This window comes from Polaromonas sp. (assembly GCF_036676035.1).
GTDB lineage: Bacteria > Pseudomonadota > Gammaproteobacteria > Burkholderiales > Burkholderiaceae_C > Polaromonas.
In genome coordinates this window covers 1-40,941 of the sequence record NZ_JAKFDR010000006.1, presented here as the reverse complement: position 1 = coordinate 40,941, position 40,941 = coordinate 1, and the positions used below count along the sequence as shown (strand labels likewise).

At 62.5% G+C, this 40,941-nt stretch carries 36 protein-coding genes and 1 pseudogene; 18 read left to right on the top strand and 19 right to left on the bottom strand.

The genetic code is table 11. The features are described from left to right. Positions 1-419: 419 nt before the first annotated feature. Genes V6M61_RS01605 through V6M61_RS01595 form a run of 3 tightly spaced genes read left to right on the top strand, consistent with a single transcriptional unit; the run spans position 420 to position 5,676 of the window. Positions 420-1,535 (top strand): ABC transporter substrate-binding protein, encoded by a 1,116-nt coding sequence (locus V6M61_RS01605; protein WP_332774802.1) that lies wholly within the window; start codon positions 420-422, stop codon positions 1,533-1,535. Continuing rightward, positions 1,532-2,029, top strand: a complete 498-nt coding sequence (locus V6M61_RS01600; protein ID WP_332774801.1) for a (2Fe-2S)-binding protein — start codon at positions 1,532-1,534, stop codon at positions 2,027-2,029. The genes V6M61_RS01605 and V6M61_RS01600 overlap by 4 nt, the downstream gene beginning before the upstream one ends. Continuing rightward, complete coding sequence (locus V6M61_RS01595; protein ID WP_332774800.1) at positions 2,026-5,676, top strand: molybdopterin cofactor-binding domain-containing protein; 3,651 nt, start codon at positions 2,026-2,028, stop codon at positions 5,674-5,676. The genes V6M61_RS01600 and V6M61_RS01595 overlap by 4 nt, the downstream gene beginning before the upstream one ends. A 27-nt stretch (positions 5,677-5,703) precedes the next feature. Here V6M61_RS01595 and V6M61_RS01590 read toward each other — a convergent pair whose 3' ends face one another. The 3 genes from V6M61_RS01590 to V6M61_RS01580 are packed head-to-tail and all read right to left on the bottom strand — an operon-like array spanning position 5,704 to position 9,587. Beyond that, on the bottom strand, positions 5,704-7,134 hold the full coding sequence (locus V6M61_RS01590) for an aldehyde dehydrogenase family protein (RefSeq protein ID WP_332774799.1): 1,431 nt from the start codon (positions 7,132-7,134) through the stop codon (positions 5,704-5,706). 45 nt (positions 7,135-7,179) lie between these two features. After that, positions 7,180-8,391 (bottom strand): CaiB/BaiF CoA transferase family protein, encoded by a 1,212-nt coding sequence (locus V6M61_RS01585; protein WP_332774798.1) that lies wholly within the window; start codon positions 8,389-8,391, stop codon positions 7,180-7,182. A gap of 5 nt (positions 8,392-8,396) precedes the next feature. Beyond that, positions 8,397-9,587, bottom strand: a complete 1,191-nt coding sequence (locus V6M61_RS01580; protein ID WP_332774797.1) for an acyl-CoA dehydrogenase — start codon at positions 9,585-9,587, stop codon at positions 8,397-8,399. Positions 9,588-9,775: 188 nt separating this feature from the next. Here V6M61_RS01580 and V6M61_RS01575 point away from each other — a divergent pair, with 188 nt between their 5' ends. Both V6M61_RS01575 and V6M61_RS01570 read left to right on the top strand, forming a co-directional pair. Continuing rightward, positions 9,776-10,681 carry a LysR substrate-binding domain-containing protein gene (locus V6M61_RS01575; RefSeq protein ID WP_332774796.1) on the top strand — a complete coding sequence of 302 codons (906 nt, stop codon included), beginning with the start codon at positions 9,776-9,778 and terminating at the stop codon, positions 10,679-10,681. A gap of 100 nt (positions 10,682-10,781) precedes the next feature. Next, entirely contained in the window at positions 10,782-11,846 is a 1,065-nt protein-coding gene (locus V6M61_RS01570) for a DUF6352 family protein (protein WP_332774795.1), read from the top strand. A gap of 80 nt (positions 11,847-11,926) precedes the next feature. On the opposite strand, the gene V6M61_RS01565 is transcribed toward V6M61_RS01570, so the two are convergent. Beyond that, complete coding sequence (locus V6M61_RS01565; protein ID WP_332774794.1) at positions 11,927-12,238, bottom strand: cupin domain-containing protein; 312 nt, start codon at positions 12,236-12,238, stop codon at positions 11,927-11,929. 323 nt (positions 12,239-12,561) lie between these two features. Between V6M61_RS01565 and V6M61_RS01560 the strand changes: the two genes are divergently transcribed. From V6M61_RS01560 to V6M61_RS01540, 5 genes are all read left to right on the top strand, one after another. Next, positions 12,562-13,536 carry a Bug family tripartite tricarboxylate transporter substrate binding protein gene (locus tag V6M61_RS01560; protein WP_332774793.1) on the top strand — a complete coding sequence of 325 codons (975 nt, stop codon included), beginning with the start codon at positions 12,562-12,564 and terminating at the stop codon, positions 13,534-13,536. A gap of 194 nt (positions 13,537-13,730) precedes the next feature. Continuing rightward, positions 13,731-14,471 (top strand): GntR family transcriptional regulator, encoded by a 741-nt coding sequence (locus V6M61_RS01555; RefSeq protein WP_332774792.1) that lies wholly within the window; start codon positions 13,731-13,733, stop codon positions 14,469-14,471. A gap of 19 nt (positions 14,472-14,490) precedes the next feature. Next, entirely contained in the window at positions 14,491-15,528 is a 1,038-nt protein-coding gene (locus V6M61_RS01550) for a tripartite tricarboxylate transporter substrate binding protein (protein ID WP_442957715.1), read from the top strand. Positions 15,529-15,533: 5 nt separating this feature from the next. Continuing rightward, entirely contained in the window at positions 15,534-16,370 is an 837-nt protein-coding gene (locus V6M61_RS01545; protein ID WP_332774791.1) for an amidohydrolase family protein, read from the top strand. Positions 16,371-16,444: 74 nt separating this feature from the next. Further along, positions 16,445-16,609 (top strand): hypothetical protein, encoded by a 165-nt coding sequence (locus V6M61_RS01540; protein WP_332774790.1) that lies wholly within the window; start codon positions 16,445-16,447, stop codon positions 16,607-16,609. A gap of 566 nt (positions 16,610-17,175) precedes the next feature. Here the strand turns inward: V6M61_RS01540 and V6M61_RS01535 are convergent. From V6M61_RS01535 to V6M61_RS01525, 3 genes are read right to left on the bottom strand one after another with little or no spacing between them, the layout of a single operon-like run. Then, positions 17,176-18,249 carry a Gfo/Idh/MocA family protein gene (locus tag V6M61_RS01535; protein WP_332774789.1) on the bottom strand — a complete coding sequence of 358 codons (1,074 nt, stop codon included), beginning with the start codon at positions 18,247-18,249 and terminating at the stop codon, positions 17,176-17,178. A 10-nt stretch (positions 18,250-18,259) separates the two neighbouring features. Beyond that, on the bottom strand, positions 18,260-19,126 hold the full coding sequence (locus tag V6M61_RS01530) for a sugar phosphate isomerase/epimerase family protein (protein ID WP_332774788.1): 867 nt from the start codon (positions 19,124-19,126) through the stop codon (positions 18,260-18,262). Between the two features lie 17 nt (positions 19,127-19,143). Next, a complete protein-coding gene (locus V6M61_RS01525) occupies positions 19,144-20,334 on the bottom strand; it encodes an ABC transporter substrate-binding protein (RefSeq protein ID WP_332774787.1) in 1,191 nt (396 codons plus the stop codon). 215 nt (positions 20,335-20,549) lie between these two features. Here V6M61_RS01525 and V6M61_RS01520 point away from each other — a divergent pair, with 215 nt between their 5' ends. Continuing rightward, positions 20,550-21,329 carry an IclR family transcriptional regulator gene (locus V6M61_RS01520; RefSeq protein WP_332774786.1) on the top strand — a complete coding sequence of 260 codons (780 nt, stop codon included), beginning with the start codon at positions 20,550-20,552 and terminating at the stop codon, positions 21,327-21,329. Positions 21,330-21,370: 41 nt separating this feature from the next. Here V6M61_RS01520 and icmF read toward each other — a convergent pair whose 3' ends face one another. The 6 genes from icmF to V6M61_RS01490 all read right to left on the bottom strand — a co-directional run bounded on the left by icmF (position 21,371) and on the right by V6M61_RS01490 (position 29,681). Next, complete coding sequence (gene icmF, locus V6M61_RS01515) at positions 21,371-24,664, bottom strand: fused isobutyryl-CoA mutase/GTPase IcmF (protein ID WP_332774785.1); 3,294 nt, start codon at positions 24,662-24,664, stop codon at positions 21,371-21,373. Between the two features lie 191 nt (positions 24,665-24,855). Continuing rightward, positions 24,856-26,784, bottom strand: a complete 1,929-nt coding sequence (locus V6M61_RS01510) for a TRAP transporter large permease (RefSeq protein WP_332774784.1) — start codon at positions 26,782-26,784, stop codon at positions 24,856-24,858. A 3-nt stretch (positions 26,785-26,787) separates the two neighbouring features. Next, on the bottom strand, positions 26,788-27,414 hold the full coding sequence (locus tag V6M61_RS01505; protein WP_332774783.1) for a TRAP transporter small permease subunit: 627 nt from the start codon (positions 27,412-27,414) through the stop codon (positions 26,788-26,790). 104 nt (positions 27,415-27,518) lie between these two features. After that, entirely contained in the window at positions 27,519-28,628 is a 1,110-nt protein-coding gene (locus V6M61_RS01500) for a TRAP transporter substrate-binding protein (protein WP_332774782.1), read from the bottom strand. Positions 28,629-28,753: 125 nt separating this feature from the next. Beyond that, positions 28,754-29,242, bottom strand: coding sequence for a DUF6691 family protein (locus V6M61_RS01495; RefSeq protein WP_332774781.1), 489 nt, complete (start codon positions 29,240-29,242; stop codon positions 28,754-28,756). Between the two features lie 16 nt (positions 29,243-29,258). Next, complete coding sequence (locus V6M61_RS01490) at positions 29,259-29,681, bottom strand: YeeE/YedE family protein (protein WP_332774780.1); 423 nt, start codon at positions 29,679-29,681, stop codon at positions 29,259-29,261. An 86-nt stretch (positions 29,682-29,767) separates the two neighbouring features. Between V6M61_RS01490 and V6M61_RS01485 the strand changes: the two genes are divergently transcribed. The 4 genes and pseudogenes from V6M61_RS01485 to cqsA all read left to right on the top strand — a co-directional run bounded on the left by V6M61_RS01485 (position 29,768) and on the right by cqsA (position 32,607). Next, positions 29,768-30,013, top strand: a complete 246-nt coding sequence (locus V6M61_RS01485; RefSeq protein ID WP_332774779.1) for a metal-sensing transcriptional repressor — start codon at positions 29,768-29,770, stop codon at positions 30,011-30,013. 30 nt (positions 30,014-30,043) lie between these two features. Continuing rightward, positions 30,044-30,544: pseudogene (locus tag V6M61_RS01480) on the top strand (MBL fold metallo-hydrolase); the annotation flags it as partial. Between the two features lie 228 nt (positions 30,545-30,772). Next, positions 30,773-31,180, top strand: coding sequence for a rhodanese-like domain-containing protein (locus V6M61_RS01475; RefSeq protein WP_332774804.1), 408 nt, complete (start codon positions 30,773-30,775; stop codon positions 31,178-31,180). 173 nt (positions 31,181-31,353) lie between these two features. After that, positions 31,354-32,607 carry an alpha-hydroxyketone-type quorum-sensing autoinducer synthase gene (cqsA, locus tag V6M61_RS01470; RefSeq protein WP_332774778.1) on the top strand — a complete coding sequence of 418 codons (1,254 nt, stop codon included), beginning with the start codon at positions 31,354-31,356 and terminating at the stop codon, positions 32,605-32,607. Between the two features lie 4 nt (positions 32,608-32,611). Here cqsA and V6M61_RS01465 read toward each other — a convergent pair whose 3' ends face one another. Further along, a complete protein-coding gene (locus V6M61_RS01465) occupies positions 32,612-33,595 on the bottom strand; it encodes a response regulator (protein ID WP_332774777.1) in 984 nt (327 codons plus the stop codon). Between the two features lie 10 nt (positions 33,596-33,605). Continuing rightward, positions 33,606-34,877, bottom strand: a complete 1,272-nt coding sequence (locus tag V6M61_RS01460) for a sensor histidine kinase (RefSeq protein ID WP_332774803.1) — start codon at positions 34,875-34,877, stop codon at positions 33,606-33,608. 155 nt (positions 34,878-35,032) lie between these two features. Here V6M61_RS01460 and V6M61_RS01455 point away from each other — a divergent pair, with 155 nt between their 5' ends. Next, positions 35,033-35,701, top strand: coding sequence for a helix-turn-helix transcriptional regulator (locus tag V6M61_RS01455; protein WP_332774776.1), 669 nt, complete (start codon positions 35,033-35,035; stop codon positions 35,699-35,701). A gap of 91 nt (positions 35,702-35,792) precedes the next feature. Continuing rightward, complete coding sequence (locus V6M61_RS01450) at positions 35,793-36,560, top strand: type III pantothenate kinase (RefSeq protein ID WP_332774775.1); 768 nt, start codon at positions 35,793-35,795, stop codon at positions 36,558-36,560. 79 nt (positions 36,561-36,639) lie between these two features. Here the strand turns inward: V6M61_RS01450 and V6M61_RS01445 are convergent, their stop codons facing one another. After that, positions 36,640-38,220 (bottom strand): wax ester/triacylglycerol synthase family O-acyltransferase, encoded by a 1,581-nt coding sequence (locus V6M61_RS01445; RefSeq protein ID WP_332774774.1) that lies wholly within the window; start codon positions 38,218-38,220, stop codon positions 36,640-36,642. 130 nt (positions 38,221-38,350) lie between these two features. Here V6M61_RS01445 and V6M61_RS01440 point away from each other — a divergent pair, with 130 nt between their 5' ends. Continuing rightward, on the top strand, positions 38,351-38,605 hold the full coding sequence (locus V6M61_RS01440; RefSeq protein WP_332774773.1) for an acyl-CoA-binding protein: 255 nt from the start codon (positions 38,351-38,353) through the stop codon (positions 38,603-38,605). A 90-nt stretch (positions 38,606-38,695) separates the two neighbouring features. Here the strand turns inward: V6M61_RS01440 and V6M61_RS01435 are convergent, their stop codons facing one another. From V6M61_RS01435 to V6M61_RS01425, 3 genes are all read right to left on the bottom strand, one after another. Continuing rightward, the gene (locus V6M61_RS01435) at positions 38,696-39,673 is read right to left on the bottom strand and encodes a Bug family tripartite tricarboxylate transporter substrate binding protein (RefSeq protein WP_332774772.1); all 978 of its coding nucleotides are present in this window, start codon (positions 39,671-39,673) and stop codon (positions 38,696-38,698) included. A gap of 36 nt (positions 39,674-39,709) precedes the next feature. Next, positions 39,710-40,102: a VOC family protein gene (locus V6M61_RS01430; RefSeq protein ID WP_332774771.1), complete on the bottom strand. Its 393-nt coding sequence runs from the start codon at positions 40,100-40,102 to the stop codon at positions 39,710-39,712. Beyond that, positions 40,099-40,941, bottom strand: an 843-nt coding sequence (locus V6M61_RS01425; RefSeq protein WP_332774770.1) for a hydroxymethylglutaryl-CoA lyase, incomplete at its 5' end; no start/stop codon positions are given. The genes V6M61_RS01430 and V6M61_RS01425, both read right to left, overlap by 4 nt.

The window sequence follows — 40,941 nt, the reverse complement described above, 5'->3', positions numbered from 1 at the left end:
TGGAGATAGGTCGCCACCGTTTCGGTGGCCCAAAGAGTTGGGGCCGCGTTAGCGACCCCGTTTAGCCGCTTTGAGCGGCTCACAAAATTGAAAGCCCCCGGCTTTGCCGGGGGATGGTTACTACTCCGACCCAGAAATATCGAAACATGAAAGCGCGCCTTCGCACCCATGCCGTCGTTGCAAATCCGCGCCATAGCTACGGCTATGGCTGTGGTTTGCGCCTAGCCCTGGGCACGAATGCATCACTTTCATTGTGTTCCGATACCTCTGTGTCGAAGTACTAGGCGTCTGAACCACGACGCGCCCGACTGAAAAAGCAGTCCTTCAACGCGCAGGCAAATCACTGCATGAACATTGGTTAAAAACAAATGCTAAACCTCATGAACATGATGTCGCGAGCGGCCCGGTGGAATTGGGTGATGTTTGTCCTGGCCCTGGTCGCCGTATTTCCTGTCCACGCCGAGCCCGGCGTGAGCGACACGGCGATTGCGGTCGGGCAATCGGCGGTATTTAGCGGGCCGGTTGCCGCGACCGGAAACAACTACCGGCGCGGTATCGAACTCTACTTCGAGCAGGCCAACAAGGCCGGCGGCGTGCACGGGCGCAAACTGCAGCTGACGGCCCTTGACGACGCCTACGATCCCAAACGCACGGTCGAGAACACCAGGCTTCTCATCGAACAAAACAAGGTGTTTGCACTGATCGGCTATGTAGCCACGGCCAATTTGATTGCGGCCATGCCGGTCGCCGAGGAGGCGAAGGTCCCGATGTTTGCGCCCTTGGTGGGCACGACTTCCATCCGGCTCAAGCACAACCGTTATCTCTTTCACGTCAGGGCGAGCTACAGAACCGAACTGGCCCGGATTACCCAGCAGCTGGCCGTGGTCGGCAACGACAAGGTGGCCGTGGTTTACCAGGACAGTGTCTTTGGCAAGTCCAACCTGGACACCCTGCTCGAGCTCATCAAGGCCGAGAAGCTTCAGGTCGTCAAAACCATTCCCATGGCCATTGCAGCGACCAGTGCGGCCGACATCGCAGCGCAAATCAAGGAAGCCTCACCCAACGTCATCATCATGATCATGGCGGGCACGATGACGGAAGTTTTGATCAGGGATGTGCGTGCTGCCGGCCTGGGCGCGCCGCTTTACACCATCTCGGTCGGCGTGGCTGACGCCAAAGCCTCGGCCGCCCGCTTGAACGGCGCCTTGCGCGGCGTCATCACGGCCAGCATCGTCCCCTCGCCGACGCTGGAGCGTTACGGCATCGTCAAGGAGTACCGCAAGGCGCTGGGCACGTCGGCAGGGTCGGGCGACAACTACACCGTGCTGGAGGGTTATATTGTGGCCAAGGCCTTTGTCGAAGGTCTGCGCCGCGCCGGGCGCGCTCTGACCCGCGAAAATTTCGTTGCTGCGCTGGAAGGTTTCGGCAATCTGGATCTGGGCGACTTCCGGGTCGACTACGGCCCGAAAAACCACAACGGCTCCAGCTTCGTGGAGCTTGAGATGTACACCGCAGCCGGCAATTTGATTCGATGACATCCCAGGTCGTGACTCTTAGCGTCAACCAGGTGAAGCGCACGCTGGCTGTTTCAGAGCAGGCTTCCCTGCTTGAGGTGCTGCGCAACGACCTGGAACTCAACAGTCCCAAATATGGCTGTGGCTTGGGCGAGTGCGGCGCCTGCACCGTACTGGTTGACGGCGTAGCGGCACGCGCCTGCGTGATTCCGGCCTGCGGGGTGGCCGGCCGGGAAATCACCACGCTGGAGGGTCTGGGTTCGCTGTCGGCCCTGCACCCGGTCCAGCAAGCCTTCATTGACGAACAGGCCGCCCAGTGCGGCTACTGCCTGAGCGGCATGATCATGATGACCGCGGCGCTGCTGGCGCGCCACCCCGATCCGAGCGAAGACGAGATACGCCGCGAGCTGTCGGGCAATCTGTGCCGCTGCGGCACCCATCTGGAGATTGTGAAGGCCGTGCGGCGCGCAGCGGAGCTCATGGCGCAAAACCTTTCGCGCGGGGGAACGGCATGATCCGCCGCGCCGACACGCCGCTCACGCGTGCTGATTTTCACGCCGCTGCGGGGGTACTGCTCGTGACCCGCGAGCCGCCGCCCGCAGCACCCGCAGTCAACGGCCAACCTGCGCTGGTGAGCGCCAATCCGCTGGAAGGTGTCGAGATACTGATTGCCGTGTGGGATGACGGCAGCGTGACGGCCTTGAATGGCCATGTGGACCTCGGCACCGGTATCCGTACCGCGCTGGCCCAGATTGTGGCGGAGGAGCTCGACGTCACGCTGGACAGCGTCAACATGGTGCTGGGCGACACGACCCGTGCGCCGAACCAGGGGGCCACCATTGCCAGCGCGTCGATACAGATTCACGCGGTGCCGTTGCGGGCCGCGGCGGCGCAGGCGCGCGCCTGGCTGCTCGCGCGTGCTGCCGAGCGGCTGCAGGTGGACGGGGCCGCGCTGGGCGTGCGCGATGGCATCGTCCGCGTGAACGGTAGCGACGCCAGATCGGTTGCTTACGGGCCCTTGCTGGCACTGCAGCACGTGGAACTTTCCCTGGCGCTGGACACGCCGCTGAAAGCCCCGGAAGACCACCGGATTGTCGGCACCAGCACCGCGCGGGTTGATATCCCGGCCAAGGCGACCGGCGCGCTGACCTTTGTGCACGACATGCGCGTTGCGGGCATGCTGCACGGTCGGGTCGTGCGCCCGCCTTATGCCGGTGCGGACCATGGCGATTTCATCGGCAACACGCTGGAGTCGGTGGACGAGTCGTCGATTGCGCATATTCCGGGTATTCGCACGGTGGTCGTGATTCGCGACTTCGTCGGCATTGTCGCGGAGCGCGAGGAGCACGCCGAACAGGCCCTGCGCGAGTTGCGTGTGTTGTGGAAGCCCTGGCCAGGTCTGACCAACCTCGATAACCTTGAGCATGCGATTCGCAACAATCCGGCGACGCAGCGCAAGCTCATCGACGAGGGGGACGTGGACGCCGCAATCTCGGGCGCGGCACAGGCCATGGCGCGCAACTATGTCTGGCCCTACCAGATGCACGGCTCCATCGGGCCTTCCTGCGCGGTCGCCGACTGGCAACAGGACCGCATGACGGTATGGGCCGGAACCCAGAACCCCCATGTGCTGCGGGCCGACCTGTCGCGCCTGACGGGGCTTGCAGATGTCAACATCGACGTCATCCGCATGGAAGCTGCCGGCTGCTACGGGCGAAACTGTGCCGACGATGTCGCCGCTGACGCCGCCTTGCTGTCGCGTGCCGTCGGCGCTCCGGTGCGCGTGCAGCTGACCCGCGAACAGGAACATGCGTGGGAGCCCAAGGGTGCGGCCCAGCTCATGCAGGTCAATGGCGGACTGAACGAAGACGGTTCGGTCGCAGCGTATGACTTTCAGACCTCGTACCCGTCAAACGGCGCCCCCACATTGGCGCTGTTGCTCACCAGAACCATAGAGCCGGTGGCGCAGGCTTATGAAATGGGCGACCGCACCGCCCGCCCGCCGTACGACTACGACAACCTGCGCGTCACCGTCAACGATATGCCGCCCATGCTGCGCGCCTCGTGGCTGCGCGGGGTCTCTGCGCTGCCCAACTCGTTTGCGCACGAGTCTTATATCGACGAACTGGCCACCGCTGCTGGCGTTGATCCGGTGGAGTTTCGCCTGCGTTACCTGACAGAGCCGCGCGCCGCCGAGCTGCTACGCGCAACCGCTGAGCGGGCTGGCTGGATGGTTCATACGCAGCCGCAGCAACAAGCCCTGCGGCAAGGAGAGGCGGCAGACATCGTGCACGGCCAGGGCGTCGCCTATGCCCGCTATATGCACAGCAAATGGCCGGGGTTTGGCGCCGCGTGGGCCGCCTGGGTCGCCGATGTCGAGGTCAACCGCAAAACGGGTGAGGTTCATGTCAGGCGCGTCGTGGTGGGGCATGATGCCGGCACCCTGATCAACCCTGCCGGGGTCCAGCACCAGATCCACGGCAATGTGGTGCAGACCACCAGCCGCGCCCTGACCGAGCAGGTCACCTTGAGCCCGAAAACCAATACCGTGGCCAGCCTGGAATGGGGCGCATACCCCATACTGAGTTTCAGGGACGTGCCGGTGATTGAGGTCGTGACCATGGCGCGCCCCGGCGAGCCCCCGCTGGGTGCCGGCGAATCGGCCTCGGTGCCGGGCACTGCGGCCATCGCCAATGCGATCTTTGACGCCACCGGCGTGCGCTTTCGCCAGCCGCCGTTTACACCGGAGGTGGTGCGTGCCGCGCTCAACCCTTCACCGGACAGTGAGCCAGTGGCCTTACCCGCATTGCAAAGGCCCCGGCTCCTGGCCCGTCCGCCGCAAGATGCGGCATGGCCCAAAGGGCTGGGCTGGTGGTCCAGGACGGGCGCATTGCTGGCCGGTGTCTTGGGTGTGGCTGCGGCGCTGGTGGGCTGGCGCTCGGCAATTGCGCCTGTGCTGCCCAGTGGCGCGTCCATTTACACGGCGGCCACGATAGAGCGGGGCCGCCAGCTGGCTGCCGCGGGCGATTGTGTGGTGTGCCATACGGCGCCGGGCGGCATCCCCAATGCCGGCGGACGGGCCATGGACACCCCTTTCGGCAAGATAGTCACGACCAACCTTACACCCGATGCCGATACCGGAATAGGGCTGTGGTCGTTCAGCGCCTTCCAGCGGGCCATGCGTGAGGGCATTTCGCGCGACGGCCACCATCTGTACCCGGCCTTTCCTTACACGGCATTCGCCAAAACCAGCGACGAGGACTTGACCGCGCTGTATGCCTATTTGATGGCCCAGCCTGCTGTGCGCTCAGAGCCACCGCCCACCCGACTGGCCTTTCCCTACAACGTGCGCCCTTTGATGGCGGGCTGGAATGCCTTGTTCAACGATCCGGCCCCGTACCAGGCGAATCCGACCCAAACAGTTGAATGGAACCGCGGCGCCTACCTGGTCAACGGCCTGGGCCATTGCGGCGCCTGCCATACACCGCGCAATGCTTTCGGCGCCGAGCGCGGCGGCAAAGCCTTCTTGAGCGGCGCCATGGTCGATGGCTGGGAAGCACCGGCACTGACAGCGCTGTCGCGTGCGCCCGTGCCCTGGACCTCTGAAGAGTTGTACCGATACCTTCGCCAGGGCCATACCGAGCAGCACGGCATCGCTGCCGGGCCGATGGGGCCTGTGGTCAAGGAGCTGTCCATATTGCCCGACGCGGACATCCGGGCGATGGCCACCTACCTGGCGTCTTACAACGAGCCGGTGTCCGAGCCGGAGAGCGCCGAGCGCGCCAGGCAGGTGGTCCTGTCCGCACAGAAGTCTGCTGGCGGTTTGCTGGGCCCGGGCCAGCGCTTGTTCAATGGCGCTTGCGCATCCTGTCACCACGACGGGGATGGGCCCAAGCTGCTGGGTGTGAACGTACCGCTGGCCCTCAACAGCAAGCTGCACAGCGAGCGGCCTGACAATTTGATTCGCGTGATCCTCAATGGAATTCGTTCTCCCGCTACAGCGGACATCGGCTTCATGCCGGCATTTCGCCATAGCTTGGACGACACTCAAATTGAAGCGCTGGCCACCTACATGCGCAAGCGCTATGCGCCGGCAGAGCCTGTGTGGCGCGATTTGCCGGGGGCGGTGTCGCGCCTGCGCGGCGCTGCGGATGAGCATTAGGGAACCAGTCCCAGGCCCGGCAGGCTTCTAGCTCGCGGTGTAGGCGGTTTTCACGATGGTGAAGAACTCAGCCGCGTAACGGCCCTGCTCCCGTGAGCCGTAGCTGGAGCCCTTGCGTCCCCCAAACGGAACGTGGTAGTCCACGCCCGCCGTGGGCGCATTGACCATGACCATGCCCGCTTCGGCGAAACGTTTGAAGTGGGTCGCGTGTTTCAGCGAGCTCGTGCACAGCCCTGCCGAAAGGCCAAACTCGGTGTCGTTGGCCAGTGCCAGGGCCTCTTCATAGTTGTCGGCCGCGATCACGCAGGCCACCGGGCCAAAAATTTCCTCGCGGGCAATGCGCATGGACGCTTCGGTGTCGACGAACAGCGCGGGTTCGAAATAAAAGCCTTCGGTCTCGCGTTTGAGGGCCACACCACCGTGAACCAAGCGCGCGCCTTCCTGTTTGCCTATCTCCACGTAGGCCATGTCTTGCGCCAGCTGGGATGCGTCAACCACCGGCCCGATATTGGTGTCCGGCCTCCTCGCATCACCCACGCGCAAGGTCCGCAGTTTCGCGACCAGGCTCTCTACAAATTGAGGAAGAATGGCGCGCTCCACGATCAGCCGGCTGGAAGCGGTGCAGCGTTGTCCGGTTGAATAGTAGGAGCCCTGAACCGCACAATTGACTGCTACGGCCAAGTCTGCGTCGGCGAGCACAATGAGCGGGTTTTTCCCGCCCATTTCCAGCTGTACTTTGGCCAGGCGTCCGGTCGCCGCGGCCATGACCTGACGGCCGACGCCTGCCGAGCCGGTGAAGGTGATGGCGTCGACGTCCGGATGGTTGATCAGCGTCTGACCGACAAGGCTGCCCGGGCCCATGACCAGGTTGAAGACACCTTCGGGCAATCCGGCCCGGCTGATGATCTCGGCGAGCGCCCAGGCCGAGCCGGGCACGAGGTCGGCCGGTTTGAAAACCACGCAGTTGCCGTAAGCCAGCGCCGGGGCGATTTTCCAGGCCGGTATGGCGATCGGGAAGTTCCACGGTGTGATGATGCCCACCACACCGACGGGCTCCCGGGTGATTTCCACGTACAGGCCGGGGCGCACCGAGGGCAGCCGCTCGCCGCTTTGGCGCACCACCTCACCGGCGAAAAACCGGAAGATCTGCCCGGCACGGACGACCTCACCGATGGCCTCGGGCAGCGACTTGCCTTCCTCCCGCGCCAGCAGGTTGCCCAGCTCGTCCTTGCGCAGCAGGAGCTCGGCGGCGATTTTCTCCAGTGCCGCTGCGCGCGCTTCAATAGCGCCGGTGGACCAGGCCGGGAAGGCCTTGCGCGCGGCCGCGATGGCGATCTCGGTTTGCAGCACATCGGCGTGTGCGTACTCGTCCAGCACATCGCTGATGTCGGAAGGGTTGATGTTGGGTTTGGCGCTGGCGCCGGCCAGCCATTCACCGGCAATGTAGTTCGGTTTCATCTTGAATTGCCCTGTCGAAAAAAGTCAGCGTCGGCTGAGCGTGTGTCAAGGCGCACTGGCCTTGCCCAGCCATTGCGCCAGCACCTCGGCCGTGTGTTGACCCAGCGTAGGGGGTGGCGTGCGGTAGCTCACCGGCGAGCCGGAGAGGCGAATCGGGTTGGCGACCAAGGGCACGCTGCCGGCCAGCGGATGGTCCATGTCAATGTGCAGGCCGCGCGCGCGCACCTGCGGGTCGGCGAATACCTCATCAATCCGGTTGATCGGACCGCAAGGCACACCGGCGGCTTCAAGGGCCGCAATCCAGTCGGCCGAGGTCCGCGATACCGTGGCCTGGCGCAGCAGGGGTACCAGGACGGCGCGATGGGCCACGCGCTGGGGGTTGGTGGAAAAGCGCTCGTCGTTTGCCCATTCGGGGTGGCTGGCGACGGCACAAAATCTGGCGAACTGCTCGTCATTGCCAACGGCCAGGATGATGTCGCCGTCGGCCGTGGGAAAGTCCTGGTAGGGCACGATATTCGGATGGGCGTTGCCCATGCGGCGCGGTACTTGCTGGCCGGCCAGGTAGTTGGAGGCCTGATTCGCCAGGCAGGCGATCTGCACGTCCAGCAGGGCCAGGTCAATGTGCTGGCCGAGCCCGGACTTCTCGCGCTCAGCCAGAGCCGCCTGCACGGCAATGGTGGCGTACAGCCCCGTCATGATGTCGGTCAGGGCTACGCCGACTTTTTGCGGTCCGGCGCCGGGCTCGCCGTCAGGGCGTCCGGTCACGCTCATCAGGCCGCCCATGCCCTGGATCAGGAAGTCGTAACCGGCGCGCGCCGCGTAAGGGCCGGTTTGACCGAAGCCGGTGATCGAGCAATACACGAGGCGCGGGTTGGCCTCTTTCAGGCTGGCGTAGTCCAGCCCGTAACGTTTCAATCCGCCGACCTTGAAGTTCTCCAGCACGACGTCGGCGCTTTGCGCCAGGGCGCGCACCTGCGCTTGCCCCTCAGGGGTGGCGATGTCAATGGCGACCGAACGCTTGTTGCGGTTGGCGCAAAGAAAATAGGTGGCTTCGCCGGTGTCCCGACCCGATGCGTCCTTCAAATAGGGCGGCCCCCAGGCGCGGGTGTCGTCACCACCCTGCGGCTTCTCGACCTTCACGACATCGGCACCCAGGTCGGCCAGGAGCTGCCCGGCCCAGGGGCCTGCCAGCACGCGTGACAAATCCAGCACGCGAATGCCGGTCAACGGCGGCGGGCGAACAGCGGGCGTAGTCATCTGCTTCAAGAGAACGCTGCGATGCCGGTGATCGCGCGGCCGATGATCAATGCATGAACGTCGTGCGTGCCTTCGTAGGTGTTGACGACTTCCAGGTTGACCAGGTGGCGTGCGACGCCGAACTCATCGCTGATGCCGTTGCCGCCCAGCATGTCGCGCGCGGCGCGGGCGATATCGAGTGCCTTGCCGCAGGAGTTGCGCTTCATGATCGACGTGATCTCGACGGCGGCGGTGCCCTCGTCTTTCATGCGCCCAAGGCGCAGGCAACCCTGAAGCCCGAGCGCGATCTCGACTTCCATGTCCGCGAGTTTTTTCTGGACCAACTGATTGGCTGCCAGCGGACGGCCGAACTGCTTGCGGTCCAGGGTGTACTGGCGTGCTTTGTGGAAGCAGTCCTCGGCCGCGCCCAGTGCGCCCCAGGCGATGCCGTAGCGGGCTGAATTGAGGCAGGTAAATGGGCCTTTCAGGCCACGCACCTCGGGAAAGGCGTTTTCTTCGGGGCAGAACACAGAATCCATCACGATTTCGCCGGTGATCGACGCGCGCAGGCCCACTTTGCCGTGAATGGCCGGGGCGCTCAGGCCCTTGCCGCCTTTTTCCAGGATGAAACCGCGAATGGCGCCTTCGTCGTCCTTGGCCCAGACGACAAACACATCGGCGATGGGGCTGTTGGTGATCCACATCTTGCTGCCGGTCAGCGAGTAGCCGCCGGGCACTTTGCGCGCACGCGTGATCATGCTGCCGGGGTCGGAGCCGTGGTTGGGCTCGGTCAGGCCGAAACAGCCAATCCATTCGCCGGTGGCGAGCTTGGGCAGGTATTTCTGCTTTTGGGCTTCGGAGCCGAACTCGTTGATAGGCACCATCACCAGCGAGGACTGCACGCTCATCATCGAGCGGTAGCCGGAGTCGACGCGCTCGACCTCGCGCGCGACCAGGCCATAACAGACGTAGTTCAACCCGGCGCCGCCATAGGCCTCGGGAATGGTGCTGCCGAGCAGACCCAGCGCTCCCATCTCCCGGAAAATCGCGGCGTCGGTGCGTTCATGGCGAAAGGCCTCCAGCACGCGCGGCGCCAGGCGTTCCTGGCAATAGGCCTGGGCGCTGCCCTGCACCATGCGTTCGTCGTCCGTCAGTTGCTGGTCCAGCAGCAAGGGGTCAGCCCAGTGAAAGCTGGCTTTTTTCCCGGCGTGAGTCATCGAAATCTCCAAAGGGGTGATGGGTGCACTGTGTGCGGAAATCGCAATCCAGGTGCATGGCCAATCTCAAAGTTCATGGAGAATACGATGAGGAAGCGGTTCTGCGCAATCGATTATTTGGCACACTATTGTGCAAAAATGGAACTCCGAAAACCGCCCTTACCTTATCCTTATGGCAGGAGCCATTCATGCGACGCAAGATTCCTTCAACCACGGCACTCGCGCTGTTTGAATCCGCCGCGCGCCATCAAAGCTTCACCCACGCAGCGCAGGAACATTCGGTCACCCAAAGCGCGGTCTGCCGGCAGATTGCCGGCCTGGAGGATTTCCTCAACGTCAAGCTGTTCCGGCGAACCAAACGCGGCGTCTTGCTCACCGAGGCAGGCGCCAATTACGCCCGCAATGTGCGCGCCCGCCTGGATGATGTCGAGCGCGATACGCTGGAACTGATGGCCAAGGGCGGCGCGGGCGGCGCGCTGGAGCTGGGCGTTGTTCCCACTTTCGCCGCCAAGTGGCTCGTCCCCCGCCTGGGCAGCTTTCACAGCCAGTACCCCGATATCGCGGTCCATCTGTCGTCGCGCACGCGGCCCTTCCTGTTTGCCGATACCGCGCTGGACGCGGCGATTTGCGCGGGTGAAGCCGGCTGGCCCGGCACCGAGTCCTGCTTTCTGATGGACGAAAGCATCGTCGCCGTCGGCAGCCCGGCGCTGGTCAAACCCCGCCGCACGCTGAAAGCAGCGGATTTTGCCAAGCTGCCGCTGCTTCAAATGAGCACCCGTCCTTACGCCTGGCGGCAATGGTTTGCGTCCCTGGGTCTCACGGTCGAGAACGACCTGGCCGGCGCCCGCATGGAGCTGTTTTCCATGAGCACTGAAGCGGCCATCCACGGTCAGGGCCTGGCCCTGATCCCGCGCTTTCTGATTGAAGATGATTTGGCGCAAGGCCGCCTGGTACCGCTGATCCAGCATGAGTTCCTGAGCGATCGCCGCTACTACCTCATCTACCCTGAGCAAAAATCTGACAACACGGCGCTTGCCTTGTTCAGGGCCTGGCTGGATGGCGAGGCGACCCGTTACCGCAATGATTCCTCATGAAAATGGCCTTGACCCCATATCTAACGGGCGTAGATAGCTATCAAATTGATAGTTAATTGCGCAGGCTGCGCAGGCTGTGCAGTATGAGACGATTGCCTCCATGCAAAATTTCTGGACTTCCAGCGGTTATAGCCAGCTTCAGCGCACGGCGCGGGGCTGGCTGGCGCCCACCGACGATTACCTGCGCCTGTTTTTGAGCCGCCCCGAGCTGGCGCTGCTGCCCGAGTCTTGCGCTGCCGAGCACGCGCTGCATGAAGCTTTGCTGGCTTCGCCGTCCCGTCCGGTGGCCCAGACTCAATTGCAGGCCCTGCAAGACGGCGACGCCCGCGAAAGCTACAGCCTGTTTTTGCGCTTTCGCGATGGCCTGCTGGACGCCGGCACGCTGGAGGCTTATTACCTGAACTTGTTCCGTAGCGGCAGCATCACCATCCCCCCGCTGTTCATCGATCTGATCGCCCAGGCCATCCTGCGCAACGTTCTCGACGACGCGGCTGACGCGTATGAAGTGCGCGCCGGTGAAATGCTGTTTCGCCGCCAGCGCATCTCCACGCAGGACGGGCAGGTGCTCGCTGGCGACCGCGATGTGATCGACATGCTCAACGAAACCAGCGGTTTGGGTGATTTCGGGCGGTTTCTGGCCGAAGCCAAGGCCCCGCTGCGCAGCATCGACATGCAGGTGCTGACCGACGAGAACGCGCACGACTACTGGCAAGCCAGCAACAGGCACAGCTTCCTGCTCGATTTGACGCACGAAGTCAGCAAGGACCTCAGCCACGGCCTGGTTTTCACGATGACGCGTGCAAGGTCAGGCCTCAAGGCGCTGGCCCGGGTGCTGGAAAAGTGGGTGCAACATCTGCTGGGCGTCGCCGTCAGCATCAAGCCGCTGCAAAAGGTCGATGACGCGGCCTGGCGCTGGCATGTGGGGCTGGACGTGGAGGCCACCGTGCTGCTCAATGATTTGTACGAAGGCAAACCGGTAGAGCCCGAGCGCATGCAGCGTCTGCTCAGCCTGTTCCGGCTGGACTTTGCCAACCCGCAGGAGATGCGCGCCGACGTGGCGGGCAAGCCGGTTTATCTGGGCTTGATGATGAATGCTGAAGGTGTGCTCAGGCTGAAGCCGCAGAACTTGCTGCTGAATTTGCCGTTGGCCGGATCGATCCAGTGACGGACGGCGGCGCGCGTCGCTTCATGAGAGGCAGTGCGGGGGAGTTGTAAACGGCTGTGACAGCCAGCATGGGCGCCGCGCTAAACGCTGCCTGCCATCTCCACCACCAGTATTCGTGCCTCCCCCACCGGCCGCGCGACATGCATGGTGCCTGCGCTGGCAAAGAAAATGTCGCCGGCTTCCAGCATGACGGAGCATCTCCCGCCCGCGTCATGGTAGTGCATGTCAACCCGGCCATCGAGCACGGCAAACACTTCCTCGCCATCGTTGACATGCCACTTGTAGGGCTGGTCCGTCCAGTGAAGCCGTGTGGTGATGCCGTTCATGTTCGCGATGTCCATGGCGCCCCAGGCGCGGCCGGCCGTGAACTCCTTGCTGCGGATGATTTTCAACACACACCTCCGGTGGTCTTTCTGGATGGGTGCACCAGGCGGTGCTGCAAGCCGTGATGTTCACTTTTCACCAGGGCCCAGTCCAATGAAATCGGGGTGCACCATTGATGCGCTTTGCGCATGGTTCACGCGTTCATTGCCGAATTTCAAGCGCCTGGCCATCGCCAAGCAAGAAGCCGGTGCTCGCGGATCAAGGCTAAGAGCAGGCTCTAAAGGGCAGGTGGGTGATACAGGCCGGCGAATAAAATCTGGGCCACATGACACGGGCTGCGCTGCCCTTTGGCGGCGACCTTCACGCCCGGTTCACCCCAGGAGACGACACGATGCTCAGAAAAATTCTTTCCTTCACGATGGTTGCGCTGGCCATGACGGCGGCGCAGGCCCAAACCCCGGCGCCAGCCTACCCGGCCAAGCCCGTGCGCATGATCGTGCCCTTCCCGCCGGGCGGCGGCACCGACATCCTGTCGCGTCTGGTGGCCAGCAAGCTCACCGAGGTCAGCAAATGGAATGTGGTGCCCGACAACCGCGCGGGCGCCGGCGGCACCATCGGCATTAGCGAGGCCGTACGCGCCGCGCCCACCGGCTACGAGATGGTGATGGGGCAAAAAGACAACATGGTGGTCGCGCCCTGGCTGTACAAAAACCTGAGCTACGACCCGACCAAGGACCTGGTGGCGGTGGCGCATGTGGCTTACACCCCGGTGGTGATCGTCACGAACACCAATTCGCGCTTCAAGTCGCTGGGCGATGTGGTTGCGGCTGCGCGCGCGACCCCGGACACGATCACTTACGGGTCACCCGGCAACGGCACCACCATTCACCTGGCCGGTGAGATTTTCAAGACCGCCGCCAACATCAAGATGAGGCATGTCCCCTACAAAGGCTCCAACCCGGCCCTGATGGATGTGCTGGCGGGCAACGTGGACCTGATGGTGTCTTCCTTGCCCTCGGCCATGGCCCAAATCAAGGCCGGCAAGCTGCGTCCGCTGGCGGTCACGTCGGCCCGTCGCAGTACCTCGCTGCCCGATGTACCCACGGTGGCTGAGCTGGGCTACAAGGACTTTGATGTCAGCACCTGGTATGGGCTGTTCATGCCGGCCGCCACGCCCAAGGACATCGTGGCCACGGTGCATGCCGAGGTCAACAAGCTGCTGGCGATGCCGGAAGTCAAAGCGGCAATTCACGCGCAAGGGGCCGAGACACAGAACATGACGACCGAGCAATTTTCCAGTTTGCTGAAAACCGACTACCAGAAGTGGCGCGGCATTGTGCAGGCGTCCGGCGCGACCATCGAGTAAGCAGCGCAAGTCGCAATGCCTTTTGCACAGGCGGCGCGCCGTGCGCCGTCCTTGCTCTTTTTGTTGTTGACCCTTGCTGCAGGCGGGCTTGGCCCCGCCTGCAGAGCCTGACAAGTTCTTCGTAGGTGGAAACCCCGAGAAATACCTTTGCCAATTCATGACATGATCTAGTCATCTATAGGACTAGATCAATCATGGCGATTCCTTCCCTGACCGTGGTGCCCGCCGAACCGGGCCAAAGCCGTTATGCGGCGCTGGCCGCGGCCTTGCGCGCCCGGGTGGTGGCGGGGGAGTGGCCACCGGGCAGCGCCTTGCCAGCCGAGCAGACCCTCGCCGCCGAACACGGCGTGGCGCTGGGTACGCTGCGCCGGGCGCTGGAATTGCTGGCAGACCAAGGGCTGATTGAGCGCATTCACGGGCGCGGCACCTTTGTGCGGTCAGGCTTGACGGGCGCCACCATGATGCGGTTTTTCCGCTTTGGCGAGGGGACGGGCGAGGTGCCCGCCTCACGCATCGTGTCGCGCCAGACGCTGGTCGCACCTGCCGAGGTGGCGCGCCGCTTGGGGTTGGCACGCGGTGACACCGCCTTGCGCCTGCTGCGGGTTCGTTCTTTCGCGGGCCAGCCTGGCGTCTATGAAGAAATCTGGCTGCCACTGGCGCTCTTTGCTGAGCTGGCCGATGGCGACACCGGTGCCTGGGGCGATTTGCTCTACCCCCTGTTTGCCGAGCGTTGCGGTGTCCATGTGCACCGCGCGGTGGATGAAATTGCCTTTGGTGCCCTCACGGCGGCGCAGGGCCGGCACCTTGCATTGCCTGCGGGCCACCCGTGCGCGCTGGTCACCCGCAATGCGTATGACCTGGCGGGTCATTGTGTCGAAGTGCGCTTCACGCGGGGCGACGCCCATGCCTTTCACTACACCGTCACGATCACCTGAAACCTCGAAGGACCCCACCATGAAGCCGATCCAAACCTCTGAACACATCACCCACATCACTCCAATCAACCCCGGCAACCTGTCGCGCAGGCGAATGCTGCAGGCCACCGCCGCGAGCGTTGCGGCCCCCTGGACGCTGGCGCGAGCCGCCGGCCAGATTGCGGGCGGCAAAACCATCACGCTGGTGGTGTCCTATGCGGCAGGCGGCGGTGCCGACTTGATGGCACGCCTGATTGCCCCGAAACTGGCTGAAGCCCTGGGGCAGACTGTGGTGGTCGACAACAAGCCCGGCGCCAGCGGCCAGATTGCGGCGGGACAGGTGGCGCGGGCCACGCCTGACGGTGCCCAGTTGCTGTTGGATGCCTCGTCTTTTGCGGTGAATCCGGCGCTCTTTCCCAAACTGCCCTATGACTCAGACAAGGCCTTCACGCCGCTGGCTGTGTTGGCACTGTTTCCCAATGTGCTGGTGTGTACGCCCGGTTTTGAAGCCAAGAACGTGAAGGACCTGATCCGGATGGCCAAGGCCAAACCGGGGCATATTTCGTACGCGTCATCGGGCAATGGGTCGGCCCAGCATTTGGCGGGGGCTCTGTTTGAAGACCGCGCCGGTGTCAGCCTGGTTCATGTGCCTTACCGTGGCGGCGGACCCGCCATGAACGATGTCATGGCGGGCCAGGTACCACTGTTTTTTGCCAATGTAGCGTCTTCGCTGGGGCAGATTCAGTCGGGCCGCCTGCGTCCGCTGGCGGTGACGAGCCGCCGCCGCACGCGCGCCTTGCCCGACATCCCGACCATAAAAGAAGCCGGTGTTCCCGCATATGAGGTGCTGGAATGGAACCCGGTATTGGCACCCGCCGGAATGGACCCCAACGTTAAAACCACTCTGGTGGCTGCCTTGCGCAAAGCAATGGCAGACCCCGAGGTGCTGGGCCGCATCCGTGCCTTGAGCGGCGAGGTGTTTCCTGACGGTCCGGAGGGTTTGGTGCCCGCTTTTCTCAAGGCACAGCAGGCACAGTGGGGGCGGGTTGTGCGCGACCGCAAAATCACGGTAGGTTGATATCAATGCCCGGTGATGTTGTAGGGGTGCTTGCATCGGGCTGGGATAGCCATGTCCATGTGTTTGACGGTGACGCCAGCGTGGCGCCTGGCCACTACAAGCCGGTGCACCGGCCGCTGGCCGACATCGAGACGCTGGCACAGGGTCATGGCGTTGGTCATCTGGTGCTGGTGCAGCCCAGTGTTTATGGCACCGACAACACGGTGCTCCTGCATGCCTTGCAGTCCAGTCAGGGGCGGCACCGCGGTGTCGTGGTGCTTGACCCATCGGTCAGTGACGCGGCGCTGCAGGACATGCATGCGCTGGGGGTGCGGGGCGTGCGCTTTAACCTGGTTTCACCGGTGGGTGACAGCCTGAATGGGCTGAACGGCCAGGACACGCTGAACAGCTTTCATGCGCTGGCGCCTCGCCTGCATGCACTCGGCTGGCACGTGCAGTGGTACGCCCGCCCGGAGGATTTGTCCGCCATCGCGGGCCTGCATGCCACCAACCCGGTGCCCGCCGTGCTTGATCACCTGGCGGGCCTGCATGCGGGCCTGCCCTCAGGCCATGCGGCCTGGCAGTCGTTGGCGCAACTGGCGGAGCAGGGCGCCTGGGTCAAGCTGTCGGGCTGGTACCGCTTGCGTGCCGCATCGCCTTATGAGGCACTGGATGATTCGATCCGGAAAGTGGCGCAGCTGTTTGAACGGCGCATGGTCTGGGGCTCGGACTGGCCGCACACGGCTTTCGCACCGGATGCCATGCCGGCTTACGCGAGTACGTGGGCGCCCGTGGCGCGTGCCCTGTCTGCGGCGCAAAAAAGCCATGCATGGGAGCGGGCGCCCTCGATGCTGTATGCCTGAGCGGCTCCTGGCGCGGCAACGGGCGTGGAGTGGCTTAAAATCACGGGTTAAGCCATTTTTAACCGGAGTCTTCCATGTCTAAAAAAATCAGAGTCGAAGCCGACATCTGCGCCCCCAAGCCAATCCCTCCCAAGGGCTACACCCTGACTTCTGGCCGTGGCCAAAAAATCAGCCTTGAGCGCGGCACGGCAACCCGCAGCAAGAAGAACCCCGGCAAGCGCGCCAAAAAGGGCGGCTAAGCCCTGATGCCATTGGGCAGCCTGATCCCAGGCTGCCGTCACCCGGATACCCTGGCTTCGCGCAGGGGCCGGGTTCGTCGGGCAGGGGTGTTGCGGCCGTGGGCCTGAGCCCTCGTGACCATTCGACAAGCCCCCGCATCCTGACTCGCCGTATTCCAGCAGCCCTTGCCTGCATACCGGCCAAAGTACAAATCGCTCATTTCAAGAACCAAATCGGCCTCTAGCCCATAGTTGGTGAGCGCAAGCAATGGAATGGACGCCCCCACCCTAAACGGTATTGCGATGTGCCAAAGTGGAGCTGCGTAGCAACCACTTATAGATGTTTCCGTAACTCATGACACCACACCGTTCGGGCTGAGCCTGGCCTGAGCTTGTCGAAGTGTCGAAGCCCAACGACCAAGTTCAGGGCGAACGGTAGCGAAGTGCCCGATGCAGTCGCCTTGAAACGCTTGGCCGAACATGAAAAGCTGCCGCTCCGACTGTCGATGGCCAACATGAAACGACCTGAACAGCGCTTGCGCAATACCGGCTTGACGCTGCGCGTAGTGCTTCCGATGCAAAGGGATTCAGGCAGCCAGCGGCTCGATGGTCTGCGTTGTACCTTGCTCAACCGCTCGCCGTATCGCTGCCACAACGCATAAGTTAATGGTTGCATCCAGCAATGACACGATGGGTAACTCCTCGCTGCGAATTATTTTTGCGAAGTGCTTCAATTGGCAGAGAAAAGGATCTGCGCGCTGTGCGGGATGTGACTCCACAACAAACGGCGCAGCCCACCCTTGTGAAGAGTCGGCGCTGCGCCACAGTTGCATGGAAGGCACGGACAACGAACCGGCAGTGCCAGTGATGAAATAGCAGTCTTCGTTCTGGCAGGTGAAATTGGAGTTTTCGCCGGAGGTTAAATCCCAGGACCAGGGGCTGACAGCAGCGTCCGAGAGGCTGATGGTCACCAGGGCACCGCTGTCAAAAGACAGAACCACAGCCGCCGTGTCTTCCACAGCGTGTCCTCTCGTCCGATTGCTGGCCATGGCTTGAACCCGAACGACATCGCCACAGGCGGGTTGCAAGATGTATCGCAACGAATCGAGGTCATGAATTCCGTTGATGATCAATGGCCCGCCACCGGGTTCCGTGCGCCATGCCTGCTGGAAATAGCTGTCGGGTTTGCGTACAAAATAATGACCATGCGCGGCCACAATGCGTCCCAGAAGTCCCTGCTCAACCACCTTGCGGGCAGCGCTCAGAATGGGGTTGTGCCGGCGATGGTGACCCACCAGCACTGGGACGTTGCGGCTGCGCGCTGCCGCCGCCATCTGCAGGGCGCTGGCAACCGTGTCTGAAACCGGCTTTTCGACCAGCACTGGAATGTTGTTCCCGACGCATGTCAGCACACCGGCAAGATGCAAGGCATTGGGCGTGGCAAGAAGAACACCGTCAATCTGACTTTGCTTGAACAGGGTTTCCAGATCTGGATACCACGGAACCCCCTTCTCGCGCGCCAGGTCTGTACAAGCTGGCGCGGGATCGACGATGGCCCCAAGCCGAATGGTTGAAGCCAGCTCTGGCCCGGATAACAGCTCAATGTGCTTACGCCCAATGGCCCCTGCGCCAACCACGGCGATGCGTAGTCCCTCAGCCATGCCAACTCCTTTAAGTAGCTTCGACGGCCCTCTTGAGGTAGGCCAGACTGCGTATCAAGGCGAGTTCCTCGTCCTGCTGACCGTCGCGATACGAAGGATGCAGGTAGTCGATTTCTACCGCCAGCAAACCCGTGTAGTGCGCGTCACGCAGCACATCAAGAATCTCTGGAAGTTCCACCAGGCCTTGTCCCAGGGGCACGCTGGGCCAGGTCTTGAAGAGCGCGGGATCTCCGCGCTGGGGCAGCACGTCCTTGATATGGGTGGCCTTGATATAAGGGGCCAGCTTCCGGGCAACAGACACCGGATGCTCGAACATGCGCAGGTTGTTGGCGGTGTCAAAACAGACACCCAGCCAGGGCGAATCCAGCGTTGTCATCAGGTCCAGCATTTCATCGGCCAGCAAATCAATGTGGTTTTCGATCGCCATCACAACGCCGTGCTGCTCGGCGGATGCCAGCAAGGGTGTGAGCAAATGGACCAGCCCGCGTTTGTGCTCGGCCCACGAGGCGGGGCGCGTGCGGCGGCCGCCCGCGCAAATGCGCATCACCGAACTGCCCAGTTTTTCGGCAACGGCCAAATGCCGTTTCAGATCCAGTGCAGCCTCCGCATTGGTGCCGGAGCAAAGCCCATTCGGGTGACCCCAGGCCCAGACCCGTTCGAGCTTGCGCGCATCCAGTTCAATGCGAAGACGCTCTATCAGGCCCGGCTCGTCAAACGCAATGAAGCAAGACTCCAGTGACACGCCCGCCACGCCCATGCTCTGGGCTTTGTCCAGAAAGTCCCAGACGCTGATGCGGCTTCCGGGATCCTGTTCAAGGCCCGCGTAATGTTCGCCAAAGTAGCGGTGATAGCAATAGGAATCAATGGCGATCTGCATGGTGAAGGAATGCCCCGTTATTTTTTGACGGCTGCCTTGGCTGCCACACTGGCGCCCACACCGGCATTCAGGGGCGGCAAGGTTTCGATCACGACCTGTTTGCCGTCCCTGACTTCCACCAGGAAGCTCTCGCGGTCAAGGTCGCCCTTGTCGTCATACGTCAGGTCCATCAGCAACCCGGGGTGCTGTTTGGCCGACAAGTGAACGTTTTTCATGGCGGCGGCGAAGGCCTTGCGGTCAAACTTGCCCACCTTTTCGGTCACGGCCTTGATGGTGTACACGCCGATATAGCCCTTGATGGCGTTATGGTTCGGCTTGATGCCGTATTCCTTCTCGAACTTGTGGCTCAAGGCGCGAATCGCCGGATTGCTGGCATCCGTCGTCAGGCCCACATGTCCACGGACGCCGTTGGCAGCAGGGCCGGCCAGGTCGATGACTTTCTGCTCGACGATGGTGGTCTCGCCCATGATGGGTTTGGTCACGTTCTGCTTGCGCACCTCGCGCAGGAACCGAGCCGACTCTTCTTCGGTCATGTACGGAAATATCACGTCAGCATCTGATTGCTTGACCTTGAGGACCACACTTGAAAAGTCAATTTGCCCCTGTTCGGTCGAGACATCCGCCGCAATTTTGACATTGCGTTTCTGCAGCTCCTTGAGGATGGCATCCCGCCCGCCTTTGCCAAAGTCGGTGTTCGCGTAAACGATGGCGACAGACTTGGCCTTCAGTCCATCCACCACGTAGCGGGCTACCTTGGGCATGCTGTTGGCTTGGGCAAACGACGTGCGGAACACATACGGGTTGCCCTGCTGGGTAATCACGCTGGCTTCGGCGGCCGTGAAGTTGGGGATCTCGGCCTTGCGCGTTTCACCTGCGCTGACAATCATCGAGCCCGAAAAGCCGGGGCCCATGACCACATAGGCATCCTCATCGGCGGCCTTGGCGGCCAGCCCCTTGGCCACGCCAGGGTTTGACTGGGTATCGGACGTTTTAAACACGATCTTGCGCCCGAGGATGCCTCCGGCCGCATTGATCTCCTTGGCCGCCAGCTCGGTGCCATTGCTGAACATGGTGCCCGACGTGGCGCCCGCACCGGAAAGCTCGACGATTTTCACGATGTTGACGGTTTGCCCTGTCGATTGCGCCAGGCAGGTTTGAGTCGCCGCAACGACGAGGGCGCCTGTGAGTGCAAAAACCAGTTTTTTCATTGCGTCTGTCTCCAAAAGTGAGGTTGAACAAGTCACAGGCCGAGTTCGCCTGCGCCAGTTTTTGGAATATTACTCTATTTGAGGCAGTGTTCCAAATTGGTATTTACACCTAAATTTTGATTCCATCTGTTTTTGGGAATGTTCTAAATATCCTATGATCAGCGCCATCGTGCCCCACACCGACGGGCACCCCGGATCAAAATTTTTGGAAATTCATGAGCAGCAACCTGCCAAGAGGCTTCGCGATTGTCGAATTACTGGCACATCACCCCGATGGTCTTGCGTTACACGCGATCTCGGAGCGGCTTAACCTCCCACGCAGCGCAGCGCACCGCTTCATGGCGGAACTGGTGTCCCTGGGCTACGTTCGGCAACCCCATGAGCAGGGCCCCTACAAGCTCACGCTCAAGCTGGTATCCAACGCGCTGGTGTATCTCTCGGGCAGCGGCATCGTTGATCTGGCCCAACCCATGCTCGATCAATTGGCCCAAAGCTCGGGCGAACTGGTGCGCATGTGTGTCGTGGATGCGGACGGATTGGTGTGGGTGGCCAAATCGCAAGGTGCGCGTAGCGGCTTGCGTTATGACCCGGATTCCGGCGCTCAGGTGCAGCTGTTTTGCAGCGCGAATGGCCATGCGTGGCTGGCGAACTTCACCGATCAAAAGGCCCTGGAGTTAGTGGCAAAACAGGGATTTGGGAAGCCGGGTGAATTCGGGCCCACAGCGCCGGCAACGATCCAGGAGCTTTTGACGTGTATTCACACGGCGCGTGAGCAAGGGTATGCCATCGTTCACGAGAGCTTTGAGAAAGGCACATCGGCCATTGCTGCGCCCGTGCGGCATCCCGGAAATCAACAGGTTGTAGCCTGCGTGAGCATTGCGGGACCCAGCATCAGAATGACGCCGGAACGCATGACGGAGCTTGCGCCCAAACTGTTGTCCACGGCAAATGACCTTTCCAAGGTCAGCGGGACCATCAAGATGATGACATCGTGACGCGCAAACTATGAGTTAAGTCGCAGCTCACATCACGCACATCACATATTGCGCCGGTACTGCCCGCCCACCTCAAACAGCGCATTGGTGATCTGCCCCAGCGAGCAGACACGCACCGCGTCCATCAGCACTTCAAACACGTTTTTGTTTTCAATCACGGCCTGCTGCAGGCGCTTGAGCTGTTTGGGGGCTTCCTTGGCGTGGCGTTTGTGGAAGTCCTCCAGGCGCTTGAGCTGGCTCTTCTTTTCTTCGTCGGTCGAGCGTGCCAGTTCCAGCTTGTCCTGCACGGCGTCGCCATGCGGGTTGCGGAAGGTATTGACGCCGATGATGGGCAGCTCGCCCGTGTGCTTGAGCATCTCGTAGTGCATGGACTCGTCCTGGATGCGGCCGCGTTGGTAGCCGGTCTCCATCGCGCCCAGTACGCCGCCGCGCTCGGCGATTCTTTCAAACTCGGACAGCACGGCTTCTTCGACCAGTTCGGTGAGCTCTTCAATGATGAAGGCGCCCTGTGACGGGTTTTCGTTTTTGGCCAGGCCCCACTCGCGGTTGATGATGAGCTGGATCGCCATGGCGCGGCGCACCGAGTCTTCGGTCGGCGTGGTGATGGCTTCGTCGAACGCGTTGGTGTGCAGGCTGTTGCAGTTGTCGTAAATCGCAATCAGTGCCTGCAGTGTGGTGCGGATGTCGTTGAACTGGATTTCCTGCGCGTGCAGGCTGCGGCCCGAGGTCTGGATGTGGTATTTGAGCTTCTGGCTGCGCTCGTTGGCGCCGTATTTTTCCTTCATCGCCACGGCCCAGATCCTTCGGGCGACTCGGCCCATCACGGTGTACTCGGGGTCCATGCCGTTGGAGAAGAAGAAGCTCAGGTTGGGCGCGAAGTCGTCAATGTGCATGCCGCGCGCCAGATAGCCTTCGACAAAGGTAAAGCCGTTGGACAAGGTGAAGGCGAGCTGCGAGATCGGGTTGGCGCCGGCTTCGGCGATGTGGTAGCCGGAGATGGACACGCTGTAGAAGTTGCGCACGCGGTTGTGCACAAAGTACTCGGCGATGTCGCCCATCACCTTGAGGCTGAACTCGGTTGAGAAGATGCAGGTGTTCTGCCCCTGGTCTTCCTTGAGGATGTCGGCCTGCACCGTGCCGCGCACGTTTTCCTGCACCCATTCGCGGATCTTGAGGCTTTCAGTATCGGTGGGTTCGCGCCCGTTGTCGGCGCGGAACTTGTCCATGTTCTGGTCAATGGCCGTGTTCATGAACATCGCCAGGATGCTGGGCGCCGGCCCGTTGATGGTCATCGAGACGGAGGTCGCCGGGTTGCAGAGGTCAAAGCCGCTGTAGAGCACCTTCATGTCGTCGAGCGTGGCAATGCTCACGCCCGAGTTGCCGACCTTGCCGTAGATGTCGGGCCGCAGATCCGGGTCGTTGCCATAAAGCGTGACCGAGTCGAAGGCGGTGGACAGGCGTTTGGCCGGCATGCCTTCAGACAGCAGGCGAAAGCGCTTGTTGGTGCGAAACGGGTCGCCTTCACCGGCAAACATGCGGGTCGGGTCCTCGCCTTCGCGCTTGAAGGCAAAGGTGCCGGCCGTGTAGGGATAGCTGCCGGGCACGTTGTCCAGCATCAGCCATTTGAGGATTTCGCCGTGATCTTCGTACTGGGGTAGTGACACTTTGCGGATGGGGGTGCCGGACAGTGACCTGGTGATCAGGGCGGTGCGGATTTCCTTGTCGCGGATTTTCACCACGTACTCGTCACCGGCGTAGGCCTTCTGCATTTCAGGCCATTGCGCCAGCAGCTTGCGGGCGCTGGGGTCTTGCTCCAGCTCGCGGGTTTGAGCCAATTCAATCACGGCTTCGCCGGCCTTGGCCCGATCGGGCTTTTCCCGTGCCAGCATGGCGGCGGCGGCACGCAGTTGCTGGATCTCGCGGGCCAGCCGGGCCTGCTCGTGACCGCGCTTTTTATAGTCGCGAACCGTCTCGGCAATCTCCGCCAGGTAGCGGATGCGGGCGGCGGGCACCACCGGGGTCTGGTTGGTGCTGTGGCGTACATTGACTGGCGGCAGGCTGCCCTCGCCCAGCTTCAGGCCCAGTGCCGCCAGGCGCGGCTTGATCGACTGGTAGAGCGCGGTCACGCCGTCGTCGTTAAAGCGCGCGGCCATGGTGCCAAACACCGGCATCTCGTCGGCGGGGGTGGTCCAGGCCTCCTTGTTGCGCTGCACCTGCTTGGAGACATCGCGCAGCGCATCCAGCGCGCCCTTGCGGTCGAACTTGTTGATGGCGATGAACTCGGCAAAGTCCAGCATGTCGATTTTTTCAAGCTGGCTGGCGGCGCCGTACTCGGGCGTCATCACATACATGGGCACGTCCACGTGCGGCACGATGGCGGCATCGCCCTGGCCAATGCCCGAGGTTTCGACGACGATCAGGTCAAACCCGGCGGATTTGCAGGCGGCAATCACTTCCGGCAGCGCCTTGCTGATCTCACTGCCGAATTCGCGCGTGGCCATCGAACGCATGAAGATTTTCGGTCCCGCAGACCAGGGGTTGATCGCATTCATGCGGATGCGGTCGCCCAGCAGCGCGCCGCCGCTCTTGCGGCGCGAGGGGTCAATGCTGATGACGGCGATGCGCAGCTGGTCGTTCTGGTCCAGCCGCAGGCGGCGGATCAACTCGTCAGTGAGTGAGGACTTGCCGGCGCCGCCGGTGCCGGTGATACCCAGGACCGGTATCTTTTTTGTAGCAGCCTGCGCCCGTAATGTCTCGACCAAAGCCGGATCGGCCTGGTCGTTCTCGAGGGCGGTCATCAGCTGGGCCAGCGCCCGCCAGTTCATCTCGCCGTGGCCTTCAATGGCCTTGATATTTTTCGGAGCGAAGCCGGTCAGGTCCTTGTCGCAGCGCATCACCATCTCGCCAATCATGCCGGCCAGACCCATCTTCTGGCCGTCTTCGGGGCTGTAGATGCGGGTGACGCCATAGGCATGCAGTTCACGGATCTCTGGCGGCACGATCACGCCGCCGCCGCCGCCGAACACCTGGATGTGCTCGCCACCGCGTGCCTTGAGCAGATCCACCATGTACTTGAAGTACTCCACATGGCCGCCCTGGTAGCTGCTGATGGCAATGCCCTGGGCGTCTTCCTGCAGGGCGGCGGTGACCACCTCGTCCACACTGCGGTTGTGGCCCAGGTGGATGACCTCGGCGCCCATGCCTTGCAGAATCCGCCGCATGATGTTGATGGCGGCGTCGTGCCCGTCAAACAGGCTGGCAGCCGTGACAAAGCGTACCTTGTGGGTGGGGCGGTAGTTGGCAAGGGCCTTGTACTCTGCGGACAGGTCAGTCATGGTCTTCGTCTCCGGGATCAATATGGGGTTGACGGGCATCAGATACCTGTCAACTTACTTGACGTTTACGTAAACGTCAATCATACCGGCTTTGACAAAAAAAGGACACCTGGGTGACCTGACGCAGGAAAACCAGAAAAGCGACTGTTTATTTGTACAGCTTGTACGGTCGGCGGCCCGCAAAGACCGACTTATGCGCCATACAGATACTTGGGCAGCCACAAGGTCATCCCCGGCCAGAGGTACATGAACACCATGCACAGGATGACGATCAGCATGTAAGGCATCATGCCGGCGAAGATCTGGTTGATGGTCACGTGCGGTGGTGAAACCCCTTTCAGATAGAAAGCGGACATGGCGACCGGCGGCGACAGGAAGGCGGCTTGCAGGTTGACGAACACCAGCACGCCCCACAGGATGGGATCAATCTGGAAGTGCTGCAGCAAGGGCAGGAAGATGGGCACGAAAATCACGATGATCTCGGTCCACTCCAGCGGCCAGCCCAGTATGAAGATAATGGCCTGCGACAGCAGCAGGAATTGCAGCGGCGACAGGTTCATGCCCAGCACCCATCCTTCCACGACCCGCTGGCCACCCAGCAGGGCAAACACGGCCGAGAACAGCGCCGAACCCACAAACAGCCAGCACACCATCGAAGTGGTCTTGGCGGTGAGAAATACGGCCTCCTTGATGCGCTGGAAGTTCAGCGTGCGTGCCTGCCAGCCCATGAGAAAGGCGCCTGCCGCCCCGACGGCCGCCGACTCGGTGGCCGTGGTGATGCCGAACAGAATGACGGCCAGCACCATGAAAGTCAGGATCGCCAGCGGCATGACCGAGGACACCAGCAGCCGCAGAATCTCGAACTGCTCGGCATCGAAGCGCCAGTAGTACCAGGCCAGCAGCAAAAAGGACACACCGCAGGCAACCCAGAAGCCGGTGTAAAAGGCTGCCGGTACGGCCTCGGTCTGCGGCCCTTGCGCCGACGCGTCGCCGAACTGCTGCATGGGCTCGTCTTTCGCTGCGGGCTCAGCCCCCCCGGCAGCGTCGGGGGCGGACAGTTCCTGCAAGCCACCGGCGCCGGGAGGCTCCTGAACGTCACCGGAACCCGGGGGTTCCTGGATGTCCGAGGCGCCGGGCGGTTCCTGCACGCCAGCAGCAGGTGCAGCAGACGGGGCCGGGCTGGCCTGGGCTGGCTGAGCCACCCGGGACACGTTGTTGCCTTCCTGGGAGTGAATCACCACGTACCACCACACCGTGCCTAGCGTGGCCAGCGTCAGCATCAGCGGCGCCAGGGACATCGCCAGGGCGCGCGCCAGCAGCCCCCAGGTGATCCTCATGCCGTCCACACTGGCACGCAATGCCCGGGCCGGGGCCGCCACGGCAGACAGCAGAGCGGGCAGCATGCGGCGCGAGTAGGCGCTGGACACATGCGCAACCCAGGGCTGTGCCGGCACCTTTTGCTGCTCGGGTGGCAGCTTGGGGGCGACCTTCGGATTGATCAGGGCCCAGCCAATGATGTAGACAAGGTAAAGAAGCGCGAGAAAGAAGCCGGGGAACATGGCCGCAGCATAGAGTTTGACCACGGACTGGCCGGCCACCGCCGCATACACAATGATCATCACCGACGGCGGGATCAGGATGCCGAGCGTGCCTCCGGCAGTAATCACGCCGGCCGCCAGCCGCGTGTCGTAACCTGCATTGAGCATGGGCCGCATGGCGATCACACCCATCAAGACCACCACGGCGCCCACCAGGCCACTGGCGATGCCCCAGAAGGTGCAGATGATCAGGGTGGTGACGGCCAGCGAACCCGGCACGCTGCGAAACGCGAGCTGGACGCTGTGAAACATCTTGTCCACCAGCGCGCCGCGCTCCATCACATAGCCCATCAGCACAAAGAGCGGGATGGACAATAGCGTTTCGTTGGTCATTGCGCCGAAGGCGCGTTGCACCATCAGGTCGAAGATCCGGTTGTCCAGCCAATGTGCGGCAGGGTCGTAAAACGCCACATAGCCGAACAGCATGCCCAGCCCCATCAGGGTAAAGGCGGTCGGGAACCCCATCATGATGACCACCACGATGAGGCACAACATGGTCATGCCGAGTGCTGCATTGCTCATGACTTATCCCCTCATCCCTTTGGACTTTTCAATGGCCAGCTGCCGCGCCTCTTCGTCGACGAACTCGCTGCTGGCGAGTTGCTGTGCCACCACGTCGGATTCCTGGGCGTCCTTCAGGCGCGGCGTCCAGACGCCGGTACGAATACATACGAGGCAGCGGAGCATCTCTGCAAGGCCTTGCATCAACACGATGCCGCCCGCAACCGGAATGACGAATTTGAAGGGGTAGAGTGGAATCGGATCGGCGTTGAAGGTCTGTTCATTCATCGCCAGCGAATCCTGAAAATAAGTCCATCCGGCCCAGGTGAGTGCCGCAATGCCGGGAGTGAAAAACAGCAGGTACAGCACAAAGTCCAGCATGGCCTGGGTGCGCGGTTTCATGCTGCCATAAAAGAAGTCGCCGCGTACGTGGCCGTCATGCGCCAGGGTGTAGGCCCCGCCCAGCATGAACAGCGTGCCGTACAGCATGTTGTTGGCGTCATAAATCCAGGCCGTCGGTGCGTTGAGCGCGTAGCGCTTGAAGACCTCGGCGCAAACCAGAAGCATCAGCGCCACGATGAGCCAGGCCCCTGCCTTGCCCACCCAAGTGCTGATGCGGTCAGCCGTGTGAAGAAGTCGTTGAACGTTCATGAAAATACTCGTTCGCTCATTGTGGGCTGCACAAAACAAAACCAGCCATCCAGAATAACCGGACGGCTGGCGTACTCAAAAAGAATTCAAGAAAAATATCAGGATCAGGCTTTTTTCTTGCCGAAGTAGTGGTTGTAGGCCATCTTGAAATCGACCGAGTAGTCGCTCTGCCACTGGCCGGCGCGCTGGGCAAACGCCTTCTGCGAATCGATGACCCTCTTGAACAGCGCGTTCTCGCCGCTCTTGGCGGCGACGATCTTGTCCCAGGCGGCGAGCTGCGCGCGCAGGACTGCATCGGGCGTCTTGTAGAACTTGACGCCGGCCTTCTTCAGCTCGATGTAGTCCTGCGAATTGCGTTCGATCGCCTTCCAGCTCATGTCGGCGCTGGCGGCCTGCACCGCGTAGTCGATGATGGCCTTGAGTTCGGCCGGCAGCGCGTTGTACTTGCCCTTGTTGAACAGGATCTCGAACTGCTCGCCGCTCTGGTGGAAGCTTTGCAGCATGCAGTTCTTGGCCACGTCCTGAAAGCCGAGCGCGCGGTCGCTCGACGCGTTGTTGAACTCGGCCGCGTCGATCAGGCCGCGGTCCAGCGCCGGCACGATCTCGCCGCCGGGCAGCGGATTCACCGCCGTGCCCATCGCGGTGAAGATGTCCACCGACAGGCCGACCGTGCGGAACTTCAGGCCCTTCATGTCCTCGACCTTGGCCACCGGCTTCTTGAACCAGCCGAGCGGCTGCGTCGGCATGGGGCCGTACAGGTAAGACACGACGTCCATGTTGAGCGCCTTGTAGATCTCATCGAGCAGCGCCTTGCCGCCGCCATAGTTGTGCCAGGCCAGCACCATGTTCGCATCCATGCCGAAGCCCGGTCCCGAGCCCCACAGCGCCAGCGCCGTGTTTTTGCCGTAGTGATAGGCCACCACGCCATGACCACCGTCCAGCGTGCCCTTGTTGACGGCTTCCAGCAACTGGAATGCCGGCACCACGGCACCGGCGGGCAGCACTTCAATCTTCAGGCGGCCGCCGGCCATGTCATTGACCTTTTTGGCGAAGTCGTTGGCGTACTCGTGGAAGATGTCCTTGGCGGGCCAGGTACTCTGGAAACGGAATGACGTGGTTTGCGCCATTGCCACCATGGGGGCGGACATCGCGCCGGCTGCGACCGCTGCCCCTTTGAGCAGGCTGCGTCTACGGGGGCTTTTGCTCTCAGTCATGACTTGTCTCCTGTGGTTAAGAACATCAGAGTACTTATCATTCGGTATTACCGGGTACGGAGACAGAGGGTTTTTACCAACAGGCGTACTTGAGGGCTTCCAGCCCGGGTGACGCCGTCTGGTGGTCAGTGTTTGCCAGCCTGGGAGGCAGGAGTCCGGCTCAATATCGGCATGCGGCGGGCCAGCCACATGCCCGCGGCCATGGCGGCTACAAACAGGATGATGTCCATGCCGCCGGTGAGCAAGGAGGCCAGTGCCGGGCCGGGGCAATAGCCTGCCAGTCCCCAACCTGCGCCAAACAGCGCCGCACCCAGCACCAGCTTGAAGTCGATGTCCCGGCGTGTGGGTAACTGGAAGGCCTCGGCGAACCAGGGTTTGCGGTCTGGATGGTGACGCGAGGGGGGTGTGATGGCAAATGCCAGCAGGGTCACCAACAGGGCGCCGCCCATGACGAAAGCCAGGCTCGGGTCCCACGGGCCAAAGCGTGCCGCATCGGCGAGGCCGCCGACATTGAGAAAGCCGATGACTTTGGCCGGTTGCGTCATGCCCGAGATGACCAGTCCGGTCGCAAACAGTGCGCCGGCGATGAATGCCGCCATTATTTTTTTGATCATTTAGCCATCCCGCCCTTTATTTGATTGCGTAAGCAGCTATAAAAACTGTAGCGGCTCCAGTGCTCATGAAAACCAGCGTGGCCATTAGTGAGCGGGCGGAGCGGCGCCCCAGCCCGCACACGCCATGCCCGCTGGTGCAGCCTGAGCCCAGCACGGCGCCAAAACCCACCAGCAGGCCGGCCGTCACCAGCCGTGCCGCCGGCCGCCATGGTGCGGCGGGTATTTGCAGCCAGGCCGTCACTGCGGCGCCTGCCACGACCAGCCCCAGCAAAAACGCCCAACGCCAAGCCGTCTCGGCTTGTGCCGGGCCCAGCACAGCCGCCGCAATGCCGCTGATGCCCGCTACCCGCCCCAGCGAAGCGAGCAACAGCCAGCTGGACAGGCCAATCAGCAGGCCGCCCAGAAGGGGTTGGAGAAAAGACGAGGTCAGCAGGGTCATGAGCGGTGATGTGATTGAAAAGCGGGGGTTGAATATATACTCTATGGAGTATATTGCAACATTCAAAAATTCTCAGGAATACAAAGATGTCCCGACTTGCAGACCCCGTCAAGAAAAAAGCCTTGTGCGCCCGCCTGGCGCGGGTGGAGGGGCAGTTGCGCGGCGTGCAGCGGCTGATTGAAAGTGACATGGATTGCGAAAAAATTGCGCAGCAGCTGTCGGCTTCCCGCAAGGCGCTGGACAAGTCATTTTTCACGATGGTGGGCTGCATGATTGAGCAGGGTGATTTGCCGGCCGACCATGTGGCCGACATGCTGGCCAAATTCGCCTGAGCTTTGATCCTTAACGCAAGAAGTCAAGCCATGAAACCCATCCAGCTCTTTGATCCGGCATCCAGCACCTACACCTATGTGCTGTTTGACGAGGCCACGCGCGAAGCCTTGATCATCGACCCTGTGGACGAACAGGTCGAGCGCGATCTGGCCGTGCTGCGTGAGTACGGCCTCAAGCTACTGTGGACGGTGGAAACCCATGCCCATGCCGACCACATCACCAGCGCGGGCCTGTTGGCCGAGTACGCCGGCGCCACAACCGCTGCACCTCAGGGCTGCGGCATCACGACCGCGGCGGTGCAACTCAGCGACGGCGATGTACTGCAGTTTGGCGCAGAGCGGATCAAGGCCTTGCACACGCCCGGCCACACGGCCGGCAGCATGAGTTTTGTCTGGCGCGAGCATGTGTTTACCGGCGATACGCTGCTGATCAACGGCTGCGGCCGCACCGATTTCCAGTCGGGCAGCTCGGAGGCCCTGTACCGCAGCTTGACCCAGGTGCTGTTTGCCCTGCCCGACGACACCACGGTCTGGCCCGGCCATGACTACCAGGGGCGCACGCACTCCACCATCGGACAGGAGAAAACCACGAACGCGCGCGTGGCCGGCAAAACAATGGAACAATTCGTAGCCACCATGAACGAACTCCATCTCCCCAAACCCAAGCGCATCGACGAAGCCGTGCCCGCCAACCTCAGCTCGGGCCTGCGCCACGATGCCGGAGCCTCACAGGGCGACTCCGGGCATCGCAGCGCCTTGATGCAGGTCCGCCCCACCCAAGGCTACGCCGGCGACGTGTCGCCGCAACTGGCCTGCGCCTGGTGGCAGTCGGGCGAGGCCGTGCTGGTCGACGTGCGCACCGATGCCGAGCGCGAGTGGGTCGGTTTTATTCCCGGCGCCGTGCCGCTGGCCTGGAAGCAATGGCCAGGCATGGCCTTGAACCCGGCCTTTGATGAGCAACTCAAGGCCGCCGTGCCGGCCGGCAAAAAAGTGGTGATGCTGTGCCGCAGCGGCGTGCGCTCCATCGCCACGGCCAAACGTGCGACCGAACTGGGCATGGAGGCTTACAACATTCTTGAGGGTTTCGAGGGCGACCCGGACGATCAGGCGCACCGTGGCAGGCGGGGTGGCTGGCGCTTTTCTGGCCTGCCCTGGCGGCAGGGTTGAACGCCTAATTACAAAGTATCAGCTGGTTACAGTTGTGGTAGCAAGATTTACCGCCATACGCCAGTTTCTTTGCTTGATATTGGCTTACCCCTGTCATTTCTGACAGGGGTAAGCGCGTATCAATTCGTTAGAAAGTTTTCAATGAGGTTGTTTTCCATCAACGGAGCAACCCCATGCAAACACTTGAACGCCACCCCGAGCTCCCCCCCAAAGCCTATCGTGAACCACCGCTGCTGCCGCGCCTGCGCGAGCGCCTGGACAAGCAGTTCATGCCGCACTGGAACACGCAGTGGGGTGGCAAATGCATTCTGCACGGCCGAAACCAGGGCCCCGACGCGATACGGCTGGATGGCAACGATTACCTGAACATCTCCGGGCATCCGGATATCGTTCGCGCGCAAATCGCCACCTTGCGCCGCGACAACGACAGCGTGATCCAGTCGGGCGCTTTCCTGCTCGACGCGCACCCTTCGCGCCGGCTGGAGGCTTCCCTGGCGGCCTGGATCGGCAAGGAAGACGGCTTTATCTGCCAGTCCGGCTATGCGGCCAACGTCGGTTTGCTGCAGGCGATCGCCGATGAGCAGACGCCGGTCTACCTCGACACCCTCGCCCATACCTCGCTATGGGAAGGGGTGCGTGCCGCGCGCGCACCGGCCCATGCGTTTCGCCACAACGACCCGGATCATCTGTCGCGCATGATTGCCCGCAACGGGCCCGGCATCGTGGTGGTGGATTCGGTGTACAGCACCACGGGGGCCTTATGCCCGCTGGTCGAGATGGTGGACGTGGCGGAGCAGCATGGCTGCACCATCTTGGTTGATGAGTCGCATTCGCTGGGCACCCATGGCCCGCAGGGGGCCGGTCTGTGCGCCGAGCTCGGACTGGTGGACCGGGTGCACTTCATCACCGCCAGTCTGGCCAAGGCCTTTGCGGGGCGGGCCGGCTTCTTCACGGTGCCGGCGGAGTTGCGCTACTACGTGCTGCACCACAGCTACCCCAATATTTTCAGCTCATGCCTGTTGCCCCATGAAATCGCCGGCCTGGCGGCGACGCAGGGCGTCATCCGCGCCAGTGACGAAGCACGTCAGCGCCTGCACGCCAACACGCGGCGCCTGCGCGCCAGTTTGTCGGACATGGGTTACCCGATTCATCAGGGCAGCCAGCAGATCATTTCACTGGAGGCCGGGACCGAGCCGGACACCATGGCGCTGCGCGACCGGCTGGAGGAACGCCACGTGTTCGGCGCGATATTCTGTGCGCCGGCCACCAGCCGTAATCGCGCCATGGTCAGGCTGACGCTTAATGCCGGTTTGACGGAGTCGGAGCTGGACCAGATCGAGAAGGTGGCGCGCGAAGTCGCACCCATCGTCAAGCCCTGGGACTGGCCGATTGCCCGGCGTGCCCGCAGCGGGCAGGTGCTGGCCTGAATTTCTATTCCTGCAGGGTTCTTTCGCCGCGGGAGGCGAGAAAGCGCTCATGGCTGAGCGTTGGGCCAGGGCAATGCGCGCCATCGACAGGGAACATCGCGGCATACAGGGCCGGATCGGACCCCAGGGCCAGCGCCACCTGCGGCTGGGGTTTCTGGCTGGACCCCAAGGCCTGCTGCAACTCCAGATCGATGAGCTTTTGCCCGGCGCGAATCTCGGCCACCGTGTCTGCCGGCCAGCCCTGGGACTCGGCCATCTCGGCCAGCTCATGGAGCTTGTCGGCCGGCTCCAGCTGCAGCCAGACGGCCTGGCCTTGGGAGTTCAGTGCCAGCACCCCAAAGGGTGCGCCAATCACCATATGCTCGACCCACTGTTGCCGGCGCGCCAGGGCGTCGAGGTCGCCGGCCACCGACGGGTTGCGCAAGGTGGCGTGCTGCTCGCGGGAGAGTGTGCTGCGCCAGGTGTTCTGATGCCGGATATTGGGCAGGTTGAGCAGATGCTGGATGGCTTTGGTCAGGCGCAGGCGGATATCGGGTGACTGCTTGGGGATGTACTGCTCGATCAGGCCCCGGTTAAACGCCGAGACCGCAAGCTGCTCGTCGGCCCGGCCGGTGAGCAGGACGCGCGAGCCCGCCCAGTCCACCAGTTCGCTGAGCACGCGCAGGCCGCTCATGGCCGGCATGGAGTAGTCGACCACGCAGGCATGCGTCAGCTCAAACCGGGCCATGCCGTCATCGCGCCAGTACTGCAGGATCTGGGGGATCAAGGCCTGGCCTTGATGCCAGCGGTTGATGATTTCCTGCTGCCTCCACGCATCGGCCTCCCAGCGGGGCGGCTCCTGCTGCAGCATATGGATGCAGTCCACCGGCTGCAAAAACAGGCGCACATACCAGTCTGGCGGCATGACCTGGGCCAGCATTTCCAGGTAGTCCGGGTCGTCGTCAAGAAAGACAACACCTCCGGGGCGACGATAGAGTGGAAAAGACATGGTGCGCAATTCAGTGGTGGTTTACAAAGTCAGCTGGATCGGGCGTGCCCTGGCTTGCAATGGGCAACTCAATGGTAAAGATGGCGCCCACTGCATATTCTGATTTCACTTGAATGCTGCCATTCGCACTGTGCACCACTTGCTCGCAAAAAGCCAATCCAAGGCCATGTCCCGTGCCCTGGTCGCTGGAAAAAAAAGGTTTGAAAATCTTCGGCAGCAAGGCCGCGTCAATCCCCATGCCCTGATCGGCAATGCTGATCCGCCCCCGGCCGTGGTGGACACCCACGTCAATGCACAGGGCGCCATGGGCCAGTTTCGAGTTGGCGGCCATCAGGGAGTGCAGGGCGTTTTTGATCAGGTTGTCGAGCACCTGGGAAAACTGGGTGTAGGACGAGAGGAACAGGAAGTCCTGGTGGATGGTCACTTTCACGCACTCCCGCTGGCGACTCGACTGGTAGGGGTAGTGCTCCGTCACGTCGTTGACCAGCTTGCCGGCCGGGATGAACTGGTCATAGCGGGGCAGCTGCAGCAGCTTGGCGTTCGCAATCTGGGTGTCGATCTGGTGGTTCATGTTGCGCACCAGGGTGTGCAGGCGCAGCGCCAGCTTGTCGAGCTGGAGCGCCCTCGGGTGTTCGGGCTGGCGCTGGACTTCCAGCTGGATAGCATCACCAATCAGCGCGGCCGTCGACAGCGGCGTGCGCAGCTCATGCGCCATGATGCCGATGGTGGTCAGCGTGTGGGCCAGATGTTCGCGCCGCAAGTTGGCCGAAGACACGCCCAGCAGCAGGGCGCAGCCCCAGCTGAAGCCGATCACCACCGCATCAATGGCGTGCTCGGCACCGGTCATGAAGGGACCGCTGGGCATGAGCCAGCGAAACAGCCCCCAGGCGATCAGGGCGCCGCTGACCGTTCCGAGGGTGGCGATACGCCAGTCCGTCAAATGGTAGTAAATCAAAATCATGGCGCAAACACTGGACAGCCAGACCGTGCCACTGGCATTGCTCAGGTACATCCAGCTGAAGAAAAGCGGAAGCTCGATCCAGGCAATGCTGCTCACCAGCACGCGCGTCATCTGGCTCGACAGGTCGCTGGTCACGGGTTTGAGCGTCAGGACCAGGCCCAGCGCACTCATCAGGCCGCGCAGCCAGGCGTTCTCGTAAGACTGAATCAGCCAATCCGACCAGATCCAGCCAAACAGGGGGTGCCCGACAAACAGCGACAAACCCAGCAGACGCAAGCGCCAGGGCGATGGATGCAGAATCGGCTCCAGGGGCGCGAGCATCCAGTGCACCAGAGGATGCTGTGAAAGCCATAACTGGAGACGGGCTTTTCTCAAGTTCTGAAAATCTCCGGTGAAACTTGCAGGCTGATCGATGACGCGTTTGACATTTGGCTGTAATTTGGTTGTATTGTCCCTGTTTTGTTCTAGGCGAGCCAATGCAACTACCTGCTAACTTTGACAGCGTCAGTCTGGACAGCGTCATGAGCGACTGGCTGAGTGCGCTGCGCGAATTTTCGGTGGAGGCCATCACGGTCCTGGGACCTGACCCTTTTGCCGGCGAGGAGGATAGACTGGTGCTGGCCCTGCACCCGCCGCGCCTGCTGGATGCGGCCTGGGCCCTGGCCGAGAGCCGCGATTTCGGCGTGCCCTGGCGCGACTCCGATGCGCCGCTGGTGGCCTGGCAGGATATCTCGAAAACTGCGTTTGAAGACCATAGCCGCTGGCGCAGGCTCTGGCTGGCCCATGGCTACCAGAGTGTGGTGCGCGTGGCGTTTCCGCTAACCGTCGGGCGGGCGTTTGAGTGTTATCTGTTCAGCCCGCGCCAGTGGCATGACCGTAGCGAGGCGGCGGCGCTGGCCTGGTCCGCGCTCAACATCTGGCCCTTGCTCAAGCGGGCACTGGCCCAGGCCCGCAGCCCCTTGAGCCCGCGTGAACTGAAATGCCTGAGCCTGGCGTTTGAAGGCCTGACGGCGCGCCAGTGCGGTGAAAAAATCGACTGCAGCGAGCGCACCGTGAACTTCCATCTGGCCAATGCCATGGTCAAGCTCAAGGCCGACAACAAACTGGCGGCCATCCAGCGCGCCTGCTGGCTCGGCCTTATTTAAAGCCTCTTAGCCCAGCCTTGATCTGCGCCTACTGGAAAACCTCTAGTCCGATGGGCTGGGGCAGGCTGCAAACCTGTTCATAATCCGCCAAATGACTTTTTTAGCGCTTGATGTGGGTAACACCCGCCTGAAATGGGCCCAGTACGAGGCGCCGGCCGCCGGTGCCAGGCTGCTGGCGCATGGGGCGGTGTTTCTGGAAAACATCGACAGGCTGGCTGATGAAGAGTGGAAAGCCCTCGCGGCCCCCAGCCGCATGCTGGGCTGCATCGTGGCGGGCGACGCCATCAAGCGCCGGGTCGCCGAGCAGATGGAGCTGTGGGACGTGGCGCCGCGCTGGGTGGTGTCGAGTGCGGAGGAAGCCGGCCTGATCAATGGCTACGACCATCCCGCCCGGCTGGGCGCGGACCGCTGGGTTGCCATGATCGGTGCGCGGCACCGGCTGCTGGCGCGCGGGCGGGAGAAGCCCTGTGTGGTGGTGATGGTAGGCACGGCCGTAACGGTCGAGGCCATCGACGCGAGCGGCAGGTTTCTGGGCGGCATCATCCTGCCCGGCCACGGCATCATGCTGCGCGCGCTCGAATCGGGCACAGCGGGCCTGCATGTGCCCACCGGCGAGGTGCGGGATTTCCCGACCAACACCAGCGATGCGCTGACCAGCGGCGGCACCTTTGCGATTGCCGGCGCGGTGCAGCGCATGGTGGAAAACATCACCCGCCACTGCGGCGAAGTGCCCGAATGCATCATGACCGGCGGCGCCGGCTGGAAGATGGGGCCCAGCATGTCGGTCAAGTTCGAACTGGTGGACAGCCTGATTTTTGACGGGCTGCTGGAAATTGCCTCGCGCCGCTTCCTGGCTTGATTGTTTCAGCCCTTTTGCTATAAAAATAAGAGCTGCCTGTGCAATGGTTTCGTGGGCTGTAGCCTGAAACGATGCTTGCTTATTCGCCCCAGGGCAGCATCATCGTCACGATGGACAGCTTGGCAAACTCCGGCTCGAATTCATCGATGATGCGCTGCGGGTCCGGGCACAGGGTGCTGTCGGTGATCACGCCAAACTGCACGCCGCCGCCGTAACTCAGAATTGACACGCCCAGGCCCACATCGCCCGACTGCGGCACCCAGAACATGCTTTGCTCCAGTGTGGAGCCGCAGAACGTGAGCTTTTCGCGCGGCCCCGGCACGTTGGTCATCACCGCGGTGGTCTTTTTCGAAAACAGGTTGAGCATGGCGTCCTGCGCGGGCTTGATCAGCAGCCCGGCAATGGCCAGCAGGCTGAAGGCCAGTAGCGGCTGAAAGCTGCCCTTGAGCGCGCCCATGCGCCGGCGCACCTCGTAGATGCGCTCTACGGGGTTGTCCATGCCGATGGGCAGCACCAGCGGCACCAGGCCAAAGCGGTTGCCCAGCTTGTAGGCCTGCTCCATGGGGCGCAGATTGACCGGCACCATGGCGCGAATCTCCTGCCCGGTCACATCGTCGCCGTGCGATTTGAGGTACTCGCCAATCGCCCCCGCCACGCAGCTCAGCAGCACGTCGTTGATGGAGCAGTTGAGCGCCTTGCCGACGGCCTTGACTTCATCCAGCGGGATAGGCTGGCACCAGGCGACTTTCTTGGCGCCACCGGGTTTGCCCTTGAGCCGGGTTTTCGAGTCATCGGGCATCAGGGCCAGCGCGGCGCTGTCTTTGAGCACCTGGAACAGCACCTTGGCCATGTCCATGGAGCCATTCATGCCGACCTCCATGCCTTTTTTGGGATCACCCAGCATGCCCAGGGAACGCACCGCCCCGTCGCCGGCCGCGCCCAGCGCCCTGACCGTCATGTCGGTAAACGGCCTGAGCAGGGTGTCGGCAATCCAGTCTTCGGCGCCGCCGCCCGTGGCCTCTTTCTTGCGGCGCTCCGGAGGCGGCGCCCCGCCATCGACCAGCGACATGGTGACCGAGATCAGCGCAATGCCGTCCGCGATGCAGTGGTGGATGCGCACAATCATGGCGCTGCCCTTGACGCCATCCGGGCCGGTGTAGTCTTCGATCAGGTGGATCTGCCAGAGCGGGCGTTTCGGGTCCAGCGGCTGCATGGCCAGCTCGGCCACGCGGTCCTGCAGCGCTTCCTGCTGTCCGCCTCCCGTCGTCTTTACGCCCTTGGCCGGCTTGGGCAGTTGTTCCAGCACCACATGGTTGGCCAGGTCGAAGTTGCGGTCCATGACCCAGGTGGCGCCGGCGGCGTCTTCCACCACGCGCTGCCTGAAGCGGTCGTACTTGAGCAGGCTGTTCTCAATGCGCTCGCACACCGCCGCGTACTTGACGCCGGGCGCCAGCTGCCACACGCCCACAATCATCATCAGGTTGGCCGCGCTGTCCATGCGCAGCCAGGCGGTGTCGACCTTGCTCATGCGCTCGCCCGACAGACCCAGGGTGCCCGAGACTGCCCGCGTGACGTTTTTCTGCACGCCCTTGACGACTTTTTTGGCAACCGTTCCCGCGGTTTTTTGGGCCTCCGCCCGGGCTGTAACGCGTGTGACCATGGACTCTCCCGATGCAATTCACCCTTGATTGGGCAGGCTCTCTATTTTGCAAGGAAGTGTATGGCTAAGATACCGGGCAGTTACCCCAAGCACCTTCTTTGGTGATCCACTTCTAAAACGGAGCATTCTCATGTCAGACCTGAAAGCCGCTTTCGACAAGGCCATGGCCGATTCCAAAAACCTCAGCGAGCGTCCTGACAACGCGACGCTGCTGAAAATTTACGCGCTGTACAAGCAGGGCAGCAGCGGCGACAACACCGAGAAAAAACCTGGCTTCAGCGAAATGGTTGCCCGTGCCAAATGGGACGCGTGGAACAACCTCAAAGGCACCTCGCAAGACGACGCCATGCAACAGTACATTGATCTGATTGCGGATTTGAGCTGAATTTAAAGAAAAATAGCTGCCTGCCCAGGTAGTACGGGCGCAGGCAGCTATTGATTTTGTAGCGAATTCGGGCTTGCCGAAACCTGGCTGTCAATCGGCCTTGATGCCCGACAGCTTGACGATGCGGTTCCACATGTCGCGTTCGGAGCTGGCCAGTCTCGCCAGTTCCGCGCTGCCCAGGAATACCGCCTTGGCGCCTTGTTCTTCGGCCCGCTTCCTGAAATGGTCGGACTCCACCACCTGCTTGACGGCCGCAGAAATCCGGCCGAGCGTGTCATTCGGGATGCCATTGGGGCCGTAAACGGCAAACCAGGACGAAGCCACCAGCGGAACGTCCCGCTCCGTGGCGGTCGGGATGTCCGGCAAGACCGCCAGCCGCGTGCGGCCCGTCACCATCAGGGCCTTGAGCTTGCCCGAGCGGATATGCGGCAGCAAGGGCGGCGGCGTGGTGATGGTGAAGTCCACTGCGCCGCCCAACAGGTCGGTCAGGGCCTGGCCGGTGCCGCGGTAGGGAATGTGGACCAGGAAGGTTTTGGTCAGGTCTTTCAGCAATTCCGTGGTCACATGCTGCAGCGAGCCGTTGCCGCTGGAGGCGTAGTTGATCTTGCCGGGGTTGGCCTTGGCATACTGAATGAACTCGGCAAAGTTGTTGGCCGGGAAGTTGCTGCGCACCACCATCAGCTGCGGGGCATCGATCAGGTTCCCGATCGGCTTGAGGTCCTTGCCGGGATCAAAGCCGGTCACCGGCTGCAGCAGTGGCGAGATGCACTGGTAGCCCGAATACTGGACCAGCAGGGTGGTGCCATCTGCGGGCGCGCGTGCGACCAGTTGCCCGGCGATGTTGCCATTGCCGCCACCGCGGTTGTCCACCACCACCGAGGTGCCCAGAATTTTGCCCAGCGGCTCGGCCAGCAGGCGTGCCGCGATGTCGGTGGTGCCACCGGCAGCGGCCGGGACCACCAGCGTGATGGGGCGCCCGGCCGTTTGCGCCGCGGCCTGGCCCATGAAGGAAGCGGCTGCGGCAGCCGCCCCGCCGGTGATCAGGGCTCTTCTGGAAATTCGTGTCATGTCTGTCTCCTGCTGGTTGTTGATAGGGGTTGGCCGTCAGGCCGGTTCAGAAATCTCGATCAGGTTGAGGTCGGGGTCGCGCACATAGACCGAGCGGATCTTTTGCGTGGCCCCGGTGCGCAGCACCGGCCCTTCAACGATGGGCCAGCTTTCGCGCTGCAGCTTTTCAATCACCTGCTGCAGCGACACACTGGCGATGAAGCACAGGTCCAGCGCGCCCGGCACCGGCAGGTGGGCCTTGGGCTCGAACTCGGCGCCCTTGAGGTGCAGGTTGATCTTCTGGTGGCCGAACTTGAAGGCCTTGCGCTCTACCGGCGGTGTTCCTCCAACGAAGGCCTCCAGCTTCATGCCCAGCACGCGGGTGTAGAAGTCCACACAGGCCGCTTCATTGACCGTGGTCAACACCAGATGGTCCAGATGGTCAATCACGCTGGCAGTCCTTTCAGTTCGGCCACATACGCGGGCGCCGGATGCAGGTCCGTGATGCACCCGGCCTTGGCGACTTGCCCCGGCACCTCGTGCCCCACGATCTGCGGCATCTGGCGCGCCACCGCCAGCAGCCTGGGCAAATCGATGCCCGTGTCGTAGCCCATCGCGGCCAGCATGTGGATGGCGTCCTCGCTGCTGATGTTGCCGCTGGCGCCCGGTGCATAGGGGCAGCCGCCCAGGCCACCCAGTGAGCCGTCGAAGCGTGCTATGCCGCCTTGCACCGCCGCCAGCACGTTGGCCAGGCCCATGCCACGCGTGTTGTGAAAGTGCAGCGTGAGTTGCAACTGGGCAAAGCGCTGCCGCAGCGCCTCCACCATGCGGCTGACCTGGGCCGGATGCGCCATGCCGGTGGTGTCGCACACCGTGATGCCGCGCACACCGAGGTCTGCAAAACGGCTCGCCCAGTCCAGTACGGCGGTCTGCGGCACTTCGCCTTCCATCGGGCAGCCAAAGCAGCAGGACAGCGAGACGTTGATCGGCGTGCGCCCGTCCACCGCGCGGATGACTTCGGCCAATGCCGAAAAGCTGTGCGCCATGGGCATGCGCAGGTTGGCCAGGTTGTGCGTCTCGGAGGTGGACATCACGAGGTTGAGCTCGTCGGCGCGCGATTCGAGTGCGCGCTCGGCCCCGCGCAGATTGGGCACCAGCACCGTGTATTCGACACCGGGCACGCGGCGTATGCGGCCCATTACTTCCTCGGCGTCGCGCAGCATGGGGATCGCCTTGGGCGAGGTGAACGAGGTGACCTCGATCTTGGCGTAGCCGCACTCGCTCAAGGC

Coding starts and splice junctions, on each gene's coding strand:
- V6M61_RS01495 (WP_332774781.1), bottom strand. CDS start 29,242: ATGATCAAAAAAATAATGGCGGCATTCATCGCCGGCGCACTGTTTGCG.
- V6M61_RS01505 (WP_332774783.1), bottom strand. CDS start 27,414: ATGAACGTTCAACGACTTCTTCACACGGCTGACCGCATCAGCACTTGG.
- V6M61_RS01445 (WP_332774774.1), bottom strand. CDS start 38,220: ATGGTCACACGCGTTACAGCCCGGGCGGAGGCCCAAAAAACCGCGGGA.
- V6M61_RS01530 (WP_332774788.1), bottom strand. CDS start 19,126: ATGCAGATCGCCATTGATTCCTATTGCTATCACCGCTACTTTGGCGAA.
- cqsA (WP_332774778.1), top strand. CDS start 31,354: ATGCAAACACTTGAACGCCACCCCGAGCTCCCCCCCAAAGCCTATCGT.
- V6M61_RS01600 (WP_332774801.1), top strand. CDS start 1,532: ATGACATCCCAGGTCGTGACTCTTAGCGTCAACCAGGTGAAGCGCACG.
- V6M61_RS01605 (WP_332774802.1), top strand. CDS start 420: ATGTTTGTCCTGGCCCTGGTCGCCGTATTTCCTGTCCACGCCGAGCCC.
- V6M61_RS01580 (WP_332774797.1), bottom strand. CDS start 9,587: ATGACTCACGCCGGGAAAAAAGCCAGCTTTCACTGGGCTGACCCCTTG.
- V6M61_RS01545 (WP_332774791.1), top strand. CDS start 15,534: ATGCCCGGTGATGTTGTAGGGGTGCTTGCATCGGGCTGGGATAGCCAT.
- V6M61_RS01595 (WP_332774800.1), top strand. CDS start 2,026: ATGATCCGCCGCGCCGACACGCCGCTCACGCGTGCTGATTTTCACGCC.
- V6M61_RS01585 (WP_332774798.1), bottom strand. CDS start 8,391: ATGACTACGCCCGCTGTTCGCCCGCCGCCGTTGACCGGCATTCGCGTG.
- V6M61_RS01485 (WP_332774779.1), top strand. CDS start 29,768: ATGTCCCGACTTGCAGACCCCGTCAAGAAAAAAGCCTTGTGCGCCCGC.
- V6M61_RS01525 (WP_332774787.1), bottom strand. CDS start 20,334: ATGAAAAAACTGGTTTTTGCACTCACAGGCGCCCTCGTCGTTGCGGCG.
- icmF (WP_332774785.1), bottom strand. CDS start 24,664: ATGACTGACCTGTCCGCAGAGTACAAGGCCCTTGCCAACTACCGCCCC.
- V6M61_RS01450 (WP_332774775.1), top strand. CDS start 35,793: ATGACTTTTTTAGCGCTTGATGTGGGTAACACCCGCCTGAAATGGGCC.
- V6M61_RS01510 (WP_332774784.1), bottom strand. CDS start 26,784: ATGAGCAATGCAGCACTCGGCATGACCATGTTGTGCCTCATCGTGGTG.
- V6M61_RS01560 (WP_332774793.1), top strand. CDS start 12,562: ATGCTCAGAAAAATTCTTTCCTTCACGATGGTTGCGCTGGCCATGACG.
- V6M61_RS01540 (WP_332774790.1), top strand. CDS start 16,445: ATGTCTAAAAAAATCAGAGTCGAAGCCGACATCTGCGCCCCCAAGCCA.
- V6M61_RS01490 (WP_332774780.1), bottom strand. CDS start 29,681: ATGACCCTGCTGACCTCGTCTTTTCTCCAACCCCTTCTGGGCGGCCTG.
- V6M61_RS01590 (WP_332774799.1), bottom strand. CDS start 7,134: ATGAAACCGAACTACATTGCCGGTGAATGGCTGGCCGGCGCCAGCGCC.
- V6M61_RS01535 (WP_332774789.1), bottom strand. CDS start 18,249: ATGGCTGAGGGACTACGCATCGCCGTGGTTGGCGCAGGGGCCATTGGG.
- V6M61_RS01500 (WP_332774782.1), bottom strand. CDS start 28,628: ATGACTGAGAGCAAAAGCCCCCGTAGACGCAGCCTGCTCAAAGGGGCA.
- V6M61_RS01435 (WP_332774772.1), bottom strand. CDS start 39,673: ATGACACGAATTTCCAGAAGAGCCCTGATCACCGGCGGGGCGGCTGCC.
- V6M61_RS01520 (WP_332774786.1), top strand. CDS start 20,550: ATGAGCAGCAACCTGCCAAGAGGCTTCGCGATTGTCGAATTACTGGCA.
- V6M61_RS01440 (WP_332774773.1), top strand. CDS start 38,351: ATGTCAGACCTGAAAGCCGCTTTCGACAAGGCCATGGCCGATTCCAAA.
- V6M61_RS01475 (WP_332774804.1), top strand. CDS start 30,773: ATGCAGGTCCGCCCCACCCAAGGCTACGCCGGCGACGTGTCGCCGCAA.
- V6M61_RS01460 (WP_332774803.1), bottom strand. CDS start 34,877: ATGCTCGCGCCCCTGGAGCCGATTCTGCATCCATCGCCCTGGCGCTTG.
- V6M61_RS01575 (WP_332774796.1), top strand. CDS start 9,776: ATGCGACGCAAGATTCCTTCAACCACGGCACTCGCGCTGTTTGAATCC.
- V6M61_RS01550 (WP_442957715.1), top strand. CDS start 14,491: ATGAAGCCGATCCAAACCTCTGAACACATCACCCACATCACTCCAATC.
- V6M61_RS01570 (WP_332774795.1), top strand. CDS start 10,782: ATGCAAAATTTCTGGACTTCCAGCGGTTATAGCCAGCTTCAGCGCACG.
- V6M61_RS01555 (WP_332774792.1), top strand. CDS start 13,731: ATGGCGATTCCTTCCCTGACCGTGGTGCCCGCCGAACCGGGCCAAAGC.
- V6M61_RS01465 (WP_332774777.1), bottom strand. CDS start 33,595: ATGTCTTTTCCACTCTATCGTCGCCCCGGAGGTGTTGTCTTTCTTGAC.
- V6M61_RS01455 (WP_332774776.1), top strand. CDS start 35,033: ATGCAACTACCTGCTAACTTTGACAGCGTCAGTCTGGACAGCGTCATG.